Origin of the sequence: Dactylosporangium sp. NPDC048998, assembly GCF_043197855.1 — a bacterium.
GTDB lineage: Bacteria > Actinomycetota > Actinomycetes > Mycobacteriales > Micromonosporaceae > Dactylosporangium.
The window spans coordinates 1-56,917 of the sequence record NZ_JBICTV010000043.1 but is presented as its reverse complement, the minus strand read 5'-3'; the positions used below and the strand labels follow the sequence as shown (position 1 = coordinate 56,917).

Here is a 56,917-nt window from a genome sequence, read left to right as displayed (position 1 = left end):
CTGCGAACGATTCGGGCTGCGATACAACACCGGCTCCCTCGCCCACCAGACCGCCAGCGTCTGGAAAACCATCTTCCGCCTCGCCCTGCCCAACCAGAAGGCTGCCGATACCTGAGATGCCCTGCAGGGCCCATCGACTGCGGGCCGGGACGGGTGGGGACCGGTTCTCGCTCAGACGGCGCCCCTCGGCCGAGATCAGGATGCCGACTTTGAGCTGGCAAAAGGAACGTTTCAGCAGCCAGGAGACGTGCATCTGCGGGGTACCAAACCTCATGCGCCGCAGCAAGTACCTCAAGAGCCGCGGCGAGTGGGGTCTGGTCTCAACTTCGCCGCAATGCGCGCCGTCCTGGCCGGTGAACGCGGCGAGGGGGCGGCTGACCGACCTGCAGCGCCGGCTGCCGCACCGCTTCTCCGACGGTACCCAGAGGGAGTCGCTGTGCCGCTACAACAACAAATACCAGTCGTACTGGCAGACCCCGTACAGTGTGCTCAGCGGCTTCAGCAACGCCGCCGTGCAGGGTCTGGCCATCGCTGACGTCGAAGGCCTGGCGGAGGTGCCGCTCCTCGGCCAGCACACACCACCCGTCGGAACACCCTCACCGGACAGTGGTCCGCCATGACCGTCGCGCCCGCGGCGGCGTTGGCGTTCGCGGTGGCCGCGGCGGTCAGCTACGGCGCCGGCTCGGTGACCCAGGCCCTCGCCGCCCGCCGCAGCACCGGCACCCTGCACGCCCTGCGCCACCCGCTGTACATTGCCGGCCTCGGCTGTGACCTGCTGGCCTGGCTGGCGTCCCTCGTGGCACTGCGCACCCTGGCGGTCTACCAGGTCCAGGCCGTCCTCGCCGGCTCCCTCGCGGTCACCGTCCTCGCCGCCCGTCTGCTGCTGGCCGCCCGGATCCGGCGCCGCGACGGCGCCGCCGTCGCGGTCACCGTTCTCGCGCTCACGGTCCTGGCCTTGTCCGCAGGCCCGCAGGACCAGGTCCGGCCCTCGGCCATGGTCCGGTTCGGCCTGGTCGCGGCGACGGTCCTGGTCGCGGTCTGCGGATGGATCGCCGCCCGGGCGGGTTCGCCGGGTGCGAGCGCGGCACTGGCCGGGCTGGCGTTCGGCGGGGCAGCGCTGTGTGCCCGTGCGCTGCCGTTGTCCGCACCCGCGATGCGGGACGTGCCGGCCGTCCTGGGCGCGCTCGCCGCCGAACCCCTCACCTGGGCACTGGCCGGGTTCGGGGTGACCGGGATGCTGCTCTACGCGCACGCGTTACAGCACGGGCAGGTCGGGCCGGTCACCGCAGTGCTGTGGATCGTCGAGGTCATCGCACCGTCCGCCATCGGGATCGCGGTCCTACACGACACCGTACGGGCCGGCTGGGCGCCTTACGCTGTGGTCGCGGTCCTGGCCACCACCGCCGCAGCCGCCGTCCTGGCCACCGCACCCGCAACTGCCGCCGCAACGGCCCACACAGCCGACGGATGAGCACCCACTCGCTCTGGCGAACACCGACCTCGGAGCTACCAAGAGGCCGGGGACAGGTCGAGCGCTTCACGGGTCAAGCATGCCGCGATCCTGCCCGAACCTGCGGAATGCTGGCGTTAGATCAGTCGGCCAGGACCGGCTAGGACCGACTGGCTCCGCCGGACGGCCACAAACTCAGCCGGCCTCGGCACAGTCGGTCACCGTAGGTAGTTGCCGGTCCTACTTGCTCGCGACGATCGCCGGCTGGACGTGCGCTATCGGCGGCAGATGAGGATATTCGCTCCAGGAGCGGTGATGCATAAACATGCAGGCGATATGGCAGCGCGCCGGGCGGCAAATGGGGCTGCTTGGCGGCCTGCGACGCGGAGATCCCTTAACAACCGCGCACCGACCCACCGTCTGGTTTGAATCGGCCACTGTGGGGCATATGCCGCTTCAGCGACATGATCATGGAGGTGCGGGCCTACCTCGTTCGGCCATGGGTGGCCTACACCCCAGGCCCGAACCCGAGATAACCGAAGTGAAGGGCGAAACTGCCATGGCTGCTTCCCAAGCGCCCGTCGCCGTCAGGCAGACGGGGAAACCAGGCCGTCCCGCCATGGATCCTGCTGGCCCGACTGGTCGGCTTGCCACCTGGGTCGCTCAGACAACGCTGGACGACGTTCCCGCCTCCGTCCGCGACCGGGCCAGGCACCTAGTACTGGACGGCATCGCCTGTGCCACGGTGGGTGCGCAGCTGCCCGTCTCCCGCATCGGCGTCGAGGGGGTAACAGCGCTCGACAGCGCCGGGGATGCCGCACTGATCGGTTGGGACGGCCGGGCTACCAGCGCCACGTCGGCGGCCATGTTGAACTCCAGCTTCATCCAGGGGTTCGAGCTGGATGACTACCACCCGCTGGCCCCGCTGCACAGCAACTCGCTGGTCCTCCCGGCGATGCTCGCCGCTGCCTCGCGCGTGGGCCGCGTCTCCGGCGAGCGCTTCCTGCTCGGCGCGGTCCTAGGGTACGAGACCGGCCCGCGGGTCGGGCAGGCGCTCGGCGGGCTGGACATGCTCTCCCGAGGGTGGCATTCGGGCGTGGTCTTCGGCACTATTTCTGCGGCCGCTGCCGCGGGATCGCTGTATGGGCTGGACGCGGCCGGGTTCGAGGATGCCTTCGGGATGGCGGCCACCCAATCGTGCGGGCTGATGTCAGCGATGTACGAATCGATGGTCAAGCGGATGCAGCACGGCTTCGCCTCGCGCAACGGCCTGACCGCCGCCGCGCTGGCAGCATCGGACTACATCGGCATCAAGCGGGTGTTCGAGCGCCCCTACGGTGGCTGGCTGGCCGTCTTCGGCGAGGGCCACCGCACCTACCCCGAAGAGATCTACGCGGGCCTCGGCATTCTGTGGGAGACCGAACGGATCGCCGTGAAGGCGTACTCGTGCATGGGATTGCTGCACGCCGCGATCGACGCCGCACTCGAGCTGCGGCCCAAGGTCGACGTCAGCCAGATCCAGCGGATCGACATCGACATGTGCGAAGCCGCCTACGCGCATGGCGGGTGGAAGGCCGAGCGCCCGCTGCAGGTGATCGGCGCTCAGATGAACGTCGCGTACGCGGTGGCGGTGGCCCTCCTCGATGGCGACGTGCTCGTCGACCAGTTCCGGCCGGACCGGATCAACCGCGATGACGTCTGGGCCCTGATCGACCGGACGCTCACACACCACGAAAAGGCCTACGACCACCTCCCGGCCGACGAGCGGCTCACCACCCGGGTGCGGCTGACCTGCAAGGACGGGAGCACCCGTGCCGCCAAGGTCGTGCACCCGCGCGGCACCGGCGACCGGAACCTGACGAACGCGGATATCCGTGACAAGTACGCCAAGCTGACCCACCGCGTTATCCCTGCTGAGCGGCAGGCCGCCATCGAAAAAGCCGTCCTCGGCATCGACACCCTCGACGACGTCGCTCAGCTGACAGCCCTGCTCACACCCGCTGTGCGCTCGCCGCTTGACTGAGACCCCCGGCCGGATGCGGTACCCGCGGCCGCGGAGGGATTCGTCCTCCGCGTCCGCCGCTCACCAGGCACGCGCCCCGTCCTGGCGGTCGAGCCGCCACCGGTGGCGCATTTACCGAGCGGCCAGACCCGGATGTGCGGACGCAGCGGTACTGAGGACCGAACGTCGTTCACAGGATCTTTACCTGCGGATAGCGGGGGTCCGGGTTGGTCAGCAAAGGCTCCGGGCGGTCGCGCAGGATGTGCTCGAGGAACACGGTCAGGTACGCGGTGGTGATCGCCAATCCGTGGTCACCGTCGATGCTTCCGAGCGCGAGTTGGCTGCGCAGCGGCCCGGCGAGGTAGTAGGTGGCGTAGTCGGTGAAGTTGAAGTGCCGCATGCCGGTGATCTGGTAACGGAACGTCGAGCCGGTGCTGGCGGCCAGCAGGGCGCGGGCGGTGGCCTGGTCGGAGCGGTCCGCGACGCTGGCTGGTTGGCAGGCCCCGGTCACGCAGGAATCCTCGCTGGCCATGGTGAGGGTGGGTCGGTCCAGTCCGCTGTGCACCACCGGTCCGAACTGGGTGCCGTCCAGGTTCGCGGCGCCGGTGCAGCGTGGGTCGTCGTGGCAGGCTTGCATTGCTGCGGCCCCGCCGAACGAGTGCCCAATGTAGACGGTGTGGTTCGCGTCCACGTGGCCGGCGAACTCGCCGGCCCGCCCGAGGCCGGCCACCTGGCCGGCGGTGAACCGCACATCAGCCGACCACACCTGCACCAACCGGTCGCCAGCCTCTTGCGCGGCACCGGCATGCAGGTCCGCATCGTCGAACGCGCTGGGATTGCCGGCCGGGCTGGAGTGGACGGCGCCGCCATGCAGCACGGTGAGGTTGGCGCTGTAGGTGGGCGTGACCCCAGCGACCAGGTAGCCATGGCTGGCCAGGTCCTCGGCGATCGTCGTGTACTGCGGCACCGCGAAGCCTAGGCCGGGCTCCAACACCACAACCGGGAACTGGCCGGCGGCCACCGGCACACGGTCAAGAGCATGATTGCGTACCGCACCGAAGCTCGTCTCCGCCAACCCGATCAGGCCCGGCAGGTGCAGCCCGCTCCACGCACCAGGGGCGTACGGCGCACGGGGACCGGTGGTGCCCGGCGGCGCCGGGTACCACAGCCAGACCGACAACTCGCGGGGGTTGCCGGCCTGCGGGGCGATCGGATCGGTCCGGGTGGAGTCGGTCCAGTCGAACGTGGTCCTGCCGACCGCGTATTGGCCAGTCGGCACCGGCAACGTGACTGGTCGCGTGTGTCGGATCGCCACGTAGCCGACGTAGCCACCCGCCGCGACAACGATGGCCAGCACGAAACTGAGGAACACCTTTGAGGTCCGGCGTAAGCGCCGGGGCCACCCGCGATCAGCCCGCACAGGCACTCCGATCCAGTTGCACGGCCCGCAATCCACGCACACCTGACACCGCGGCGACAGCCAGCGCTGCGGCCATGGCCAGCCCGTACACGGTCAGGCCAGCCGGTGCGGCAGCGGCGCGGGCCACCTGGTAGGCCACGCTCGCGGTCGCGGCGACCGCCATCGCGGCAGTCGCGCAGGCACTGGCCGCCACCGCCACGGTCAACCGCACGGGGCCGTCCGGTCGTGTCCGGGCCAGCGCCAACGCCGGTCCAGCGCCGCAGCCGGCCGCAATCGCCACACCCAGGCCGGCCAGCAGCACGAACACCGGCGCGGCGACCCCGGCGCCCGGTGGCGCGGACCTTGGTGCCCATGCCGCCGACGCCGCGGCGGCGACCAGAAACGGGAGCGGCAGCACGACCGGCGCGGCCAGCAACGCCGCGACCCGCCCGTGTTGGCGGGCTCGACGCGCGATCGCGACCACCAACGGCAGCCAAGCAACCGAAATCGCCAGGACGGACACGCACGCGCCACCGACGAACACGTCATACCATCCGCCGCCCCGCCCGGACCCGTGCGCCGCCCCGTCCGTGGTCAGCTTGGCGAACAGGACCGCACCGGCGGCCAGGACCGTCCACGCGCACAACGTGACGCCCACGGTGGCGCGCATCCGGCCGGCACGGTCATGTAGCCGGGCCGGTGGACGCAGCCACGCGCCCAGCGCCGCGGCCAGCACGTCGAGCATCGCCCACCCGCTGGGCCCGGTATCGGCCAGCAGCGCGCCGAACTCGTCGGCGTACCGGACCCGCCACGCCGGAGGAAACAGCGCGACAAGGATCCGGACCCGTGGGCCGTCACCCCCGCTCACGCCTGCCCGCCGGCCAGGCCCAGTCGCCGCAACCCCAGGTCGGCGACCCGCCGCATCTGCTGTACCTGTCCCGCGAGCGCCCGCTGTCCGGCGGCGGTGATCCGATACGGCCGGCGCCGGCCCTCTGCCGGCAGCGCCTCGATCAACCCGTCGTCCTCCAGCCGCGCCAAGACCCCGTACAACGTGCCCGGCCCCAGGCGAACCCCGACCTGCTCGGCGATGTCCTGGGTGATCGCGTATCCGTGCTTGGCTCCCTCAGCCAGGCTGGCCAGCACCAGCACAGCCGAATCAGTATCCGCGGCCACCGCGACCTCTTCCCGTATGCTCGACTGACGCTATATCGAGTCTCGATGTACCGTCAACCGATCTACCCACGATGCGCAGGAGACGCCGATGGACACGATGGATGCGGCCCTCCCGCCAACCACCCGACACGGCCGGCCACCGTACTGGCGCTGGCGGTTTCCAGCGCGTTGGGCGTCTCGTTCACCGCCTTCGCCTGGCTCACCACCCAGAACCACGCGTTGGTGGCGCCATCATCGCGCACTGCCGTCCCAACAAGCCGGAGCTCGTAACAGCTCCGCAACAGGCCCCGAGTCAGTCCGCCGCCAGCGGCAGGCTGACTTGAACGACAAACGTCCCGGTGATCATGCCGGCCGCAAACCGGCCGCCGCCTGACTCGGCGCGTTCCCGCATGCCGATCATGCCGTGGCCCGTGCCCGGCCCCCGCACGCCCGGCTGGGCCGGATTGGTGAGCGTGATGTCAAGGGTGTCGCCGCTGTATGTGAGGTCCAGGTCCACGGCTCCCCCGCCACCGTGCTTGCGGGCGTTGGTCAGTGCCTCCTGCACGATCCGGTAGGCGGCGAGGTCGGCGGTGCCGGTGAGCGGTCGCGGGGCGCCGGCGCGGGTCACGCGGATTTCGAGCCCGGCTTGGCGGAATCCGTCCAGCAACGCGTCGAGTCCGGCGAAGGTGGGTGCGGGTTGCCGGTTGTCCGGCTCGTCGTCGGCACGCAGCAGGCCGACCGTCGCCCGTAGCTCGTCGAGGGCTGCCCGGCTGGTGTCCTTGATGCCGGCGAGGGCCTGGTAGGCGCGGTCCGGGTCGGTGCGCAGCAGGTGGTGCGCGACGCCGGCCTGTGCGTTGACCAGCGTGATGTGGTGGGCGACGACGTCGTGCAGGTCGCGGGCGATGCGGACGCGCTCCTCGCGAACCTGCCGCCGGGCCTCCACTTCGCGGTCTCGTTCGGCCTCGGCCGCCCGTTGGCGTTCCTGAGCCAGGAGCTTGCGCTGGTTGCGCACCGAGTCGCCGATCGCGACCGCGGCAGCGATGTAGTTCAGCGGCAGTACGTTGTGGATGTCGAAGAGATGCTCCGGAAGCCACCATATGGAACTGCCGGTGAGCAGCAACACGGAGACGGCACCGTACGCTGCCGCGGTACGCCTTCCGGCCTGCAGCGCGAGGGTGTACAACGCCACCATGGTTGGCGCATCCGCCAGCACAAGGTGCGGCGGAAACGCTGGCAGGGCCGCCCCGCACAGCACCGTGACGACCACGACCGCGCGAGGGTAGCGCTGCCGCACCAGCAGCGCCCCGGCCCCCACCAGCACGAGCACGAGCTGGGGAATCGTCGGCTTGAACAACCCAGGGCCGTGGCCGTAGGCGATCTCCGCCATACCGATCAGCACGACCACCAGCGAGAGCCCGACGGCCCGCAACCCGCGCACGGTCAGCTCCGCCCCGGTGTGACGAGACCCGTCTCATAGGCGAACACCACGAGCTGGGCGCGGTCGCGCGCGCCGATCTTCATCATGGCGCGGTTGACGTGTGTCTTGGCGGTCGCGGCGCTAATCGACAGCCGCCGGCCGATCTCGTCGTTCGACAGTCCCGTGCCCGCCAGCGCGACGATCTCCCGCTCCCGGGTGGTGAGCTCGTCCAAGCGGGCGTCGGCACTGACGGCGGTCTGCTCCGGGACCGCGAGGAACCGGCCGATCAGCGCGGTCGTCGCGGCCGGTGACAACAACGACTCACCCGCGGCGACGGTGCGGATTGCCTGCAGGAGGTCGGCGGGGTCGACCCCCTTGCCGAGAAAGCCGCTGGCCCCGGCGCGCAGTGCGGCCAGGACGTGCTCGTCGGTCTCGAACGTGGTGAGGATGAGTACCCGGGTGCCGGTCAGGCTCTGCGCCCCGGCAATCCGACCGGTGGCGGCAATACCGTCGCTGCCCGGCATCCGGATGTCCAGGACCACGTCCGGGCCGGTCTGCAACGCCTTCGCGACGGCCTCATCGCCCGTCGAGGCCTCGGCGACGACCTCGATGTCCGGTGCGGCGTCCAGCAGCAGCCGGAAGGTGGCCCGTAGCAGCGCCTGGTCGTCGGCGAGGAGGACGCGGATCGTCACGTGCAATGCCTCCCTCATACGGTCGGTTCCATCTTCCGCCGACGGCAGGGCGCCCGGACACTGGCACGCCCGGGCACCCTGCACCGCACTCATCCGACCGTGGCCGGCTCCCGCTCTTGTACCGGCTGTGCCTCCGGGGTTCCCTCAACCGCCACACGCGGCGTGATCCTCTGCGCCCAGCGCGGATACCACCAGTTGTATCGGCCGAGCACCGTCATCAGCGCCGGGATGAGGGTCATCCGCACGACGAAGGCGTCGATCAGCACGGCGACCGCCAGGCCTACGCCGATGGCAGAGACGATCCGCTGCCCGCCGAACGCGAAGGAGGCGAACACACCGACCATGATCAGCGCAGCGGTGGCGATGACCCGGCCGGTCTCGGTCACGCCGACCCGCACGGCCCGCCGGTTGTCACCGAAGTGCGTCCACTCCTCATGGATCCGGCTGACCAGGAACACCTGGTAGTCCATCGACAGACCGAACACGATGCCGACGATCATCACGGGGACGATGTACATGATCGGCGCACCGGAGCCGACCTGCATCAGCTCGCTGCCCCAGCCGAACTGGAACACGGCCGTGATGGCGCCGAGGCCGACGAGGATGCTCGTGATGTTGCTCAACGCCCCCACCAGCGGCACCAGGAGGCTGCGGAACGCCACCGCCAGCAGCAGGAACCCGAGAACCGCGATGATGCCCAGGTACAGCGGAAGCCTGCCCATCAGCGCGTCGGCCAGGTCCTGACTCGAGGCCGCCTTCCCACCGACGTACGCACGCAGGCCGGTCCCGGCTTCCGCGGACGGGATGACGTCGCCACGCAGACGCTCGACGAGCTCCGCCGTCTCCGCGGCCTGCGCGCTGCTGGCGGGGACGATCGTCACCATACCGACCGTGCCGTCCGCCGACGCGCTCACCGGAGTCACCGAGACAACACCCGGCACCGCGGCGAGCCGGCCAGCCAGCTCCGCAAACGCTTGCTTCGACGGGGCGGCGGGGGTGCTCGCCGCGACGACGAGCTGGTTGTCGAAGCCGGCGCCGAAGGCGGACGACGTCATCACGGCGTACCGGTGCGACCGCGACCCGGACGGGTCGCTGCTCGCGTCGGCGTCACCGACGCGCATCTGCAGGACCGGCGCCGCGAGCACCACAACCGCCACCAGCGCAAGCGGAACCACCAGCCACGGCGCCCGCTGGACCAGCCGAGCCCAACCAGCGGCAAGCCCGCCCGGCCGGTGGTGCTCGACGACACCCTCGGCCAGCTGCGCGCGCTGCCGCTTCGACAACACCTTCACCCCCAGCGTGCCCATCAACGCCGGCAGCAGCGTCAAGGCGGCCAGTACCGTGCACGCCACCGTCACCGCGGCGGCCTCGCCCATGCCGGTGAGCACCCCCATGCCGACGACCCGAATCCCGACCAGCGCCACGATGACCGTCAACCCGGCAAAGACGACCGCCCGGCCGGAGGTGTCGACCGCCCGGGCCACCGCATCCGCAACCGACTGACCGGCGAGCAGCCCCTTGCGAGTGCGGTTGACGATGAACAGCGCATAGTCGATGCCGACGGCCAGACCCATCATCGACGCCATGGTGATCGAAGTCGCGTCCAACGTGACGACGTGCGAGCCGGCCGCGACGAGCAGCAGCGACACGACCACGCCGACGATCCCGGTCATGAGCGGCAGCCACGACGCCCACCACGACCGGAACATCAGCATCAGCAGCACCAGCGCCACGATCAGGCCGACGGCCTCACCGCCATGGCTCGGCTGCGGCTGGTGATCGAACGCCGTACCGCCGTAGGTCAGCTCCACGCCCCTGAGATCAGCTTGGTCCAGGAGTTTCTCGACGCCCTCGACATCTGCGTCGGACCGCAGGATCACCTGGGCATACGCCGTGTTCGCGGACGCTGCCACCTGTCGAGCGCCGGCCTCGCTGTACGGACTCACCACGGAGAGCACGCCTGGCTGCTTGCCGACCTCGTCCAGCAGACCACCGATCTCCTGTTGCACCTGGGCCGACGTCACCGAACCAGCCGTCGCGTGCCATGCAACCTTGCCGGTGGTCGTCGCCTCACCGGCACCGCCGGACATCCGGGCGAGCAACGCATACGCCTTCGACGACTCGCTGTCGGGCATTTCGGCAGAGGTCTTGAACGCCGTCCCTCCGACAATCACCAGAGCGAGCAGACCCATCACCAGCAGCAGCCAGCCGGCAAATACTGTCTTGCGGTGCCTGACGCACCAGCGGGCCAGAGCAGACACGGAGCAGATCCCTTCGTCGCAACGGTGGAGCAGAACGCCTCCACTGTCGCCACCGGGCCCGTACCCCGTCGTCGGCCAACCACGGTGACCGCACATACCGCGGTCGCCGCAGCCGGGCCCGGCGTACCGCCGATGCAGTACCCGGCGAACCCAAGCAGCATCGACGCCCTCAACCCGCCGCCTTTGGCGGGAGCCAGCACCCGTGGTTGCCGCCCGTCCCTGTCGCCGAGGCCGTCCCACCGGGTTGGGCCCCGTAGTCGAACATCCACACGCACGGGTCGCCTTCCTCGGGGTCGAGCCCCTCGACGACCTACCAGGTGGCCCTCACGTACACGACAAGCGGGGACCTCCTCCATGACGCCAACCGTCGCCCACGGCGAGGCCAAGCGAGAGCTGGCGAGGCCTGGGATACAGCGACGGTACCGATGTGTGGCCGCCACTGAAACCTTCCCAATTCCCGTACACGTTTCAGGTGACGCCGTCGCAAGACCCCTTTACTCGGCCGGTTTATGCTTGTGGCGACCTGGGAGAACGTGCCTGAGCACGTCGCTGGGGCCTCCGGCTACTGGGGGTCAAGGGGTCGTGGGTTCAAATCCCGCTGTCCCGACAACTTGTAGGGCCGTTGACGAAGGGTTAAAAGCCCACGTCAGCGGCCCTTTCCATCGCCGCTCAGATCGCTGCGGTGAACTAGCGGATACATCGCTGGGGACCACTTGGGGACCAGCCCGAAGGCGACCGCGTCGACGCCGCTCGCGCGACCTTGTTCCTGTACGTCTTCAAGGCCGCACGAGCGGGCCCGGCGCGGCCCGCCCAGCGCGATCGCCGGCTTCGCCCGTGTGCGGGAAACGCTCAGCTAAGACGTGCGTCAATCACGGCTTCAGCTTCATCGACTCGACGAAGGCATTGGGCCGATTCGCGAAGTGGTCCGAGAGCCTGCTCTCGACGTGCGGGGCGGCCCACACTGCGCTGCGTTCGAGACCGGCGCACTCCGCCGGGGTGGCCTTGCGCGTGGCGCCCCGCGCGTTGACGATTTCGCAGTCCTGCGGGCGCATCGCGTCCTGCCGGTAGAACAACGGGATCTCGGGCAGGTCCGCTTCCCGCACGCGGAACAGGATGGAGCCCCAGCCGCCGGTGGAATAGGCGTTCTTCTGCACGGCCAGCACGAACAGCGGCGGCCGGTCGGGCAGCCGGTTTTCGGCAAACCCCTCCTCCCCGCCGTAGAACGCGACGTACGGGGAGACAGCGAGCATGACGGCATGGGCCACGTCGTCGTCCGGCAACGGCACCCGCAGCACGCCGCCCGGTGTGAACCGCACCGCCATCTCGCTGTCCCCCTCGTCGTTCGGCTACCTGTGTCGAATCCTATCGTCAGGGTGCGCCGAAGGCCCTGGTTGCCGCCCGCAGGTAGGTGCCGAGCAGCGGGTTGTCCGCGGCCGCTCCGCGAATGGCGTTCCCCGATGTCCCGCCATCGCTCTTGGCGCCGCCGTGGAAGTCGATCATCTGTTGTTCACGGCCGCGAATTGCCTGGTAGGCGGGGTCGCTGTGGCGAAGGTCGTGCGCCTTGGTCGCCACCCGGTACCGGTCCAGCACGGCCGGGCCGAAGCCTTTCGCGGTCATGTGGTGACCAGCGTCGCGCGCGGCGACGATCTGCTCCGGGGTACCCGTGCCGTATGAACGTCCCGTGTAGACCTCCCCCGTGGTCGGGTTCGTCTTGGTGTAGGTGACGTATTTCTCGCTGTCTACGTCCTCGTCTTCGTCGCCCTTGTCGGCCTTGTTCTTCTTGTTGGCCTTGTTGTTGGTCTTGCTGCCCTTGTTGCCGCAGTTGTGGACGAGGACCGAGGTGTCGTCACCGGCGACCACGTAGTACGTGTGGAGGTCGGCGACGGTGAGGTTGTAGACGTGGGCGTGCTGGCGGTACGCGTGCGTACCGGCGACCCGGACCAGCTTGCCGTCGGCGGTCTTGAGCCATTGACCGACCCGCAGGTCCTTGGCGTCGATCCAGGCGCCGCCCGGTGTGGCCGGGCTGCCGTCGGCGTCCACCCAGAACGGGTGGCCGTCCGTCGCGGTGAGCGTGCTGTCGCGGCCGTCGGTGTCGGTGACCGAGACGTCGACCAGGTCCTTGTCGCCGTCGCCCACGATCAGCGCCGTCACCGGCTCCGCCGCGGTCTGCCCGGTGGCCGGGTCGGTGGCCAGCACCTTGTCGCCCGGCTTGATCTGGTCGATCGGCCTGGTACTGCCGTCGGCCATCTTCACCCGGGTGTCACCGGTGAAGCTGTTGATCGTGCAGGACTCGCCGTTCTTGCCGTCGCGGCTGCCCTGCGGCTTGGTGCCCATGGGGTCGATCAGGTCCGTGGGCTGGTTGCCGACGTAGGTGTACGGGTTGGTGCTGCCCGAGTTCAGCCCGAGCGGATCGGTGCTGATGAACCGCCCGGACGACGGCGAGTAGTACCGGGCCCGGTCGTTGCTGAGCCCGTTGCCGTCGTCGCGCATGCCCGCGAAGTGCGGCGGGTCGCCGCTCTCGGTGCCGCTCACGGTGACCGCACCGAACGGCTCGTAGGTGTACTCCGCCGGCAGGGTCGAGCTGTCCGCCTGGGCGACGGTGTTGCCCAGCTGGTCGGCCAGCAGGGACCGGCTGCCGCCGGAGGTGCTGACCGAGAAGGTCTCGTCCAGCCCGCCGCTGAGCACGTTCGCCGTCGGCGTGGTACCGGCCAGCTCCTGCACCGCGTTGAGCCCGTCGTACAGGAACCCGGTGCTGACCCCGCCGACGGTGCGCCCGGTTCGCCGGCCGCCGCCGTCGTAGCCGTAGGTGACCGTCAGGCCGGGCTTGGCCGTGCCGGTGAGCTCGCCGCGGGCGTTCCAGGTGTACGTCGTGGTGCCGTCATTGCTGAGGTTGCCGTCGGCGTCGTAGGTGCGCGCCACCCCGGCCACCGCGGTCTGCTGGTCGGCCGTGTCGTAGGTGGCCGGACCGTACGCCGCCGGGATCGTGACCCTGGCGAACGACCCGTCGAGGTGGGTCGGCCGCCCGGCCGCGTCGTAGTCGTAGGTCAGGTTGCCCACCGTGGTACTGCCCCGCAGGTACGTGAGGCTGGTGAGCTGGCTGGCGGCGTCGTAGCCGTAGGTCTCGGTCACCCCGGCCGGCAGCGTCACGCTGGCCCGGCGCCCGGCCGAGTCGTAGCCGATGCCGACCGTCTCGGTGCCCCGGGTGATGCCGGTGAGCTGGTCGGCGTTGTTGAACGTATACGTGGTGACCGGCTGCCCGGCGACGGTCATGGTCGCCCGGCGGTCGGCCGCGTCGTACGTGTAGTCGATCTGGCCCTGCGGGCTGACCGCGCGGGTGATCCGGTCGAAGTTGTCGTAGGTGAAGGTGCCGGTCCCGCCGGTCGAGTCGGCCACCGACGTGATCCGGTCGCCCGCGTCGTAGCTGTAGCTGATCTGGCTCTCCGAGGTGGTTCCGGAGACCCCGTACTGCACGACGGTGGGCCGGTCGAGCTCGTCGTACGCGATCGTGGTGACCTTGCCGCGGGCGCTGGTGACCCGGGTGAGGTTGCCGGCCGCGTCGTACGCCGCCGAGGTGGTTCGGCTCAGCGGGTCGGTGATGGCGGTGAGCCGGTCGGAGGTGTCGTAGGTGTACGTGGTGGCGTTGCCGCGCGGGCTGGTGCTGCGGACCAGGTTTCCGTTGGCGTCGTAGTCCAGCGTGGTGACCTGGCCAAGGGCGTCGGTCACGGTGCGGGTGTTGCCGGCGTTGTCGTAGCTGAGCCGGGCGACGCTGCCGGTCGGGTCGGTCAGCGCGACCGGTCGCCCGGCCGCGTCGAAGACAACCCTGCTGGTCCGGCCGAGCTGATCGATGAGGCTGGCCGGGTCGCCGAGCAGGTAGGCGACGGTGGTGGAGCTGCCCGCCGCGTCGGTGACCTTGGTCAGCCGGCCGGTGTCGTCGATCGTGTAGTTGACCGCCCGGCCCAGCGGGTCGGTGACCGACTTCAGCGCACCGTAGGTCTGGTAGGCGTAGGTGGTCGTGTGCCCGAGCGTGTCGGTGAGGGTGCTGACCTGGTCGAACGGGCCACCGTAGGCGATGGTGGTGGTCCGCGCCGACGCGGTGCCGGCCATCTCGGTGATGCCGGTGAGGTTGGCGAACGCGTCGTACGTGTAGGTGGTCGAGCGGCCCAGCGAGTCGACGATCGTGGTCGGCAGGTTCGTCGTCGAGTTGCGGGTGATCTGCGTCGTCTGTGCATTGGCGGTGCCGTAGGCCGACGTGTCGCTGGTGGCGAATCCGGCGCTGTTGAACTGGACCCGGCGCACGTGGCCGAGCGGATCGGTGAGCCTGGTCTCGGTCACCTTGCCGGAGGCGTCGGTGGTGTACGCCAGCTGATAGGTGCCGCCGTTGGCCAGCGTCTGCTGCTGCACCCGGCCGTTGGCGTCGTAGGCGTTGGTGAGGTAGACGTTGCCGCGCGGGTCCCGGATGGTCTGAACGCGTCCGGCGGCGTCGTAGGTGTACGTGGTGATGCCGCCGTCGACGTCGGTCACCGTCTGCAGGTTGCCGCCGGTGGTGTACGTGTAGCCGACGGCCCGGCCGGCGTTGTCCTGCGCCCGCGTGATGCGGTTCGAGGTGTCGTAGGTGAACCGGATCCAGCGCCCGTTCGGCGAGGTGACCTGCGTGATCGGGCCCTTCGTCCGGATCACGCCGTCGGGGTCGGCCGCGGCCGGCGCCCGCGTCACGGTGACGGTGTTGCCGTACTTGTCGCGGATGGCCTGCAGCGGCGCCTCGTCGCCGAAGATGTACGTGGTGCCGTTGCGCAGTCGCAGGTCCCAGCCGTCGCCGTTCCAGGCCAGGATCGAGCCGTTGAACTCGGTCGGCGTCGGGTCGGCCTGGAACGCCGCGTCCAGGAAGTCCGCGGCGCCCGTGCTGCCCGGGGTGATCCGGTGGTAGCGGATCCGCCCGCCGTCGGGCAGCAGTAGCCAGCAGTCCACGAACCGGTTCGTGGAGTACAGGTTGATGTCGTAGTCGGAGTTGACGCCGATGCCGAAGCTGCGCCGGCCCGTGTCGCTCTGCTGGTAGGTCCGGTTGACGGCGAGCGGCATGACGTCGTCGACGGTCAGGTCGGCGTGCCGGTCGACGAACAGCCCGCTGCCCAGGTCGACGGGGTCGGCGTCGTAGGCGCCACCGCCCGGGGTGGGCGCCGCCGCCGGGGGCGGGTCCAGGCCCGGGGTGATGAGCATCGCCCCGGTGAACTGGTAGACCTCGGTGCCCTTGTCGGGCTCGACCCGCTTGCCGTCCGCGGTGACGGTGCCGTGGCCGTAGACGAACCAGCCCTTACCGGCCGGGTCGTAGTGCCAGAAGTCCATCTTGGCGCCGGCCGAGGCGTGCGTGAAGTTGGGGTAGATCACCCGGGCACCGGCCGGGAAGACGTACGAGCTGCCGGGCTGCACGGTGAAGTAGCTCGGCACCTGCGAGCGGGGCAGCGGGAACGGTGCCCGGTCCACCGGGATCGCGGTGATCCCGAGGCTGGTCACCACGTGCCCGTTGACGTCGCGCACGACCGTGCCGGCGGGCAGCCGCACCTCCAGGCCCGGGATGGCCGGGGTGGTGATCGACACCTCGCGGTCGGTCGGCGACGCGAACGTCACGACGTGGTCGGTGTCCAGCGCGGTCAGCCAGATCGGGTACCCCAGCACCGTGGTCTGGCCGCCGGCCAGGTCCACGCCGATGTCGTGCAGGCCGTACGTGCGCCCGCCGGCGCCCGCGGACGTGCCGTCCACCCGTAGCACACGGTGTCCGGCGCCCAGCCCCGTGAGCAGGAACTGGCCCTGCGCGTCGGTGGTGGTCCGGGTGCCTTCGACGCTCAGGGCGACGTTGGCCAGCGGCTTGCCGTCGAGCGTGACGACCCGTCCGGTCAGCGCGGTCGACCCGGCCGGCCCGCGCAGCGCCGATGCGGCCGGACGCTGGCTCGGGTCGCGGTGGGTGTACCAGTCGGTGCCGGCGAGGTTGCTGGCGTCCGGTGTCCACGTGTCACCGGTGACGCCGGTGGCCTGGCCGGCCTGGAAGTGGCCGGACTGCGCGCTGGGCCGGCTGGTCACCGGCTCGGTCCGCTTGGCCGCCGGCGGCCCGGCCGGCACGCCGCCCGACAGCACCAGGCGCCCCGGCGCCGTGGTCGAGTCGTCCAGCCGCAGCGCCCGGCCGGTCAGCGACGTCCTGGTCCGCAGCGTCGTGACGGCCGCACCGGTGAACGAGTAGGGGCCGATGGTGATGTCGTACGTCCCGGTCGCCGGCAGCTGCGGGATGTTCACCGTCGCCGCGCCCGACAGGCTGGCCAGCACCGTCCCGTCCGGGTTGCGCACGGTGACGAACGGGTAGTACGGCATGGTGACGGTGCCGTAGGCGATCTGCAGCAGCTGGCCGGCGGTGCCGGCGTAGCTGAAGTGAGTGCTCTGCCCGGCCCGCGGCGCGTTGACCGTGACGGCGGAGTTGAGCGTCATGGTGCCGCCGTCGATCTGCTGCGACAGGGTCAGCGTGACGCTGCCCGTGCTGAAGTCGGTCGCGCCGATGAGCAGCCGGTAGGTTCCGGCGGCCGGCGCGATGTAGTCGACGCTGTTGCCGTTGCCGATCGTGCCGTCCAGCACGCCGGTACCGCTCGCGTTGACCAGCCGGAAGCGGACGCCGGTGGTGGCGAAGGTCCAGCTGGTCAGGCCGAAGCACAGCCGCTGCCCGGCGCTCGCGGTGAACGAGACCTCCGCGTACCGGCCGGCGCTGCTGACCGGCATGGCGAGGGCGGCGCCGCCGACCGTCGCGGTGCCGGCGTTGAGCCGCTCGGCGAGCAGCAGCGTGCTCGCGCCGGTCTCCGCGAACGGCTGGACCAGCACCTGGTAGGTGCCGGCGGCCGGCAACGGGTCGAGGTCGACCTCCAGCTCGGTGATCAGCGCGTCGCGCAGGACCGTGCCGTCGGGCTTGATCACGGCGAGCTCGAAGCCGTGCGGGTACGTGTAACCGGTGAGGACGAGACTGAGCCGCTGGCTGGCCGCGCCCGTGAAGCTCAGCCGGATGCTCTGGCCCGGCCGGGTGGAGCTGATCGCGGTGGTGGTACCGCCGACGCCGACGGCGCCGCCGGCGACCTCCTGGGACAGCGTGACCGCGCTGGAGCCGGTGCTGCCGTCGTTGGTGGTCAGGGTCAGCCGGTAGGTGCCGGTCACCGGTGCGGTGAAGTTGAACGCGGCCACGTTCCCGATGAGGTAGCCGACGACCTGGTTGCCCGACGGGTCGTAGACCCGCGCGACGACCTGGGCCCCGGTCCCGAAGGTCCAGCCGGTGAAGCCGAGGTCGAGGTGCTGCCCGGCGGTCGCGGTGAACCCGACGTCGGCGGCCTGACCCGGCTGGGCCACCGTCAGCGTCGCCGCCGATCCGGTGGTGGTGATGGTGCCGGCGTTCTGCCGCTGGGTGAGCGAGGCCGTGTAGGAGCCGGTGCTCGACGCCGTGCCGGCGATGATGGTGTACGTCCCGGTGCTGGGCAGCACCGGCAGGTCCCGGGTCAGCGTGTTCATCGACGCCGCGCTCAGCACGCTGTTGTCCGGGTTGAGCACGGTCACGTACGGCAGGTACGTGAAGGTGTAGTTCCACATGGTGAACGTCAGCCGCTGCCCGGCGGTGCCGGAGAAGGTCATCCGGCTGTTCTGGCCCGGCCGGGTGACCGACACGGTCTTCGCGGCGCCGACGGTCAGCACGCCCGCGTCCAGTGCCAGCGAACCGGTGACGGTCAGCGAGCCGGTGCCCGCGTCGGACGCACCGAAGATCAGCCGGTACGTCCCGGTCATGGCCGCGGTGAACTCGACCTCGTCGCCCTGGGTCAGGACGCTGCCATGGACCAGGTCCGCGCTGTTCCACAGCAGCGGCGTGCCGTTGGGCTCCTTGATCTGCGTGGTGATCCGGCCGGAGGCGAGGGTCGAGCCGGTCAGGCCGAGCCCGATGTACTGCCCGGCGGTCACGTTGAAGGTCAGCTCGGCCTGCTGCCCGGCCCGGGTGAGGTTGACCGTGGTGCCGGTGCCGGTCAGGTTGAGCGAGCCGGTGACCCGGCTGGACAGGGTGGCCGTCACCGACCCGGTCGCGGTGCCCAGCGGGGCCAGCACGATCTGGTAGGTGCCGCTGAACGGCAGGTCCGGCAGCGCCAGGCCGCCGGCGAGCTTGCTGAGGTAGTAGGGCGAGTCGTACTGGTCACGGCTGAACGACCCGCTGTACGGCGTGTAGCCGAGGATGGCCAGGTCGCCGGTGAACGTGGAGCCGGTCAGGCCGAGGCTGAGCTTCTGCCCCTTGGTGCCGTCGAACCCCAGCACGGCGATCTTGCCGGCGGTTGCGACGGACACGGTGCTCGGCGTGCCGTCGATGCTCAGCACGCCGGTGGTCGCGACGCTGGCCGCGCTGAACGCGCCGGGGACCGCGACGAAGTCGGTGCCGCTGGTGGCCGAGCCGCCCGCCGCGGCCACGGTGATCCGCCCCGAGCCCGCGGCGAGCGGCACGGTGACGGTGAGGCTGGTGGCGGTGGCCACCGTCACGGTGGCGCGGGTGCGCCCGAAGGTGACGGTGTTCGCCGCGGCGGTCGTGGAGAAGCCGGTGCCGGTGATGGTGACGGCGGTGCCGGCCGCGGCGCTCGCCGGAGTGAAGCTGGTGACCGTCGGCGCCGGGGTGGCGGCGACGACGGTGAACGCCTGGGCGCTGGTGGCCGTGCCTGCGGTCGTGGTGACGCTGACCGTGCCGGTGGTCGCGCCGGCCGGCACGGTCACCACGAGCCGCGTCGCCGACGCCGAGGTGACGGTGGCCGCCGTGCCGTTGAACCGCACGGTGTTGCCGGCCGGGGTGGTGGCGAAGCTGGTACCGCTGATCGTCACGCTCGCGCCCGCGGCCGCCTGGGCCGGCACCACGCTGGTGACGGTGAGTGCGCTCGAGGCCGATCTGGCGATCGACAGCAGGTTTCCGCTCTGGTCGTAGTCGTAGCGGGCGCTCTGCCCGCCGGTGCCGGACTGGGTGACCCCGCGCAGCTGGCCCGCCGCGTCGTAGGCGTAGTCGACGGGCGTTGCGGGGACGGCGGACGTGGACGCCGGCGCCAGCAGGCCCGGAAGGCCGGGTGCCTGTTCCGCCACCTGGAGTGGTGCGGCGGGAGCGGCGAGGGTGTTGTTGTGCCCGGCGGCCGCAGCGGCGCTGGCCGGGCCGATCGCCGGCAGCTGGGCCGCGATCAGCGTGGCGATGACGACGACCGCGCGCCGCGCGCCGGAGCGGCGCGGGGTCGGCGGTCGACTGTGCGGACGGATCGGGATGGCACGGTCCATTGCGGCGCCTCCAAGACGGTGACCCCATGTGATCGACACGCAACTCTGCGACACCGAGTTGCCGACGACATCCTGGCCGAGATGGTTTACTTATTCGAGGAGCGTCGATGAAAGCGGGACGAGAACGGGACAGCTGCGGCCGTCCCGGCCAAGGGGAGAGCTCGTGGATCGTCGTCCGGCGGCACCTCGTGAACGACTCGCAGCCAGCCTGCGTGACCTGCGCGACCGATCCGGCTGCACGCTGCGCGAACTGGAACGGCTGACGTTCACCAGCGATTCGGCGCTGTCGCGGTACTTCACCGCCAAGGCCGTCCCGCCGTGGCGGGTCATGGAGGCCCTGTGTCACGTCGCCGGGGCCGATCCCGAGGTGTACCGCGTGGTGTGGGCACGGGCCCGGGCGACGAGCCGGGACGGGCGCAAGGGCCAGGACACCGCGCCCGAGCACTCCGAGCCGCTGCACGTCGCGCGGCGCCTGCACGCCACACTCACCGACGTGATCACCAGGATTGCCGACCGGGCCGAGCGGGCCGCCCTCGAGGTGTCCTGCGGCCACGCAACCACGCTGCAGGCACTGCGGGACATCCAGTCGGCCAGCCGGGACGCCCAGCGGTACCTGCGGGCGGCCGAGGCCGCGCTACGCCCGCAGCAGGGCGGCGAATGACGCCGGATCGGGCGGGACGAAGTAGTACCCGCCGCCGAACGTCAGCACGTACCGATCCAGCGGCTGCCCGGCCATGCGGCGCTGCACGGTGGCGAACCCGCGCTCGATGTCCCGCTGGAAGCACACGAAGATGAGCCCCTCGTCGGCCTGGCCGGCGGCATCGGTACCGAGGCGGTAGGAGTAGCCGCGGCGCAGGATCCGGCTGGCCTCGGTGCTGGGCACCCGCGGGTTGGCCAAACGGATGTGCGCGTCGCGCGGAATCAGGCGGCCGTCCGGGTCCGCCTGGTAGTCGAAGGGCTCGGTCTCGCGGCTGTGCCCCAGCGGCGCGCCGTCGTTCTTGCGGCGGCCGATAACCGCCTCCTGCCGGGTGACCGGTTCGGTGTTCCACACGCCGGCGAACCTGACCAGGCGTACCACCTGGTAGGTGCCGCCCCGGGTCCAGCTCGGCCCGCCGTCGTCGCCCCCGACCCAGACCAGCCGGTCCATCTCCGCCTGATCGCGCGGGTCCGGGTTGCCGGCGCCCTCCCGGAACCCGAACAGGTTGCGGGTCGTCGGGCGGCCCTCGGCGTCCACACCGTTCTCCGGGCGGAAGCCGTCGAGCTGCCAGCGCACCTTGGCCGCCGTACCCGCCACCTGGGTCAGATCGGCCAGGACCGCCCGGGCCGCGTCCTGCTGCGGTGCACAGACCTGCACGAGCAGGTCACCGTGGCTCCACTGCTCGGCAAGGACGTCGTTGGGAAACGCAGGCATGGCCTGCAGGCCGGCCGGCCGCTGGCCCGCGAGGCCGAACCGCGCGTCGAACAGCCCCGCGCCCACCGCGAGCGTGATCGTCAGGTCGGCCGCGTGAGGGGCGGCGGCGCGCACGGCCAGCCGGTCCATCAGCGTCGCCAGCCCGGTCCGGTCGGCCGCCACCACGTCGAACGCAGCGAATGCCGACGAGTCCGGCGGCGGCGTGAGGACTCCGGGCTGGTGCGTAGGCGCAGCGGCCGGTCGCTGCGCCGGCCCGCCACAGCTCGCCGCGCCGGCGACGCCGGCAATGCCGGCCACTGCGCCGGCCGCGCCCTGCAGCAGCGCACGCCGGCGCAGTACCGTGTCGGACACCGAACGATCCTCGCGTCGCGCACGAATCATAGATATCTATAGTAATGGATGGAGCCCTCAACTAGTCGCTTGCGGCGTCGAGGACGGCCCGCAGTTGCTGGAGCGCCGCCACGATCTCCGCGTACTTCGCGCTCTCCGCCCACAGGGAGCGCCACTCCGACTCGTCCGCGACGATCCGGTCGAGGGCCCGGACCGCCAGCGGCGGCACGTCGTCCGGGACGTCGAGCGAGCCGCCCTCCAGGAGGAAATCCGGTGCGTACGCGGGGGTGATCGGGTCTCCACCCGGTAGCTGCGCCGCGACGACGGCCGCCGCGGCGATCGCCTCGTCGGCCAGGTCGACGTCAAGATAACCGTCCGTGTCGACGACCGCGTTGAGGGTGGTTCGGATCAGGCCGGCGCGCTGCTCAGGCGCCACGTCGTTGAGGTCGCCGCACCAGTCGGCGGCCGCGTCGTTGTCGAACGGACCGATGTCCCACGTGCCCATGCCGTACCCCCACTGATCGCTGTGACGGTTGCCCCGGATGATCGCACGTCAGGCTCGCGGCCGGGTTACGGCGCTGTGCGGGCCGTCATACCCACACCCGTGACGGTACAGATCCAGGGACCACGATGCAGTTCTGCGGAGCAGGCGCTGCCGGACGCTCCGTTGGTTCCGTCACTGCCCGCCGTAGGTCTCATCTGATCCGGGCGAGGTGGGCCTGGGCCGCAGCGGACCGTGATGCCCGGGTAACGTTTCGCGCAACGGGGCGGACGGCGTCACCGAACGGCCCGATGATGGGCGCATGGACCGTCCCCCGGCATACGGCACGTCGCGGTCGCCCTCTCCTGGTTGACCCACCCGGTCACCGTCGGCGCCGTCGTCCTGCTGCTGGTGAACGACCATCTGCTGAAGGCGGCGTGCCCCGGTCCGGTCACCGGCAAGCTGAGCGACGTCGCCGGGCTCGCCTTCACCCCGGCGCTGGTCGCGGCGGTGCTGTGCCTGCTGGTACCGAGAGTGCCGGCCCGGATGGCCGCCGCTGTCGGGCTGGTCGGCACCGGGCTCGCGTTCACCTGGGTGAGACGCTGCCGCCGACACCCCCGCCGCTGCGGACCCAGGCGTGCGTGCCCGACACGCCGGCGCACTGCTACCGCGTCGTGCCCAGGCGGATGGCACCCTGGCCGCCCGGCTCCGTGGCCCGAGGTCGGCACAGCCCGAGACTGAGCACCTGCTGACCGACGTCGAGGCACGGAGATGGCGAGGCTGATCCGGACGTCTGCGGCACCGCAGGGATGCCGCCGCTGGTGGGCTACGACGCCTGCTTCTTGGCGGCTGCGCGCCACAGCTGGTGCGTTACCCGATCACCGCGGAAGGGTCTGGGTCAGGTTGACCATGTTTCCGTCGGGGTCGTGGATATGGGCCACTCGCTGGCCCCACGGCATGTCGGTCGGCGGGCCGAGCACCCGCCCGCCTGCTGCCTCCACCTGATCCAGCAGCGCGTCGACGTCGTCGACCTCGACGCTCAGCAGGATCCGCAGCGGCGTCGACAGATCGGCGTTGGCCTCGTTGACCAGCCCGAGTTCCGAGTCGCCGAGCTTGAGACCGACGAAGAAGACGGGTCCGTCGGCCGGGAATCGGCTTGTCTGCACGGCGCCGAGCAGCCGCTGGTAGAAGACGCGCTGGCGATCGAGGTTGGGCGTGGTGATGACGGGCTGGACGGTTGGCACGGGAAATCTCCTCCGGGTCGTTCGGGTCCGGTCCCAGGAAGTACGTCCCAGCGCGCTGGAACTCATCGGTGCGGCGGGAGTCCGAACAACGGAACCAGCCGGTCGGCGTCGAGGTACGTGACGATACCGGTGATCAGACCGTCAACCACATCGAGCAGCACGAGCGCGAAGGGCAGGTGGCCGCCGGCCGGGCCGGGGCGCGTCTGCCAGAACGCCGGCGACCCGTTCGCCTGTACCGCCCGTAGCCGCGCCCCCGCGCAGGACGCCTGCGGGTCCAGCAGGGCCAAGCGGATCTGGTCTCTGCCACGGAGCCACCACGCGAACGGCGGCATCGACATGGTGGCGTCCTTGTGCAGCAGCGACACGAGCGTGGCGACGTCATGGCCTTCGAACGCGGCGCAGTAGCGGTCGAGCAGATCGCGCTGGGCCGGGTCGGCCGGCCGCCACGGATCGCTCGGCGTGGGCCGGTTCGTCCGCAGCGTCGCGCGCGCCCGCTGCAGCGCGCTGTTCACCGATGCCACGGTGGTCTCGAGCAGATCCGCGACCTCCTCAGCGGTCCAGCACAACACGTCACGCAGGATCAGCACGGCGCGTTGCCGGGGCGGCAGGTGCTGAAGTGCGGCGACAAACGCCAGCCGGATCGTCTCGCGCTGCACGGCCACCTCCTCCGGGCTGCCGGTCGCTGGCAGAACACGGCCGTCCGGGATCGGATGAATCCACCGCTGGTCCGCCACCGGCGGGCCGAGGACTGTGCCGGCCTCGGCCGCCGGGCCCAGGTCCATTGCCAGAACGCGGCGTTGCGCGCTGCGGAGCATGTCGAGGCAGATGTTGGTCGCGATACGGTACAGCCAGGTGCGCTGCGACGCCCTTCGCTCGTCGTAGCGGTCCGACGACCGCCATGCCCGCACCAGGGTCTCCTGCACCGCGTCCTCGGCCTCGAAGCCGGAGCCGAGCATCCGGTAGCCCTTCACCCTGCGGGTGCCTTTCGTCGGGATGGACAAGACCCTCTGGATCCACGGCAGGGGCGCGTTCGACGCCGTGGTCGACCTGGACGCGGCGCTGCGCGACCAGGCCGACCCGACGAAGGTGCGCGCCGAGTGGCTTTCCGATGACGACGTGCACCCGAACGACGCGGGCGCCGCGGCGATCGCCGGTGCCTTCGACCTTCGGCTGTTCGCCTGATTTACTGGATGGTGATCGTTCGCTTCTGCACGCCCCAGCTGTCGGCCTCGGCGCCGGGCAGCCACACGTCCACGATCTGGCCCTGGATCCAGGTGCCGATGTCGGCCGCGTAGCAGTACCCGTACCCGTCCACCTTGAAGCGGGTTCCCCACGGGATGTACCGGGTGTCGACCGCACAGATGCCCAGCGCCGTGGTGTAGCCGCTCGCCGTCTGGCCGAGGTCGTTGTACGACGTAATCTCGTATTCGAACTGGGTGCCGGCCGGAATCGCGTACGGCTGGACGGCGCCGCTGTCGGCGAGGATGTACGGCTGGGACAGCGCGCCGGTGGAGGCGTCGCTCCCGTCGGAGCGCAGTGCCGCGATCGTGTAGTGCGCGTTGCGGCACGGTGCCGTGTCGGTCACGGACAGCGTCGCCTGGCCCCAGTCGTCGACCCAGCCGACCGACTGGCTGTTGCGCCACACCCGGTACGCCACGGCGCCCGTCACCCGGCTGAACGTGATCGTCACGCTCGAGCCGCTGAGGGCACCGGTCACCGTGGACGGTGCGGGAAGCCGGCCGCTCAGGCTGATCAGCGGCCCCTGGCTCGTCGAGTTGTGGCTCGGTCCGACGACCCGGGCCGGCGGGGTGACGGTCGACCAGAACGGGCAGGCCGCGAGGCTCGCGCCGGGACCCGTGCCACCCGTCGGGCTTGGTGTCGGGCTCTTGGTCGGCGTGGGGCTTTTCGTCGGCGTCGGGCTGCCGGTCGGCGTCGGGCTGGCCGGAGCGCTGCTCGACGGCGCCGTCGTAGACGTGGGCGGCACCGTCGTGCCGCCGCCGCCCGAGCCGGCCGTCAGGACGAAGTCGTCGGCGTAGTACGTCGGCTGCCCGTACCACCCGTGCACGAACACCGTCACGCTCGTGGTCGACGACGACGTCGTGAAGGACGTCGAGAGCTGCTGGAACGCCCCACCGGTGGACGGGGTCCAGATGCTCGCGCCGGAGGCCCCCACGTACACGTAACTGCCGTTCACCCACGCCGTCAGCGTGTACGTCGTGTTCGGCGAGACCGCCACGGATTGGGTGCACTGGGCCGTGTCACTCGCGCTGGGCGTCGCCTTCAACGCGTACGTCCCGGAATGCACCGTGCCCGTAGCCGCGCTCGCCGTCCCGCTGCACGACCACCCGGACAGGCCGGACTCGAAGCCCGGATTGCCGACGGGGTTCGTGCCGGCGCTGGCCGGCAGCACCATCGCGGAAATCGCCACCACGGCGGCCGTCACGCACCCGGCGCCGATCGCCAGACCTCTCCACCTACGCATACATTGATGAGAGTGGCTCACTCCACCAAATGTCAAGGTTTGTTAACCGTTTCTGAAGATCATTTATGGTGACCTTCAGTTCCGCCTGCAGCACGCGCAACTTGTAAAGGCGGGCGTCGCCGGTGCGGTCCACATCGCAGGGCCAGTGGCCGGCGGCGAACCAGCCCCAGCACCGCTCGAGGTCGGCAGGGATGGTCCAGCCGAGGGCGAGGAACCCGGCGATGGTCGCCGCAGTCTCGGCCGTCGCCTCGGCGGCATCCTCCACGATTACCACCAGGCCGCTTGACCTGCATGGACGGGGAATTCGGCACCCGCACCGTTCACGGTCGACGGTTGGTCAGTTCTGGATATCTTGGAGTTCGGCGGCGTCGCGGGCGACTACGATCCCGTCAACGATTGCAAATCGAGGCATGCCGGTCATGAGTTTCCGCGCCACGGTGGTGAAGACCTTGGTGGCCGCCGCGAGGTCGTAGTCGCCGTAGTCGTGGGTTGCCAGCAGCCAGTACCCGCCAGCGGCCAGCTTCGTCGCCTCTACAAAAGCGCCGCTGCCGGCCAGCCCGTCCAGGCCGCCGAGTTGGTCACCGATCTCCTGTGAGCACACCGTGAGCCAAGCGTAGCCGTGCAGTGTGGTGCGATGCTCGGCGATGTCGAAGTCCGGGACATGGGCCAGCGCGCCCTCCAGCGCCGAACGATGGATTTCGAGTAACGGGCCGACCTGCCCGTATGCCGGGTCGCACAGCTCCGCGACGGCGCGCATCGCGGCCAGGGTTCGTGCCTGGTTGTCCGGTACCGCAAACCAGTCCACCGGGATGATCGCCTCCAGGAAACACCAGTCCGGATCCGTAAAACTGGTCTCCATACCCACGACGCACCCGCGTTCCGGTCTCCCGGTGGCGTCGATCCGGCTGAGGTGCACGTCACCGCTGAGGAGATCCGCGTCGAATGCCTGCGTGAACTTGACCCAGTTCGCCGGGGAGTAGACCTTGTGGGACTTGCGGATACTGCGGGCCGTGCGGCGCCGCATACTGATCATCCCCCACGGTGAACCCGCGGGACCGACGGTGCCAGGCCGGGAGTACTCCAGCCCGTCAGGATGCATCGGCTGGATCTTCAACGCCTCGGGCACCCCATCGCCGATGGCGTCGCGCATTCCGACGAACCACCGCTCAAGTACCGTCGGCAGATCGCACCGACTCTTCTGCACCCGGAGCTGCGCCGCGATCGGTGCACTCACGGTTGACCTCCTCCCCTTTTTTGCAGCAGTCGACCATCAAATGTACGAACTGTTCGATTCCGGTGCGCTCCTCCGCTTTCGGATCGAGCACCTCTTCAATCAAGCCAGACACATCGCCCGCAACAACGGACTCGAGAGCGGACCTGCCGACGGCGTCACGCCCGGCAACGTACACCAAGTCGTGCTACCGCTCGGGCCGCACCTCATCGCCTCCCTCCGCCCTCGTGACGCGTTCGACACCATCGCTGTACCAGTCATCGAAACCCTCAACTGATGCCGCCAGCCGCGTTGATGCTCGCCCTGGTTGTGCTCGGCATCATGGACGCCTTCGCCGGCCTCGCGGCCGCCGCGGTCTTCGCCGCCTGCGTCGCGGCCACCGGCGTCGTCCGCCCGTTCCGCCGCCCGCCACCGCAGCGCGCGCTGGACTGGTGGACCCGTGGCGGCGACGTGCTCATCGCGTCGCTCACCGGCGGGTGGGCGGTCCAGAAGGGCGGTGGCGCGTTGTCCGGCCTGGCCGGCCACCAGCTGCCGATCACCGCCTCGGTCGACCGCATCGCGCTCGCCGCCCAGGCCGCGATCGCCGCCCGGATCGCCCTGGAGACACTGGCCTCCTGGGTCTATCCGCAGCGCCTGGGCGCGGTCCGCCCGGCGAAGCTCCCGAAGTCGGGCAAGGCGCAGCGCCTGTCCGCGATCGCCCCGCGAACGGCCCTGATTGCCCGGCCTGGATTCTCAAGGAATCGGCGTCAGGGCATCACACCAGACTCGCGCGCGACGGGTTCAGATAGTTGAGGCTGTACTCCTCAAACAGCGCTTCGAGAGCTTCGACGCCGTGCTCCTTCTTGTAGTCCCGCTCGGCCGACGTAATGGGGATCAGCCAGGCAACGTTCGTGCGCCCGTTCTCGCAGTCGAATGACTCGAACCCGGGCTCCTCCACATACGGGAACGAGAGGAAGCCGTGATCCAGGCCCGACCCGTCCCAGAGCTCCTCGCCGAAGTTGACGGTATGTCCGAGATCCAGGCGCGCACCGGTCAGGTGGAAGTGGGTCAGGTAGTACAGGAACTCCACCGCCCGCAGGTTCTGCCCCGGCGTAACGATGAAGGTTTCGATGCCGTCCGGTTCGCCGGCGCTCATCCCGACGGTGGCGTAGCACCAGGTGCGTTTGCGCTGGAACTCCAGCACGCTGAACCGCGACGGCAACTCGTAGAACCGCCCGGTGCTCGGCCGATGCTGCTGAGGTACGACCTGCCAGGTGTCAGCGAAGTGCGCCGTCGCGCACTGCTCAAAACTCACAGAACCCACCTCCGAGGAACTCGCCCGCCCTTTCGATCGCGTAGTCCTGCAACGCGCGCCCTGCTCGTTCGAGTCCGTGCGGTCCTGCAGCTTCATTCTGGACCGGTCGTTCGCGCTCGCCCGGACCTCGGATCACCTTCCCAGTATCGCTTGACGAGCGGCGGGTCATGGTCGACGACCTGCCCGGGTCCCGCCCCGAGGGCCGCACGATCGGCTGGGGTCGGGGTCCTTCCGTTGTGTCCGCGGCGGGCTGTACAGCCCGCCGCCGTCCTCGTTGTGCACCAGGACCGGGGTGCCGCCGACGCTGACGTAGTACGTCCGCAGGTCCGAGACGCTCAGGTCGTACACCGTCGTCGTCCCGGTCCAGGTGCGGACCGCGATGACCTGCACCCAGGTGCCGTTTCCTCGGGGGATGGCCGCCCGGCGGGACGGCCATCCTCGTGTTGGACCTCAGACGAGGGCGAACTTCTGTGCGCCGCTGCCGTTGCAATCCCAAATCTGCAACCGAGTGCCGTTGCCGGTCGCCCCATTCGGCGAGTCCAGGCACCGACCGGACTGTGGATTGCGCAGCGACCCATCGGCCTGCTGCAGCCACCCCTGGCCACCGACCCCGTTGCAGTCCCACAACTGGACCAGCGCACCATTCGCGGTCGCGTTCCCTACGATGTCCAGGCACCGGCCCAGCGTCGACAGCGAACCGTTCGTGTTGTGGTACCAGTGCTGGTCCACCGCATAGGACTGGCAGTCCCACAACTGCACCGCCGCCCCGTTCGTGCCCGTATCATCACCACTCACATCGACGCACTTGCCGCCGGGGCCGTTGATCGTTCCGCCGCCGTTGACGGAGAACTTCTGCGCGCCGCTGCCGTTGCAATCCCAGATCTGCAACCGAGTGCCGTTGCCGGTCGCCCCGTTGGGCGAGTCCAGGCACCGACCGGACTGCGGATTGCGCAGCGACCCATCGGCCTGCTGCACCCATTTCTGCCCACCGACGCCGTTGCAGTCCCACAGCTCGACCAGCGCGCCAAGCGCGGTCCCGTTCCCCACGATGTCCAGGCACCGGCCGAGCGTCGACAGCGAACCGTCCGCGTTGTGCGTCCAGTGCTGGTCCACCGCGTAGGACTGGCAGTCCCACAACTGCACCGCGGCCCCGTTACCGCCCGTATCATCACCACTCACATCCACGCACTTGCCGCCCGGACCAGTGACCGTCCCAGCAGTCGCCGGAGTGCCGGTTCCACTGGTGAGCAGAAACCGGTTGTTGGCCGTGTTCCAGTGCGTGGCCAGGTAGGAGCCGGCCGGCGGGTTGGTGTTGAAGTAGTCGTCCTTGTTGCAGTCGAGCCGGTCGTCCTGCGCCGGGTCGGCGCAGACGATGCGCAGCACCGTGCCGGGCCCGTCGTTGTAGCACATGATGTCGTAGTCGTCGGTGCAGTGCCCGTAGGCGGTGTGGTTCGGCGAGCTGCTCATCACCGCGCCCATGGCGTGCGTGAGCTCGTGCGCCGCCGGCCCGGAGCCCCAGCACCCGGAGTCGACCCGGCTGAAGCTGGCCCCGGAGTTGTTGTAGTTCTCCTGCCCCGGCCGGTCGTCCAGCGTCACGTACGCCACGCCGCACAGGGCAGTCGCGTCCACGTACATGAGGTACTTCCGGTCGGTCCGGTTGTAGCCCTGCGCCTTGATCGCGTTGACCGAGGCGCCGAAGTCGGACAGCGAGCCGTTGTCGATGGCCACGTCGGACACCGCGATGTTGCACGAGCTGTCCGTCACGAACCGGATGTGCCGCACGCCGCCGGTCTGCGCCGCGCTGGCGCTGTAGATGTCGTCCACGCCCGCGGTCCAGGTGCGGATCGAGGCGAGATACTGGCTGTACCGGTCGGCGTTGCCGGAGCCGTGGATGTACAGCACCTGCACCCGGTTGCCGGACTGCCCGTCACCGTCGCAGACGACGCTCAACGGCGCCGCGGCCACCGAGCTCAGCGGCGCGACGGACTGCTTGACATCGGTACCGGCAAATGCCGCATCCGGCCCGTGCGTGCACGCCCCCGGCACCTTTTTGAGCTCGAACAGTCCCTTGCAGCGCCCGGTGCCGACCTTGAACCCGTCGTACACGAGCCCGCGCGCACTGTCATTGGCCGGGATTGACGGATCCGGCGGCCCCTGCTGCTGTTGCTGCGCCCACGCGGGCGCCGTACCGATGCCGACGACGAGCAAGGCCCCCGCCAACATGGCGAGAATCTTGCGCCGCGGCCTGAGCTGCAATCGAAACATGGGCATCTCTCGCTGGTTGAAGGGTCAGGAACGCCCAGTGTTTCCTACTTCGCCACCATCGAACAATGTCCAACAGGGAATTGTTTAACTTTGTTTGCTGATCGCATTCGTTGATCTGCGCCGCTGCCGAACTCCCCGACCCCCGACCCCCCGGCCCGCCCAGCCGGCCCGCGAGCACTGCGTGCCGGGCTCGGCGCGAAGCCACACCGCCGCACCGGGCGCCGGCGCCCACCGACCCACGGCAGGTCCACGTGCCATGCCGCGGGTCCGCGGGACCAAGGGTTTCGTGCCGGTTAACGGAGGCCTAACCTGACGGTGGGAGGAGATCGCCGAATGTATGTGACCCAGGCACTGCACAGAGCGGTTCAGCTGGACGGGCACCGGCCGATGACGATCTTCGGGGACCGGGTACGGTCCACGGCCGAATCCGCGGACCGGGTCGGCCGCCTGGCCGCGGGGCTACGGTCGCTCGGGGTCGGCCGCGGGGACAGGGTGGCGCTGCTCGCGACGAACTCGGACCGTTTCCACGAGAGCCTGCTCGGTGTCGCGTGGGCGGACGCCGTCGTCGTGCCGATCAACCACCGATGGGTTCCCGCCGAGATCCTCTTCGCGGTGCGCGACTGCGGGGCGCACGTCCTGATCGTCGACGAAGGCCTGCTGGCCACCGTGGCCGCCGTGCGCGAGCAGGTCGACCTGTCGGCCGTCGTGGTCATGACCGACGCGGACGCCCCGGCCGGCACTGTCTCGTTCGAACAGTTGGTCGCCGGCCACGTGCCGATGCCCGACAGCCGCCGGGGCGGCGACGAACTGTTCGGCATCTTCTACACCGGCGGCACGACCGGGCAGCCGAAAGGCGTGATGCTGACGCACGACAACCTGCTCGCGTCCGCCTGGGGCAGTCTGGCGACCGGGCAGTTCGTGACGCCCGGCGGCCGGTTGCTGCACGCCGCGCCGATGTTCCACCTCGCGGACCTCGCGACCTGGGTCGCCGCGCTGGTCACCGCGGGCACGCACGTGATGGTGCCGGGGTTCACACCGGCGGGAGTTCTGGCGGCCGTGGAAAGCCACCGGGTGTCCGACGTCCTGCTGGTGCCCGCGATGATCCGGCAAATGGTCGACTTCGCCGATGCGGGCCGTTTCGACGCGTCGAGCCTGGCCCACCTGATCTACGGCGGTTCCGGCATGCCCGACGCGTTGCTGGCACGGGCACGCGCGATGTTCCCGCGGGCCGGGTTCGTCCAGGCCTACGGCATGACGGAACTGGCCCCGGTGGCGACCCTACTGCTGCCGGACGACCACGACCGGCCCGAGCTCGCGGGCTGCGCCGGGCGCGCCGCCCCGCACGCCCGGGTACGCGTCGTCGACCACGACGGCGAAGAGGTGCCATGGGGTACCGTCGGCGAGATCGTCGTGGCCGGCGATCACGTCATGCGCGGCTACTGGCAGCGGCCGGACGACACTGCCGACGTGGTCCGTGACGGGTGGATGCACACCGGCGACGCCGGCTACATGGACGGACATGGGTACGTCTTCGTCGTCGACCGCCTCAAGGACATGATCATCACCGGCGGCGAGAACGTCTACTCGGCCGAGGTGGAGAACGTGCTGGCGCTGCACCCGGCGGTGGCGGCCTGTGCCGTGATCGGGTTGCCGGACGAGCAGTGGGGCGAACGGGTCCACGCGGTGGTGGTGCTCTCGGCGGAAGCGGATGTCACCGCCGGGGAACTGCGGGAGTTCTGCCGGCAGCGGCTGGCCGGGTACAAGATTCCGCGCGGCGTCGAGTTCGCCGACTCGATGCCCGCATCGGGTGTGGGCAAGGTGCTCAAGCGACAACTGCGTGACGAACGGCTCGCGCGATGATCCGTCAATCACCGTCGGGCGCCGAGGTGCGCCCGAGCCGCACCGGCAGGGCGCGCACGCCCCTGATGATGCGGCTGTGCCGCCACTCGATGGTGTCGACCGGTACGGCCAATTCCATGTGGGGGCGGGCCGCGAGCAGTTCCTCAAGGGCCACCCGGGCCTCCAGCCGGGCCAGCGGTGCCCCGAGGCAGTAGTGCAGTCCGTGGCCGAACGCGAGGTGCGACCCGCCGCGTCGAAGGTCGTAGACGTCCGCGTCGGCGAACTTCGCCGGATCACGGTTGACGGCACTGTGGTGGACCAGGACCGCATCGCCGGCCGCGATCAGCGCGTCCCCCACCTGGATATCCTCGGTGGCGTACCGGGGGGTCACCGTCTTCACCGGGGACTCGACGCGGAGGACCTCCTCGATCGCCACGGGGACGAGGCCGGGTTCCGCGACGAGCCGCGCCAGCCGGCCGGGTGCGGACATCAGCACCAGCAGACCGTTCGCGATGAGGTTGACCGTGGTCTCGTAGCCCGTGGCGAGCAGCAGGAACGCCATCGTGATCAGCTCGCGCTCGTCGAGGCGGTCGTCATGGTCACGGGCCTTGATCAGGCCGTCGAGCAGCGTTCCTTCGTGCTCGACGTCGAGGGTCGCGTCGGCCAGCTCCTCGCGGCGCCGACGAATGAGATCCCCCAGTATGGTCGCGAGTCGCCGCGACGCCTCCGCCTGTAGCCCGCCCTCGCTCTCGGAGGCGCCCGCGTACCTGTCGGTCCAGTAGCGGAACTCCCCCAAGCGCGCGGTCGGCACCCCGAACAGCTCCGCGATAACCGCGACCGGCAACGGGCCCGCGTACGCCGCGAGCAGGTCGGCCCGCGCGTCCCCGGCCGGCAGCGCGGCGATCAGCTCCCGGGCGATCGTGCGGATCCGCGGCTCGAGAGCCGCCACCCGTCGTGGTGTGAAGACTTTCGACACCAGGCGCCGCAGCCGGGTGTGGTCCGGCGGGTCGACGCGCAGCAGGTGGGCCTGCACACCTGCGGTGGTGACGCCGGTCCAGGCAACGGTGTGTGCCTCCGGACCGGCGTATCGCAGGCCGTCGTTGCTCATCCGCGGGTCCGACAGTATCCGCACGGCCTCGTCGTAGCGGGTGACCAGCCAGACGGGCAGGCCGTCGACGACCACCCGGGACAACGGCGCCTGTTCGCGCAGTGCCGCGAGCGAGGTGTACGGATCGCGGGTGGACTCCCGGTCCGAGGTACTCAGCATCGGTTGATCAGACATGAGTCAGGCCAGCATGAGGGGCAGCGCGTCCGGACGGTGCACGAACGTCGCCTGGCTCCACGTCATTTCGGCGGCGGGGACGGCGAGCCGCAGACCGGGGAAGCGCCGCAGCAACGTCCCGATCGCCAGCTCGCCCTCCAAGCGGGCCAGCGGGGCGCCGAGGCAGAAGTGGATCCCGTGGCCGAACGCGAGATGCCGGCCGTGCGCCCGGGCCGGGTCGAGGCGGGCGGGGTCGGTGAACCGGGCGCTGTCACGGTTGGCGGCCTGGAGATCGATGGCGACGAGGTCACCCGCCGAGATCCGGGTGCCGCCCAGGTCGAACGACTCGACCGCGGCCCGCATGTTGGCCGTGGGAACCGGGCTTTCCAGCCGCAGGAACTCCTCGATCGCCCCTGGGAGCCGGCCGGCGTCCTCGCGCAGCCGCGCGGCCAGGTCCGGCTGCTTCATGAGCAGGTAGACGCCGTTGCCGATCAGGCTCACCGTCGTGTCGTGTCCGGCGACGATCATCAGGAAGATGGTCGAGGTGAGCTCGTTCGCGGTGAGGGCGTCGCGTTCGTCGCGGGCCCGGATCAGCCCGGAGATCAGTGCGTCGTCAGGATGCTCGCGCCGGTCGGCGATCAGGTCGCGCAGGTAGTCCACGAACTCCACCGCGGCCGCGACCGGGAAATCGGGCGAGCCGAGGCCGGAGATGATGGTCCGGGACCAGTCGCGGACCCGCGGGCGGTCGGCCTCGGGGATGCCCAGTAACTCGCTGATGACCAGGATCGGCAACGGCTCGGCGAAGGCCGTCATCAACTCGACCCGGTCGCCCGGCGCGAAGCCGTCGATCAGGTCCTCGGTCAGACGGGTGATCCACGGTCGCATCGCCTCCACACGGCGGGCGGTGAAGACGCTGGAGACCAGACGGCGCAGCCGCGTGTGGTCCGGCGGATCGGAGTTGGTCAGCCCCTTCAGCAGTGCGTCGCGGAGGTCCGGCTCGAGCTTCCCCCCGTCGAGAGCGCCGGCGGCCAGCATGGCGGCCGCCGACAGCCGGCTGTCGTTCAGCGCCGCGATGGCCTCGTCGTAGCCGGCCACCGTCCACACCGGCATGCCGTTGGACAGTGTCGACCGATAGACCGGGCCGCGGTCCTGACGCTCGGTCCCTGTATCGACGTTGACGGACACCTTGTCGAGTTCGGTGATGTTGCCGTCGAGATCCACAGTGGACTCCCTCCGAGGCGGATCTGTCGCGACGCCGGCATCGGTGCGCGTGGACACCAGAATGGTCCAGGACGGCGGTCGGACGGGTACGTCAATTGACTGCTTTCCGGGACGCGGTGCGTGAAGCACGTGATTGATCGTGAACGCCGGCCGGCCCGCTCCCGTAGTTCACTTCGGACAGCCTTCAGGGAAGCCGAGGTTGAGGAGCCGACATGACCTTGACGACGAACGTCGCCTGACCGTGCCGCCGAGTGGGCCGCGCCCGTGCGGCGGTCCCGCCGGGTCAACCCGGCCGGAGCGACGCCGGGTCGACCCGGCGGATCTCGCGTCGCTCGACCCGACGGCCAACATACGTCATTCGACGCAATCGTCGTCCGGGTCGCCGGTCTAGCGTGGTATCCCCAGGCAACGGAGGTTTCAGGAGGCACCGCCGATGACGGACGTGCGGTTCGCGGTACTCGGGCCGGTACGGGCGTGGCGGCGGGACACCGAGCTCGACCTCGGCTCACGTCAGCAACGGCTCGTCCTCGCCCTGCTGCTGGCCCGGCCGAACCGGCCGGTGAGCACATCGGAGCTGCTCGACCTGTTGTGGGACGACGAACCCCCGCGCAGCGCGGTCAACATCGTGCACCGGTACATCGGAACCCTGCGCCGCGTCCTCGAACCGGATCTCGCGTTGCGGGCCAACGGCGAGTGGCTGTTCGGCCGGGGCTCCGAATACCGCCTGCGGGCCGACGCGCAGACGTCGGACCTGGTGCGCTGCCGGCAACTGGCCGACGACGCCCGCACGGCGACCGCGCGCGGTCAGGCGGACGTCGCGATGACGCAGTTCGCCCAGGCGCTCGAACTGTGGCAGGGCCAGTGCGCGGCCGGGCTGGAACCGGCCTCCGGCGTCCATCCCGCGTTCGTCGCCGTCGACCGTGAGTACTCGGCCATCGCGTACGACGCCGCGGAAGCGGCACTCCGGTACGGGAGCATCGGCAAGATCCTGCCGGGCGTACGGCAGGCGGCCGAGCGCAACCCGCTGGACGAACCGCTGCAGTCGCAACTGGTCTTGCTCTTGGCCGCCGACGGCAAGCAGGCCGAGGCGTTGGCCACCTACGAGCACGTCCGCCACCGGCTGGCCGACGAGCTGGGGGTCGAGCCGAGCCGCGAGCTGCGCTCGGCCCACGAGCGGGTCCTGCGGCAACACATTGCCGCCGACGACGCCGTGCCCCCGGCCCCGCGGTCCTTGAAACCGGCGCAACTGCCGGCCGACCTCGCCGCCTTCACCGGGCGGGCCGACACGCTCGACCGGACGGTCGCCATGGTGTCCGCGAGCACCGACGCCACGACGATCGTGGCCGTCCACGGCATGCCCGGCATCGGCAAGACCGCCTTCGCGCTGCGTCTCGCCCATCTCAGCACTCCCCAGTTCCCCGACGGCCAGCTCTACATCGATCTGCGTGGTTACGGGCCGCCTGAGTCGATGGTCGGGCCGGGCGAGGCTCTGCACCGGTTCCTCAACGCGCTCGGCGTACCGCAGAACGACATTCCGACCGACCTCGCCGACCAGGCGGCCCTGTACCGCAGTGTCATGGCCGATCGCCGGATCCTCGTCGTACTCGACAACGCCCGTAGCATCGAGCAGATCCAGGATCTCCTGCCGGGCTCGGCCACCGCACTGGTGATCGTCACGAGCCGCGGCACCCTCCTCGACCTCGTCGCCCGCAACGGGGCCCACCGCATCACGCTCGGCGTGCTCACCGCGCCCGAGGCCCGCACGGCGCTGGCCCGTCGCGTCGGCACCGACCGCGTCGCGGCGGAGCCCGAGGCCATGGAGAAGATCATCCAGCAATGTGGACGTCTCCCGCTCGCCCTGGCGATCGCCGCCGCCGGCATCGTGAGTCATCCCGGTTCGTCGCTCGCCGACATCGCACACGAAATCGACCACGCACCGGACGCCCTCGACGGTCTCGACGGTCTCGGCGCCTCGCAGGGCGCGCGACCGGGCCTGCGTGGCGTGTTCTCGTGGTCCTACGACGCACTCAGCCCGGCCGCGGCCCGGCTGTTCAGGCTGCTCTCCGTCCATCCCGGCCCGGACATCGCGCTCGGCGCCATCGCCAGCCTGGGCGGGTTGACGCCATCGTCCGCACGTGCGCTGACCGGTGAGCTGGTGCTGGCCCACATGGTCACCGAGCGGCGGCTCGGCCGGTTCGTCGTCCACGATCTGATCAGTGCGTACGCGACCGAACTCTGCCGCGAGGTGGACACCGACGACGAGCGGCGAGCCGCGCTGTACCGGTGCTTCGACCACTACCGTCACAGTTCCCACGCCGCCAACCTGCGCCTGCTACCGCTGATGCCGCCACCTGAGCCGGAGCCGGCCCGGCCCGGTGTGACCGCCGAGACCTTCCCCGACGTCATCCGGGCGATGGCGTGGTTCGACGCCGAATGCCAGGTGCTGAACAACGTCGTCCGGCACGCCGCGCAGCAGGGCGCCGAACCGGTCGCCTGGCCGCTCGCCCTGACGTTGCAGCAGTTCTACCACCGCAAGGGCCGGTACCACGACTGGGCCGCCACCATGGGCTGCGCGCTGGAGGCGGCCGAACGCATCGGTGACGTCGCCGGGCAGGCGCACAGCCATCGCAGCCTCTCCGGGGCATTCCTCAAGCTGGGCGAACACGACCGGCACCGCCGGCATCTGGAGGCCGCGCGGGCACTGTACGAGAAGCTCGGCTGGTCGGCTGAACAGGCATACGTCCACTCCAACCTGGCCGACGGGCTGTTCATGCGCGGACGGTTCGCCGAGTCGCTCGCGAGCGACGAGCGGGCATTTACGCTGTTCAAACAGATCAGCCACAACAAGGGCATGGCCGGATCGCTCTATGGCCAGGCCGCCTGTCTCATCGCGATGGGACGTCTCGACGAGAGCACCGGCCCCACGTATGAGTCAATGCGATTGTTCCAGGAACTGGGTGACGCCAACGGCGAAGGGCTCGTGTGGAACATCCTCGCCGAGGCCTACCAGCGGCGCGGCGACCACCACGAGGCCGCACAGTGCCGGCGACGAGGCATCGACCTGTACCGGAAGGTGGACAGCCGGTTCAACGCCGCCGAGGCATTCATCCGGCTCGGCCTGACCGGGATGGCCACCGGCGACTACCGGTCCGTACGCGGTTGCCTGACCCAAGCGCTCGAACTGCTCGACAATCGCGAGGACGAGCGTTGAGCACCGAGCAGTAGCTCCACCGCGCCGCACGCCCCGGCCGAACCACCATCGACCGGGCGTTTTCCGCGTCCGCACCGGCTGCGCTTCGTATGTCACTCGATGCGCACTATTGCCGCACAGGGTCTACCTAGGTTGGTTGCAATGGCATTGTTCCGTAACGGCTAGGAGTCCCATGGCCACCGATCCATTGGCCGCCGGTGAGCACCTGCTCGAGGTCGACGGCCGACCCCAGTGGTACCACGTGGCCGGACGCGGGCCGGTGTGCCTCGTTCATCCCGGCGGCCCGGGCCTCGGCTGGGAATACCTGCGCATGCCGGAGCTCGAGACGCACCTGACGGTGGTGTATCTGGAGCCGATCGGGACCGGCCGGTCGGCCCGCTTCGACCACGCCGACGACTACAGCATCGACCGCTACACCGAGTTCCTCGGCCGGGTGCTGGACCACCTGGCCGTTCCCGCGCCTCTGCTGCTTGGTCACTCCCACGGCGGCTTCGTCGCTCAGACGTACGCGCTGAGCCGGCCCGAACGTTTGGGCGGGCTGGTGCTCTACGCCACCTCCCCGGCCACCGGGCCCGACTTCTGGACCGCGGCCGTGACCAACGTCCAACTGTTCCCGCAGCAGTACCCGGACCGTCCCGCCGCGACGGACATCCCGCCGGCCTTCCGGGCCGCACTCACCGCCGGCACCGACGCGGCCTACTGCGAAGCGCTGCGCCGCCTGCTGCCGGTCTACCTGGCCGACCCGTGGGGTGAGCGGAGCCTGCTCGAAGACGTGCGGCACGGGTTGCGGGCGTGGGTCGCGCCGGCCCGCGCACAGGAGCCCCGGCCGTTCGACGTCCGCGCCTCGCTCGCCGGGCTCACCGTACCCAGCCTGATCCTCACCGGCGCTCACGACTTCATCTGCGGCCCCCGCTGGGCCCAGGCCCTTGCCGCCGCGATCCCCGATGCCCGGCTCGTCACGTTCGACGACAGCGGGCACCTGCCCCACCTCGAAGAAGCGCACACGTTCGCCGCCACCGTCGCCGGCTTCGCCCATGGCCGCCAACCCGGGCCGAACTGACCACCACGAGGACGGAGTCCACACCATGACAAGCGCCAACGGGACTGTCACCTGCCGCAACTCCGCGGACGAGCGGATGGCCGCCATCCACCGGGACCACTCGGAGTCGCTGTACCGGTTCCTGCTCCGCCTCACCCTCGGCCAGCGTCAGGCCGCCGAGGATCTGCTCCAGGAGACGCTGCTGCGCGCCTGGCAACACCGCGACGACCTGCCACCCGGTGACGCCGTCCGGCCGTGGCTGTTCACCGTCGCCCGGCGGATTGCGATCGACGCGGCCCGCAGCCGCGCGGTGCGGCCCAAGGAGATCGACTCGATCGACCTCACCACGTTCGCGGACGACGGCCACCCCATCGAGCATCTCGTGAACGACATCACGGTCCGGACCGCGCTGAGCCGGCTCGCCCCCATCTACCGCAACGTCCTGCTCGAGGTGTACATCCGGGAACGCTCGACCGGGGAGGCGGCGAAGATCCTGAACATCCCCGAAGGCACCGTCAAGTCGCGTACCCACCACGCGTTACACCTGCTCCGGGCGGCGTTCAGAGACCGCGGCTGAGACGTACGACGCGGCACGATCTCCGTCAGCGCCACCACAACCTGAACCGGCGGCGCCGACGGGGAGGATCCACCGTGCCGCTCGCCAGCAGGGCCGCCACCTCATGGTCGGGCAGGCGGCTCAGTTCGGTCGCCACCGGGCCGAACTCGTCGCACTCTCGCTGGCATGTCCGGCACGAGGCGAGATGCCGTTCGAAGGCGTGCTCGCGCGCCGGGTCGAGGGCACCGAGAAGGTACAGCGCGGCCGCACCATGGCCGAACTCAGTCATCGGTGTGCCGCCTCCGCCGTGATCGCCACGGTCCGTCCCTTCGTCCGATGTCGTCACCTGCACGACGAGCCGGCCCGGGACTCAGTTCACACCCGATTCCGGCGGCGACAGGGTCCGCGTCGATCGGCCACCGACCTCGAATCGTGCGAACCGGCGCGTTCGCCGGCACGTAGTGGTTGCCAGGCACATCGATGCGGCCGCTGATGACCGGAGGAAGACATGCGACCCCAGGGGCAGAGCAACCCGCGGCAGTTGATGGAACAGGCGATCGCCTTGCGAGACAACCTGCTCACGCTCCAGCACGACCTGAACGAGGTCGAGCTGACCGGCAGCGCGGGCAACGGCCAGGTGGTGGTGACGATGCGCGGCAACGGCGAACCGGTCCGCGTGCACATCGACCCGGCCGTCGCCGACCCGCACGCCGTGGCGACGCTGGAGCAGCTCGTCCTGGGCGCCATACGTGAGGCCCAGCAGGCGATCCAGACGTACGGCCGGGCCAAGACCCGGATCGTCTGAGGCCGGTGAGCACAGTGTCCGTCCGCAGCGAACTGGTGACATCACCTCAACACCGCACCCAGTACACCGTCCCCGTCCGGATCGCCGACCCGGGGCCCTACGACCAGCACGTCTGGGGCGAGCTCTGCTATCGCGGCTCGACCCCGCCGGACACGGTCCTGCTGCTCGTCCACGGTGCGTCTTACAACCACCTGTATTGGGACCCACCCGTCCACAATAATCGGTATTCGTTTGTTCACGAGGCGACGCGGGCCGGTTTCGCGACCTTCAACGTCGATGCGCTCGGCACCGGCAACAGCTCAGTGCCGCCGTCGAGCGTGCTCACGGTCGGGGCCGAAGCCGTCGCTTTTCATGATGTGGTGACGGCGCTGCGGTCCGGTGCCCTCGGTACCTCATTCCGTCGTGTCGTCTGGGTCGGGCATTCATTGGGTTCGACGGATGGCATCACGGTGGCGGCGCACTACCCCGACGACATCGACGCCCTGGTCGTGACCGGTCTGCTGCACGGCCAGAGCGCCGAACAGGGTGCGGCGCTGGCCGCGGAGGTGTATCCGGCGAACGACGACCCGAAGTTCGCGGGATCCGGTCTGTATTCCGGCTACGACACCTTCCGGCCGGGCGGCCGGGCCCGGCTGTTCTACAGTCCGGCGACCGCCGACCCCGCCATGGTGCAGCTGGACGAGGAGACCAAGGACGTCGTCGCGTTCGGCGTCAAGCTGCCGGAGGTGGGCGCCCTGTTGTTCCCGCCGCGTCCGGAGGAAGGGCTCACGTACCGGGTCAACCTGCCGGTGCTTCTCGTGCTGGGTCAGCGTGATGCGATGTTCTGCGGCGCCGACTGGCTCGACTGCGACTCACAGACCGCGGTGCACAACTACGAAGCCGCGTACTACGGGCCGGACGCCGACCTGACGACCATGCTGGTTCCCGGCACCGGGCATTGCCTCGCCTGGTCGACGACCGCGCCGTCCACGCACGCGGCCATGCTGGCGTGGACGGGCGATGTGGTCCGGCCGCAGTCGTCACGGGTGCACCACCCGAAGCGCAGCGGCGAGTAGGGGACGGCCATGGCCGACGGCGGCAGCACCTGGGTGATCTGCAAAGACCTCCTGGTCGTTCCCGTGCCGTCCGGGCTGCTCATGCTCACCAACCGGACGACGGCATCGCCCGACCCGGTGCTCATGGCCCGGGCGTTGCACCAGCCACCGCTACACGGCACGGTCGCTCTCTACCTCGACGCCGGCGCGGAGATGTCCGCTCCGGTGCAGCGGTACGTGAGCGCTCTGACCGGCCCCGAGCGCGACCGGCTCGTCATCGTGCCCTCGCCGTCGGCCGGGCCGGCCGCAGACACCAAGACGCTCGAAGGCGTCGCGGACTTCTACGGTGTACGCGTCCACGCCGGGCCCGGCCTGGTTCCCTCGCCGCGGACCGTGTACGTCGACGCCGAAGAGCAGGAAACCGCGGCTCCGGACGCGACCGCGATACGCGTGCTACCGCGGCTCCAGTCGGCGATGCGCGGGGCGATGCACACCGCGGTCGACCTCGCCACCGGCGGGCCGGCGCCGTCCTGGCAGCGCCTGGAGCAGTACCTCGACCAGGCCCCTGAGATCCGGCCCGAGGCAACGCAACCGTGGCGCGTATTCGGCAGCGAGTCACCGTCACCGGCGCCTTACGCGCTGGGGGTGTATCTGGCGCGGTACGGGGCGCCCGCGCAAGTCGCGGAGGTGCTGCGACGCTCGGTGGCCCCGGTCACCTCGTCGCAGCTGTACGAGGTGCTCGGTGATACCCCGGCCAGGGTCGATCCCGACGCGCTGATCGTCGGACTCCTCGACGCACCCGGGTCGGCGGCCCTCGTCCGGTCCGCGCCGCGCGGTTCCGGGCCGGAACGGCTGATGTGGCTGATGTCCGACGGCGGACCGCAGCCGAGGCTGTGGTGGGTCGAGCCGCCTGACGGCCGTGGGCCGCGTACGGACGGTCCCACGATGTCCGTGGCCCTGGCCGACCCGGCGTCGCACGATCGGCGGATGGCGGTCCTGCTGGATCCGGGTACCCGTGTGGTGCGGGTCGACCCGGCCGGTCGGGCGATTGTCGCGTCGACGTCCCGGTCCGGCCCGCCCGCGGTCCGGCCGGGAGCGCCCGACGTACCAGAAAAGCCTTCGCCGGCACCAGGTCAGCCGGCCGCGCCGGTCGAGCCGATCCCCGCGCCGGTGGGCACGCGATACGTGGGACCGGTCCTCGTGGTGGACACGGGAGATTCCTGGCGGCAGCGGGCGGACACCCTGACGCGGATCGTCCATGCGGCGCAGGACGCGCAGCGGCCGGTCGTCGCGATCAACGTCCTCCACGGTCTGGCCCACGACGGCCCTGAACTGACGGCGCTGCGTACCGTCCTGGTGCGCTATCAGCGGCTCGGCGCGCGGCCGGTCGTTGTCGCGACCTCCGGCTCGGACGCGTACGCGGCCGTCCGCGCGCAGTTCCGGCCGGTAACGGTCGAGGCCCGCACGGACGGGCTCGAACAGCGCTGGCAGGTGACCGATCCGGCCGGCGTCGTGCACGCGATGGCGGCCGGGCTGACCCCGGCGTTGTTCGCCGCGGCCGACACGGTGCCCGTGGCGCCGGACGATCGCGGGCTGCCGCCCGTGCTGGCCCGGTGGCTGGCCCAGAACACCTGGCCCGACGCCGAGCGGTACCTGCGGGACAACATCACCGATCTGCTCCGGCCGGACGTCGGCGAGGCACTGCACAACCTCCGCCGGCAGGAGCCCGGCGACCGCGAGGTGGGCGCCTATGACGTGATCCTCGGCTTGGTGCGGGCGGCCGGTGGGGTGGCCGACCCGTCGGCGCACCGGTTCGCGCCCACGGGACCCGTCGACCTTACCGCCATCGAACCCGGCCCCGTCCTCTCGGAGCCGCTTCGCGAGACGTTCGCCTTCGACTACCTGCAACCACACGCCGCCGTGGGAGTGGACGACGACGCCGGGGAGAAGCGGAAGCTGCGCAAGCCTTGGGACGACGAGTTGCTGTGGCTGACGTACACGGGCGGGCGGGCGCGCGGTCCGCAAGAGGGCAAGGCCTGGATGGCGGACATGGCCGCCCTGGCCGGCGCGCTTGACGAAGCGGGCGAGCGCCGGGTCGTCGCGAACGACGGCGCCGGGACAGTCCGGCGGTTCAGCCACGGCCAGGCCAATGCCACGGTGTTCACGGCGGTCAGCACCGTACTCGGTATCGATGCGGAGACGACCCGGCACCTGGCCGCGCAGCCGGACCCGGTCGGGGCGAACCCGGTCTTGCAGGGTGCCGTCACACAGATCCAGGCCTGCCAGCTCAGTCCGATCGACCGGGTCGCGTGGGTGGTGCGGATGAGCGCCCTCGAGCAGAGGATCACCGCGGACGGGCGGCCAGAGCTCGCCGGGCTCCTGAGGATCCTGACCGAAACCCTGGCCAGCTGTCCCTGACCGACCCGCCCCGAGTCCCCGTCGTGTCCACAATGGAGGCAGCCATGACGCTCCCCATGCTCAGCCGCTTGAAGGAGATCTGCGGCGACGGCGTGGTGCCGGTGCCCGGCGGCTGGGCCCTGAACCTGGGCCCACAGTCCAGTGTGGACGTCACGGGGCCGCAGCTGCCCGGTGTCACACAGTTCCACCCCGGGTCCGGCCCACTGGACCTGCCACGGATGTCGCGCTTTCTCGACCGCCAGCCGCCCGAGGCGCTCGACCGCACGGTGCACACCCTGCCGCGGTCGCCGGGCCGCCTCACCCTTTCCGGCCTGGGCGAGCAGGCCGATCTGCTTCGGCTTCCGGTCCAGGCCTGGGTGGCCGACCTGCGCCCGGACGAGCCCGGCGCGGCGTTGCCGTTGGCCCCGCACCGGGTGATCTATTTCGATCGGCACGGGCAGATGACCGTTCCCGGTCAGGGCGATGTGGTACGCGTGGTGCCGCGCTCCAGCCGCGCACCCCGGCCCTACGCGGAAGTCAACGACGAGGTGGCGTCGATCGTCGCCGCGCACCCGCATCCGCCCGGCCGGATCGTGTTCAGTGACGGGGGTGTCGAGCTCGGGCTGCCGGCCGCGCTGGTGAACCATCGACGGCCGGTGGCCACCGGCCTGCGCGGTGCATTCGAGCGGGAGGATGTCGGGGCGGTCGGCGCGGTGCCGGTCGAGGTTCTCGACGGGTACGTCGAACTGCTTCGCCGCATGCAGTCGGCGGCACCGGGCGCCCACGGCCTGGTCGCGGTGGACGGCGCCGCCGGTACCTCGCTCTATCTGGGGGTGCGTGAGCCCCACGGGGTCTCGTTCATCGACCTCGCGACGTTGCGGGCGGCCCTGCTCCCCCAGGACGCGGCCGGCATATCGTTCGGGATGCTGCCGGACTCGCTGTCCGTCCAGGACGTCCTGTCCGCGTTGAACACCATCGCCGCCGGGCGCTCCCCTCGCGTCGAGCGCCCGGTGGCGCCGGCCGGTGCGGGGCCGGTCGGGCCGACCCGGCTGAACCGGTTGCAGCTGGCGGACGCGGTGCGCGACACCGTCCGCGCGGTCGGCTCCGGTACCGACCAGATCAACTGTGTCGCGTTGCTGGACGCCCTGAAGGACCGGCTCTACCCCACCGGTGTACGGGCCACCGGGGTCCACGATGACCTGGCCCTGAGTACCGGCCGGCCGGAGGGCACGCTGGTACCCGGGGCCACCTGGAACAGGGTGCCCTCCTGGGACGACCTGCGCCGCGCGGTGTTCGACGCGGGGCCGGGCGCGGCCGCGTTCGTCTTGCTCGGCCGCCGGTCCGGGATCGGGCACGGATTCGCCCTGTACCACCTCGCCGACGGGACGATCGTCCGGGTGGACGTCCAGGCCGAGCCGGACAGGCGGATCGTCGAAGGAGTGGACGGCCTGGAGCCGGTGGCGGCGACCCGGGCGGTCGTCGTCGACGACACGGGCCGGGTGGTCGACAAGGCATTCGCGCCGGTGGTCGAGTCGGCCGGCCCCGTCCGGGCCCAGCTGGACACGCCGAACGATCCACGCTTCGGCATGTCGCGGCGGCAGCCCGGCCCGGATTCACCGAACGGGGTACGGGCGGACACACCGACGACCGTCGAGTGGGCGCCACCGGACACACCGACGACGGTCGAGGGGGCCCAGGATGTGCAGAGCCGGCCCCGTCCCCCGCGCCCGCGTCCCTTCAGCGAGGATTCGCTGACGCCACGGGAGCGCCAGATCTGGGACGGCACCCACCTCTCCGCGGCCGAGCAGGCGAGCATCAGGCCCGACATGGTGTCGCGCAGCCTGCGACAGCGGCGGATCACGGTCATCCTCAACCGGCGGCGCGATCTCGCCGAGACCCAGCGGTCGCTGCAGGCCGCCCGGGCCGCGCTCGACGCGGCGCCCGAGGGCCGGTTCGCCACCATCGCCGAGCGCGAGGAGCACGTCAACGCGGCGCTGGAAGGCGCCCGGCAACGGTGGAACCGCGAGGTTCCCATCCCGCACCGGGAGGAGCCACCAACACCACCAGCGGTCCTGCTGAGGATGGCCCGGGAGGCGCTCGGGCACGAGGAGCAGCGAGCCACCATGTACCTGGTCGGCTCTCCGCGCGACATCCGCACCGAGCGTCAGGTATACCTGGACCTCGCGATGGACCACGTCGATCACCCGCGGATGGCGCTGACCGACGACCAGCATCGCGAGTGGGACGGCCACGACGCCGAGGCGGCGATGCAACGCGTCGCCATCCTGGCGAACGCGGTGCGCCGGCTGGCCGCGACGGTCGACGGTGACGAGGTCGCAACAGCGCCTCCTCCGCCCGGCACCCGTCCGGTAGTCGGCGGGCCGCCCCTCGACGGACTGTCCGATGGGGAGTGGCAGACGATGCACGGCGGGCCACTGCACATCCGCCCGCCGATGGACCTCACCCTCGCTCCCGAGCAGCACCACCGCGCTGGCCGGCACGAGGTGCACACGTTGCGCCTGGAAATCAGGCGGCTGTCCAGAGCCCTCGAGGACATCACGAGAACGGATCCGGTACCGCAGGCGCACAGGCAGCGGATGTTTGAGCCCCTCGAGCCGATCGCACCGGGCCGGCCTCTGGCCCGGCCGCGTCTCACCCGGCCCGGGCGGCAACTGTTCCGTACCGTACTGGCGACCGGACGGCGGGAACTGGTCACCTTGGCCGCACACGACGAGCACCGGTGGCCGACCGGCGGGCGGCGGCTGGGTACCGCGGCGGACCTCGACGTCGACCCCGTCAGCACGTCCGAGGCACCGGAGATGCCGGCGGGCATCAACCCGAGGACCAACACCGACACCAGCAACATCGAGGAGGTTGAGGGGTCGGTCCAGTACGAGTACTACACCGTCGACCGGACGACCGGGCTGAGCGCCAAGGAGGTGCTGGATCCGCGGGAACGCATCCACGAGACCAAGCCTCTCGGCGGGTACGAGCCGGGTGGCTACGCGTGGCGGCACGGCCGCCGGGTGCCGGTAGGAGAGCCGAGAGCACGGGTACTCACCTACGACGAGGGCACCGGTCGCTGGGACGTGGTCCCGATGGACACCCGGCACGTGCCGAGCCCGCCGGACCGGGACGCGGACGGCCGGCCGGTCGGCTCGGCACTCCCCGCGCCGGCATCGGCCGCCAGCACCCGGTACCAGGTGTTGCGGCGTGATCCGGACGGCGTGATCGATCTGCTCACGTACCACGGTGCACCGAACGTGGCACCAGGTCCGGGCGGCCCCGGCGGCATCTATCAGTACCACCGGCTGGACGGTACGCGAGCGGGCTGGCACGCCGGTGTCATTCCCGGCTTCCCGGCCACGACCGTCCGTCTGGAGGGCACGGTCGCCGGCCAGACGAGTGTGGCCCTGGTAAGGGACACCGACACCGGGTTGTGGCGGCCGGTGCCGACCGTGACCGAGGACACCGCGCCGTCCGGGACTCCGGCACCACCCGCGCCGCCGCGCACCTTTCACCGGCTCAACCAGACCACCGGCAACCTCGAGGACCTGCCGGTCAAGGCGATCCAGCTCGACGTCCTGGAGCTGGACCTGGGTACCGGTGCCGTCAAACGTGCCGCCTTCGCCGCCTCCTCCGGCCCGGACATCGACGGCCTGGCGCTGGACCCGCTGAACAATCTGGTGCTGCCGCCGGCCACCGCGCGCGGCTCGCTGCGCTACGACCCGGACGCTCACGAGATCCAACTGCACCCGAGCGATGATTCGAGCGGGGGTGGTGGCACGTTCGGGGACGGCCGCCGACCGACCGGCGGCGGCCAGTGGGGCACCGCCCGGCCCACCCCGGGCGTCGGCGGTGGTTCCCGGGTGGTCACCCGACGACCGATCACCACCTTCACCCGGACCGCGGACAGGTTGGCCGACCGACCGGCGGGCGACACCCCGCGGCCGGTGGTCGACGACGCCGACACACCGCCGCCTACGCCGCAGCCGGTACGTAGGCCGCAGCCGCCGACTGACCAGCGGCGATCGCGGCGCTCGACGACCACTGCCGGTGTGCCGCACCGGGTGATCCGGACGACCAGGAGGACGCCCTCTCCTGACCGGTTCGACGAGCCGTTGGCCGGGGTGCTGGACCCGCGCCGAGCCCGGATGGCCGTAGGCAGCTTCAACCAGGTGCTGGTCACCCACCGTGGCGTGGCGCCGAGCAGCCTGCCGCGGCTGTCCCCAGCCATGGCGGCACTGAGCACCCAGTTCAACCGATCGTCGGCCGGCGATGAGCCGGTAGCCAACCGACCGTCGTCATACGGCACGCTCGGGGGGGCCACCCCGGCCGGAACCGGTACCCCGGTGGCGGATCCGCCGCCACTCGCCTGGGGCCGGATGGACGATCAGCAGTTGAGCTCCGAGGCGGCATCCGTCCTCGACCGACGTGGGCTGCACGCGGTGGCCGCGGACGAGCCGGGAGGCGTGATCGGTACCGTGCTGTCCAGCGGGGTCCTGCACCGGGTACCCGGGATGCGGGCGCTGACCACGAGCGCCGCGACGGTGTCGCCGGACAGCATCGCCGGGATGCTGCTCGCCGAGCGGATCGACGGCGGCTGGCCGATGCTCGGAGTGTCCATTGTGGACCAAGCGATCGACGGTGCGATCGCGGGGTGGATCGCCGCCGGGCTGCCGGCCGACGCCGTACCGGAGCCGGTACGTGCGGGGCTGGCTGGCAACGACGGGCAACCCTTGCCCGGTGCCGAGGTACTGGTGCACCTGGCCGCGATGCTGGCTGGGCGCCCGGTCGACGTGGTCCGGTCCGACGGCAGCCAGGTGCGATACGGGCCGGACTCCACCGAGCCACCGATGGTGCTGGTCGCGGACAGCACGGATACGTTGCTGGCGACCGTGCCGCGGGACCTCGTACCGGCCGTGCTGGCGGCGGAGCCGGCCCAGGTGCTGCGACCCGGCCTGCCGGACGACCCGACCACGGTGCAGGACGACGCGGGTTCACTCGACGAGCTGGGCCGGGCACTCGCGACCATCACCGGCGTCGAGAACCTTCCGCTGCCGGACCCCGAGCAGTGGGCGGCCGGACTGCGTACCCAGCTGGCCGGCAGTGACTCCGTCGACCAGAACGGCGGCATTCCGCAGCGCGAGGACGCCACCTTGGACACCGCGCTCGCCGCGGTGCGCGACGCGCTGTCCGACACGCACCGTACCCTGGCACCACCGCACACCAGCTGGCCGGGCGTCATCGAGCAGGCCGGCGACCCCAACATCCTCAACCGGGAACAGGCCGACGCGCTCCGCGATCGGGGGTTGGCCGCGGTTTGGACCCGGCCGGGCGGCAACGCGCTGTTCGAGGCGCTACGACTGGCGGGTCGCCACGGTTCGGTCCGGCTGGGCAACATCGCGGATGTACCCGCCGCGTCGTTGCGATCGGCGTTCGGCGCGCTGGTCCGGGCCGAACTGGGCCGGCCGGGCGAGTCGCCGCTGACCGCCGCAGAGCGCTCGGACGCAACGGTCGGCCGGGCCGCCGTGCTGGACTTCGCGGCCCGGCTGGCCACCCCGACGGGTGTGCTGTACCCGGAGACACCGCACCTGCTGGCTCGCACGATGACCGCCGTGTTCGGCGTGGATGTCGAGATCATCGGGCCGGACGGGACGCCGCACCTCTACCAGGTCCCCGGCGAGCGCGCGCCACGCCAGCCGTTGACCCTGGTCGTGGACGCGAACGGGCACGTGATGGCGACGGTACCGCTACGATCACACCCCGGTACGGTCCGGGTACCCGGTCCGCGGACCGTCCAGCTGGAACTGGCGACGTACGTGCACCCGGCGGTGGTTCTCGAACCGCCGTCGGACAGTAGCGACCTGGCCGGCGGTGACGTCTCCGACCTGTCTGCCGAGGGTGTGGCCGACCATGAGTCGACCGACCACCAACCCACGACCGACCGGGACTCGCTCGAATACGCGACCGACCCGGAGCCGGGCGGCCCCGACGGCGGCCGGCCCGGTGCGGGCGGTGAGCCGCCGATCGATCGGGTGCGGCCCCCGCTGGTGCTGCCGCCCGCCCATTCCACCGTGCACTCGATCGGGATCCCGCGCGGTACCCTGCCACACGTCGACGAACTGGTGAGCCAGGTACGGGCGGCGGCCATCGCGCGCGGCCGGCCGATCGCCGAGCGGCAACTCAATGAGCTGGGCCAGCGGCTGCTGGGCAACTACCGGCAGGTGGCCGGCGGCGGTCACTCGGTGACCCTCGACGGTGTCGAGTTGCTGATCACCATGGCGCCCAGTGACCCGCGGTTCATCCCCAACCCGGCCGGCTCGTACGACCTGGTGGCGCCCGGGCCCTCGCGGGACGCCGAGGCGGGCCGGGAAACGAATGCGCAGGGACGGTTCCGGGCCAACGAGAACACCCACGGTACGTTCAACACCGGCGGTGTCTCCCAGTCGCACACCGGGCAGGGCACCTCGCTGCGTGGCCGGCTCGCGGTCGGCTTCGGATTCGGGGTGGGTCCGGGCGTGCTTCAGGCGGGCAGGTTCGGCGGGGGCATCGGCGGTACCGCCAACGAGTCGGCCTGGACCACGTCGCAGTTCAAGGATGCCGAGTCCGGCCGGGTGGAGTCCAACCGGGTGGACTCCACGCTGATCGCCTACCGGCCGAACTGGACCGTGCAGATGCGCAGCGACCCGGCGCTGGATTGGGACGACGTTCCACCGGTCTGGAAGAGCGACGGCGCGCACCAGGACCCGTTGCTCGTCTACATCCCTGACCACTACCTGGGCGACGCCGGGCCGCAGGTGATCGCCCATGACCCGGGTCCGGGCGCCCCGGGAGAGGCGGAGTTCGAGGCCAACCAAACCCGGCTGCCGGACACCTACTTCGCCTCCGGGCTGACCGGGCTGCCCAAGCTGTACGACAACATCGTCCACCAGGTACAGGCCGGCGGCGTCCCGATGCCGCTGGGCAGCCCGATGCGCGAGGAACTGCGGCAGAAACTGTGGAAGCTGGACGCCAACCTGGGCACGGCGATCAACGAGCACGACGGCTATCGGATCACTCTGCACGACCAGCACGGTCAGGCGGTCGCGGTGGTGCGGGTACATACCATCCGCAGCGCCCGGGCGCAGCGGGCCGGCGCCACCAGCAATGTGTCGCACCTGGAGCGGGTACGCACCGCGATCGTCGGGCAGAGTGCCAGCCACGGCGTCAAGAACGAGAGCAGCGCCCAGGTCAGCGGCGGGGTCGGCCTGGCATCGTCGCTGGGGTTCGGCTTCTCGGTGAGCGCGCATCTGGGCTGGACCTGGACCAACAGCGACACGACGAACGCCGGTCGGACGGGGCTGTGGGTGCTGGTGTCTCGCTACACCGGGCACACCAACGGGTACACGATGCCGCTGCGCCATTGGGCGACCGTGTCGACCGTTGCACGACCGGCCGCCCGGCCTGCATTGACCGACTCGGTGGATGGCACCGCGCTGGTGCGGCTGCCCGAGCCGGCGGCCTACGCACATGGGCTGCCGGTCGACAGCCGCGCGGTGAACGGTACACAGCCGAACCAGCGGCGGATTGCGTACCGGCCCGGCGCGACGCGCGACACCGGCGGGAGGCGGGCTACCGGCGGGGTGCTGCCCAGGCACGTGTACGACGGCCGGGGTATCGGGATGGGCCTGGCCCGGGTCGACGACGAGGCGGTGACGCGGCTGCGGAACCGGGTGATGACCGAGCTTCGGGAGCGGGGCTTCCTGCCGCCGGACGACGACCGGCCGTTCCACCATTCCACAGCGGTGTACGACCAGGTGACGCAGAACATGCAATTGGCGAACCTGAACGTGGTGACGAAGTTCGTCTCCGGCGACGGCCTCGATTCGCACTTCGATCAGTCCCTGCAGGACGGGCTGCCGTTCACGCTGACGGTGCGTGAGCCGAACGGAAAGTTGCGCAGCGCCCGGGTCACCATCAACGCCCGCCAGTACCTCGCCGAGTACACACCGCCCCAGGGGCTGGTGACCGACCCGGAGCAGTCGCCCAACTCGCAGTACTACCGGCGCCGGACCGGCGAATACCACCTGGTGAACCTGGCCATCGGGACCGGCTCGGGCGGCATGCGGGCCGGTGGCGGCCAGACGTTCGCCGCCGGCGCCGGGGCGAGCGTCGGCCTTGGCCTGTTGAAGAACGTCGGCGGCGCTGTGGAGTTCCAACGCTCGGTCGGCGCCAGCCAGGGTGTCGGGTTCGTGGTCAACCGGCCGGAACTGCTGGAGTATCCGGGCGACGTGGACGAGTTCGTATTGCCCACCAGCTACTTCGCCACCATCGAGTACGACGACGGTACGCCGACGATGCGCAACGAGGACGACCCGGTGCGGGCCGAGGTGACCGTCCATCTCGTCCCGCTGCTGAACACCGGGATCGCCGAGGCCGGCCCGGCGGCAACCGCCGGCAGCCCCACCCCGCGCGAGGTCATCGACCAGGCCGTCGTCTACCACCTCGACACGTCTGGCTTGCTGGAGGCGGCACGCACGCTGCAGCCTCAGCTGACCGGCGTTGGCGCGACCAACGATGAAGAGGTCAACAACTTCGCCGGCCAGATCATGCAGCGCTCGTTCCTGAAGGAGGCGCTGGGTCACCAGTTGCAGACCAACCAGCTCTTCGAATCCGGGCTCGTCGCCGACCGGCACGGCGCGCTCGCGGTCTCTGCCGATCTGGGCGCGTCCACTTTTGTCGGCGCGACCAAGGACCAGTTCACGCTCGGCCTGATCAAGTTGTGGCTGGCGCAGGCGTCGCACACGTCGTCGCGTGGTCGCGGGATCACCGTGGACCAGCTCGACCTGGCACTGCACGGCAATCCGGGACTTCCTTTGCTGACCGACATCACCGGCGAGGTCGACCGAAGCGTGCACTGGGGCTGGAACCGCAACGAGTCGATGAGCCGTACAGGCGGCAAGGAGTTGCTCGAGCTGGACTTCCACCGGGCGTACGCCTTCGCCACGACGGTCGATTTCGTCGTCCAGGGGATCCGAGAGCGGGGCGGCAAACTCGTATCGGCCCGGCCCGAGCACAGTACCGTCACCGTCGACGGCAAGGCCATGGTGTACCTGCTGGCCGAGCCGGAGGCACTCGCCGCGTACGCCGACGGTCACGTGCCGATCAGCCTGGCGCAGCTTCAGAACGCGTTGGACCGGTGGCAGAACGGCGAGCTGACCCTGTCCAACAATCTGGTCGAGCGGATTCTGCGCCGGCTGATGAACGACTACGGACCGGGTGACTCCGCTCTACGGGCGTGGTCGGGTGGCATCGCCGAAACCGTGGAGGACGGGCACCGGGACGCGCTTCGGGCGGCCCTCATCAAGGCCGGGCTGGAGACCCCGAACGACCTGTGGTCCGCGCCGTACCTGACCCGGACCGGGCCGCGCGCCCTCGGGCACAGCGGCGTACACGACTTCACGTTCAACGATAGATCCAGAATGTTCGATCTTGTGTACGAGGCGGTGGAGGCGGCCGCACCCGGCCTGCTGGGCGTCCGGCAGGAGGACTGGGCCCAACGGATGCGCGAGCTCAAGACCCAGGTGTGGTACCGCAAGGTGGTACCCGGTGGGCAGTCGTTGTTCGGCCGGGTACCGGGTGGCCTGGATCTCCTGCAGAGCATCATGTCCGGCGGCCGGGAACAGTCGATGCTCGAGGACATGTTGGGCACGCATGGGATCTCGTTCTTCCTGGTCAACCCGATCGGCGACACGCTGACCGACGTGGTTGAGGTGAACCTGCAGCTTTTGACCTCCTCCACCCCGACGGTCAGGGACTTCGTCGGCGGCACCGGCCTGGAGAACTACGGGCACGCCTACGCGGAGCAGACCACTGGTACGTCGCGGGACTCGACCCATACCTCGACCCTCCCCAAGGTCGGCCTGGCAGGCGCGCACCACACCTCGGGGGGCCCCGAGCTGCACTTCGCCGACGGTCACCACGAGGGCGTCACCCACGCCACCCAGAACACCGAGGAACAGACCGCGTACGACTGGACCGGCGAGTACCGGTTCGACATAGCCACCGAATTTCGGCTGACGGTCCGCCGGCTGGACATGGTCAGCCGGCCGTTGAACAACACGTTGGTCCACGGGTACCGCAGCTGGGCGGGTCACACCGAACCGGTGGTGGTGCGCCGTGCGGGCAACCTGGTCCTGCGGGTGCCGCGCGGACTGGCCGAGGCACAGCCACTGCAGGGGCCGGACCCGGTCATCGACCTGTCGGCGCTGCCCCGGCTGCCCGGCGATTCGTACATCACCGCCGCGCTCGTGGACGACGCGCTGCCGGCGGCCGAGGCACTACTGGCCAGGGTGCTCGGCCCGGTCGCGGGCGACCCGGGGTTCCGTTCGTCGATCTCGCTGCCGGTGCTGCTGTCCCGCAGCCATCTGACCAATCACCTGACGAAGGCGCTGGCCGGCCGGGAGTACCTGCTGGTCGACAACATGTTCATCCCCGGCCACTCCAGCAACCGGGTCAGTATGTGGCTCTCCGGCGACCTGTACAACCTGCGGGTGCTGGCGCCGATCGTCAACGCCACCGGCACCGGCCGGTATGCCAAACACCAGGCCGGCACCAATGCCTTCTCGAACCACGACCGGCTGCGCCCCTCGTTCGTGGGCGGCGTCGACCAGGCCGCGCAGACCCATCTCAACGACCCGGCCAACCCGACCCAGGCAGGGGCAACCGACACCTTCGACGCGAGCACTTCGGCCAGCCGGGTGGCGCCGCGCGGGGTGAACAACTCCGCTGGCGACAACTACCGCAACGAGACACACATCAAGCAGCAGGGCGAGGTTTTCCTGGTCGAGGCGGACGTGGTGCTGCGCCTGGCGGCGGAGCGGAACACGGACAACCCCCTGCTGCCCGCCCGGCACCAGAGCCGCGAATACAGCGACCCGATCACCGGAACGGTGTTCCTGGAGATATTCGCCGACGAACTGGTGGAGCTGCAGGCGCGGGCGGCGGCCGCCAACGCCGCCGCGGCCGCGTTCGTCGATCCGGCGACCTGGCCGCGCGCAGACCGGCAGTCGCAGGAGTTCCCGCTCGATGAGCAGCTGATCAACGTCGGCAAGGAGATCGGCGACGTGCGCCGCACCCCCCGCGAGGTGGCCCGGCGCATCCAGCGCAAACTCGACCGGCCGGGGCCGATCAGGTTGACCAGCCAACCGGGTCGCCGAGTGTTCCGGGCGTACGAAGCGGTGCGGGCCTGGGCGTTCGAGCATCTGGAAGAAGTCGACCCGGCGGCCGCCACGCGGGTATACGCCGAGCAGGCGCTCCTGCCACACCTGGAGTTGCAGCTCGCCGGGCCGAATCGGGCGGAACCGGCTGACGTGGCGGAGACCTGGACGAGGATCTGGGATCTGGTCCGCGAGGTCAACGAACGCCACACCACGCCGAGGGCGCTTCCGCCGGAGACCGCCTTGGCCGGGCTGGACAATGTGCACACGGCCCGGCAGGTTGCCCGGGATCTGGGTCGCCACGTCCAGCTCGAAGACGTCGACCAGTTCGGCGATCCGGTGGTGCACAGCATCGACCCCGCCGGCCGGGTGTTCCGGCTGGACAACTTCGGCGAACCGTTGACCGCGCCCGCGGCGTACAGCATCCTCCTTGACGAGCTGAACCGGGCCAGCGCCGTCGACCCCGACGGTGAACCGGTGGATCCCGCGCGCTGGCAGGGCCGGCAGCTTGATGAGGACCGGATCCGCGCCGGGATCGACGACGTCGCGCTGTACGGGCTTTACCGCACATCGTGGAGCCGATCGCAGACCTTCGAGCAGGCGATCCGGGGTGCGATCGCTGACCACGACCGGGCGCTCGCAGATGCCGTGGAATCGGTGGATCCTGCTCCACCGCCCCCGTCACCTCCCGCGGACTCGGACACCCACAGCGTCCTGTCGCGCCGCCCGCGTCCACGCGACGGGTCATTCGCCGAGTCGGATCACGACGAGGTACTTTCCCGGATGGCGTCCTTGCGGCGGCGATTTGCCGGCCATCGGCCGGAAGAGGGCACCGTGGACACCGACACGGAGTCGGACAACGAGGTGCGCGCTCCGAGCGACGCCGGATCGTCATACGACCCGCGCCCGGACGTTCCCCGCGAGGGTGCCTGGCGCCGGCCCGGTCTGGACAGCCTGCGGGGCGTCGTTGAGTCATCGACGTCCGACGAGCCGACGCCGCTGACATCGGCGCACTTCCCGCCGTCTCAGGAATCTGTCGCGGTGCGGCGTGATCGGGCGCTGGACGAGCTCGGCCCGGACGGGCGCGCCGCTCTGCGTGAGCGTGCCGCGCAGATCGTCCGGCGGATCACCTTCGGGCTCGCCGACAACGAGACGGCCGCCTCGCATTACCCGGGCCGGGCGATCGAGTCGGGCATCTCCCTGCACGAACAGATGCGATTCCTGCTGCCGAGCGAGCCGTTCGGCCGGCTGCAGGACGTGGCGGACGCGCTGCTCTTCGAGGGCCCAGGGTCGGCCGAACTGGTGGCCGACGGCCTGCGTTCCCAGGTGGAGACGGCGTTCGGCAGGCGATTGCGGCGACCGGCGCCGGACTTCGACGAGGTGGACCCGAACCGGATCGATACAGGACAGCAGGCCGCGCTGGGACGGCTCGGCCGGTACGCACGGTGGACTCCGCCGGGCGACGACAGTTGGTTCGCCTCGGTGCTGCGGGCCGCACGCGAGCTGCCCCAGATGCCGTCGGCACTGGCCGGCATCGACGTCCACGACCCGGACGCGCTGCGCGCGCTGATCCACGGTCAGTTCGCCGGCGCGCCGGGCTTGTCCGAAGACAACGGTTTCCTCATCGACCAGATGTTTGATGTCCCTATGGCCGCCCAGTTCCTGGGAGTGCAGATCGTCGTGGTGGACCGCAACGGCCGCCAACACGTTTTCGGAGCCGGGTCGGCGATCTACCTCGTCCGCAATGGCAACCACTACATGCCGGCATTGCCGAGCCGGCCGGTCGCTCGGATGGATGCCGGGCCTTCCGCGCTCGAAGTGAGTGATGGTGCGGTTGTCGATGTGGTGTCGGTTGGTGGGTGGCGTCGTGGGGTGGATGGTGGTTATGAGGTGTGGCAGCGGGTGGGGGGTTTGCCGGTTGATGTGCGGCGTGGTG

General features: G+C 70.5%; 37 protein-coding genes. 16 read left to right on the top strand and 21 right to left on the bottom strand.

Annotation, left to right across the window (positions count from 1 at the left end):
• The first annotated feature begins 209 nt into the window (after positions 1-209).
• From ACGFI8_RS43220 to ACGFI8_RS43210, 3 genes are all read left to right on the top strand, one after another.
• Positions 210-620: a hypothetical protein gene (locus ACGFI8_RS43220; RefSeq protein ID WP_392813687.1), complete on the top strand. Its 411-nt coding sequence runs from the start codon at positions 210-212 to the stop codon at positions 618-620.
• Entirely contained in the window at positions 617-1,471 is an 855-nt protein-coding gene (locus ACGFI8_RS43215; RefSeq protein WP_392813683.1) for a hypothetical protein, read from the top strand. Before ACGFI8_RS43220 ends, ACGFI8_RS43215 begins: the two co-directional genes overlap by 4 nt.
• Before the next feature lie 427 nt (positions 1,472-1,898).
• Complete coding sequence (locus tag ACGFI8_RS43210) at positions 1,899-3,473, top strand: MmgE/PrpD family protein (protein WP_392813681.1); 1,575 nt, start codon at positions 1,899-1,901, stop codon at positions 3,471-3,473.
• A 169-nt stretch (positions 3,474-3,642) separates the two neighbouring features.
• Here ACGFI8_RS43210 and ACGFI8_RS43205 read toward each other — a convergent pair whose 3' ends face one another.
• The 8 genes from ACGFI8_RS43205 to ACGFI8_RS43170 all read right to left on the bottom strand — a co-directional run bounded on the left by ACGFI8_RS43205 (position 3,643) and on the right by ACGFI8_RS43170 (position 19,679).
• Positions 3,643-4,809, bottom strand: coding sequence for an alpha/beta hydrolase family protein (locus ACGFI8_RS43205; RefSeq protein ID WP_392813678.1), 1,167 nt, complete (start codon positions 4,807-4,809; stop codon positions 3,643-3,645).
• Between the two features lie 52 nt (positions 4,810-4,861).
• Positions 4,862-5,719: a hypothetical protein gene (locus tag ACGFI8_RS43200; protein ID WP_392813676.1), complete on the bottom strand. Its 858-nt coding sequence runs from the start codon at positions 5,717-5,719 to the stop codon at positions 4,862-4,864.
• Positions 5,716-6,000 carry a PadR family transcriptional regulator gene (locus ACGFI8_RS43195; RefSeq protein WP_392813674.1) on the bottom strand — a complete coding sequence of 95 codons (285 nt, stop codon included), beginning with the start codon at positions 5,998-6,000 and terminating at the stop codon, positions 5,716-5,718. Before ACGFI8_RS43195 ends, ACGFI8_RS43200 begins: the two co-directional genes overlap by 4 nt.
• Before the next feature lie 316 nt (positions 6,001-6,316).
• Complete coding sequence (locus ACGFI8_RS43190) at positions 6,317-7,441, bottom strand: sensor histidine kinase (protein WP_392813672.1); 1,125 nt, start codon at positions 7,439-7,441, stop codon at positions 6,317-6,319.
• 2 nt (positions 7,442-7,443) lie between these two features.
• Complete coding sequence (locus ACGFI8_RS43185; RefSeq protein ID WP_392813670.1) at positions 7,444-8,112, bottom strand: response regulator; 669 nt, start codon at positions 8,110-8,112, stop codon at positions 7,444-7,446.
• 89 nt (positions 8,113-8,201) lie between these two features.
• Positions 8,202-10,373, bottom strand: a complete 2,172-nt coding sequence (locus tag ACGFI8_RS43180) for an MMPL family transporter (RefSeq protein WP_392813667.1) — start codon at positions 10,371-10,373, stop codon at positions 8,202-8,204.
• A gap of 869 nt (positions 10,374-11,242) precedes the next feature.
• Complete coding sequence (locus ACGFI8_RS43175; protein ID WP_392813664.1) at positions 11,243-11,695, bottom strand: hypothetical protein; 453 nt, start codon at positions 11,693-11,695, stop codon at positions 11,243-11,245.
• Between the two features lie 46 nt (positions 11,696-11,741).
• Positions 11,742-19,679: a polymorphic toxin-type HINT domain-containing protein gene (locus ACGFI8_RS43170; protein WP_392813662.1), complete on the bottom strand. Its 7,938-nt coding sequence runs from the start codon at positions 19,677-19,679 to the stop codon at positions 11,742-11,744.
• A gap of 163 nt (positions 19,680-19,842) precedes the next feature.
• Between ACGFI8_RS43170 and ACGFI8_RS43165 the strand changes: the two genes are divergently transcribed.
• On the top strand, positions 19,843-20,340 hold the full coding sequence (locus ACGFI8_RS43165; protein WP_392813660.1) for a helix-turn-helix domain-containing protein: 498 nt from the start codon (positions 19,843-19,845) through the stop codon (positions 20,338-20,340).
• Here the strand turns inward: ACGFI8_RS43165 and ACGFI8_RS43160 are convergent.
• Both ACGFI8_RS43160 and ACGFI8_RS43155 read right to left on the bottom strand, forming a co-directional pair.
• Positions 20,314-21,441 (bottom strand): Dyp-type peroxidase, encoded by a 1,128-nt coding sequence (locus ACGFI8_RS43160; protein WP_392813657.1) that lies wholly within the window; start codon positions 21,439-21,441, stop codon positions 20,314-20,316. The two genes, ACGFI8_RS43165 and ACGFI8_RS43160, sit on opposite strands and share 27 nt — an antisense overlap.
• A 61-nt stretch (positions 21,442-21,502) precedes the next feature.
• Positions 21,503-21,925, bottom strand: a complete 423-nt coding sequence (locus ACGFI8_RS43155) for a DUF4259 domain-containing protein (protein ID WP_392813654.1) — start codon at positions 21,923-21,925, stop codon at positions 21,503-21,505.
• A 345-nt stretch (positions 21,926-22,270) separates the two neighbouring features.
• On the opposite strand from ACGFI8_RS43155, the gene ACGFI8_RS43150 reads away from it, so the two are divergent.
• Positions 22,271-22,642 (top strand): hypothetical protein, encoded by a 372-nt coding sequence (locus ACGFI8_RS43150; RefSeq protein WP_392813652.1) that lies wholly within the window; start codon positions 22,271-22,273, stop codon positions 22,640-22,642.
• A gap of 137 nt (positions 22,643-22,779) precedes the next feature.
• Here the strand turns inward: ACGFI8_RS43150 and ACGFI8_RS43145 are convergent, their stop codons facing one another.
• Positions 22,780-23,145, bottom strand: a complete 366-nt coding sequence (locus tag ACGFI8_RS43145) for a VOC family protein (RefSeq protein WP_392813649.1) — start codon at positions 23,143-23,145, stop codon at positions 22,780-22,782.
• A 62-nt stretch (positions 23,146-23,207) separates the two neighbouring features.
• A complete protein-coding gene (locus ACGFI8_RS43140; protein WP_392813646.1) occupies positions 23,208-24,146 on the bottom strand; it encodes a sigma-70 family RNA polymerase sigma factor in 939 nt (312 codons plus the stop codon).
• Between ACGFI8_RS43140 and ACGFI8_RS43135 the strand changes: the two genes are divergently transcribed.
• Positions 24,139-24,327, top strand: coding sequence for a hypothetical protein (locus ACGFI8_RS43135; protein ID WP_392813644.1), 189 nt, complete (start codon positions 24,139-24,141; stop codon positions 24,325-24,327). The genes ACGFI8_RS43140 and ACGFI8_RS43135 overlap by 8 nt on opposite strands.
• A gap of 1 nt (position 24,328) precedes the next feature.
• Here ACGFI8_RS43135 and ACGFI8_RS43130 read toward each other — a convergent pair whose 3' ends face one another.
• From ACGFI8_RS43130 to ACGFI8_RS43120, 3 genes are all read right to left on the bottom strand, one after another.
• Positions 24,329-25,627 (bottom strand): carbohydrate binding domain-containing protein, encoded by a 1,299-nt coding sequence (locus tag ACGFI8_RS43130; protein ID WP_392813642.1) that lies wholly within the window; start codon positions 25,625-25,627, stop codon positions 24,329-24,331.
• Entirely contained in the window at positions 25,620-25,892 is a 273-nt protein-coding gene (locus ACGFI8_RS43125; RefSeq protein WP_392813639.1) for a hypothetical protein, read from the bottom strand. Before ACGFI8_RS43125 ends, ACGFI8_RS43130 begins: the two co-directional genes overlap by 8 nt.
• Before the next feature lie 72 nt (positions 25,893-25,964).
• Positions 25,965-26,861: a hypothetical protein gene (locus tag ACGFI8_RS43120; protein WP_392813636.1), complete on the bottom strand. Its 897-nt coding sequence runs from the start codon at positions 26,859-26,861 to the stop codon at positions 25,965-25,967.
• 40 nt (positions 26,862-26,901) lie between these two features.
• On the opposite strand from ACGFI8_RS43120, the gene ACGFI8_RS43115 reads away from it, so the two are divergent.
• Positions 26,902-27,135 carry a hypothetical protein gene (locus tag ACGFI8_RS43115; protein ID WP_392813634.1) on the top strand — a complete coding sequence of 78 codons (234 nt, stop codon included), beginning with the start codon at positions 26,902-26,904 and terminating at the stop codon, positions 27,133-27,135.
• Positions 27,135-27,650 (top strand): hypothetical protein, encoded by a 516-nt coding sequence (locus tag ACGFI8_RS43110; RefSeq protein ID WP_392813631.1) that lies wholly within the window; start codon positions 27,135-27,137, stop codon positions 27,648-27,650. Before ACGFI8_RS43115 ends, ACGFI8_RS43110 begins: the two co-directional genes overlap by 1 nt.
• Here ACGFI8_RS43110 and ACGFI8_RS43105 read toward each other — a convergent pair.
• The 3 genes from ACGFI8_RS43105 to ACGFI8_RS43095 all read right to left on the bottom strand — a co-directional run bounded on the left by ACGFI8_RS43105 (position 27,613) and on the right by ACGFI8_RS43095 (position 30,375).
• A complete protein-coding gene (locus ACGFI8_RS43105; RefSeq protein ID WP_392813628.1) occupies positions 27,613-28,248 on the bottom strand; it encodes a suppressor of fused domain protein in 636 nt (211 codons plus the stop codon). The genes ACGFI8_RS43110 and ACGFI8_RS43105 overlap by 38 nt on opposite strands.
• A 69-nt stretch (positions 28,249-28,317) precedes the next feature.
• On the bottom strand, positions 28,318-28,542 hold the full coding sequence (locus tag ACGFI8_RS43100) for a hypothetical protein (RefSeq protein ID WP_392813625.1): 225 nt from the start codon (positions 28,540-28,542) through the stop codon (positions 28,318-28,320).
• Positions 28,543-28,602: 60 nt separating this feature from the next.
• Positions 28,603-30,375: a ricin-type beta-trefoil lectin domain protein gene (locus ACGFI8_RS43095; RefSeq protein ID WP_392813623.1), complete on the bottom strand. Its 1,773-nt coding sequence runs from the start codon at positions 30,373-30,375 to the stop codon at positions 28,603-28,605.
• A gap of 375 nt (positions 30,376-30,750) precedes the next feature.
• Here ACGFI8_RS43095 and ACGFI8_RS43090 point away from each other — a divergent pair, with 375 nt between their 5' ends.
• Positions 30,751-32,277: a long-chain fatty acid--CoA ligase gene (locus ACGFI8_RS43090; RefSeq protein ID WP_392813621.1), complete on the top strand. Its 1,527-nt coding sequence runs from the start codon at positions 30,751-30,753 to the stop codon at positions 32,275-32,277.
• A 4-nt stretch (positions 32,278-32,281) separates the two neighbouring features.
• Here ACGFI8_RS43090 and ACGFI8_RS43085 read toward each other — a convergent pair whose 3' ends face one another.
• Entirely contained in the window at positions 32,282-33,523 is a 1,242-nt protein-coding gene (locus tag ACGFI8_RS43085; protein WP_392813620.1) for a cytochrome P450, read from the bottom strand.
• A gap of 18 nt (positions 33,524-33,541) precedes the next feature.
• The gene (locus tag ACGFI8_RS43080; protein ID WP_392813618.1) at positions 33,542-34,738 is read right to left on the bottom strand and encodes a cytochrome P450; all 1,197 of its coding nucleotides are present in this window, start codon (positions 34,736-34,738) and stop codon (positions 33,542-33,544) included.
• A 433-nt stretch (positions 34,739-35,171) separates the two neighbouring features.
• Here ACGFI8_RS43080 and ACGFI8_RS43075 point away from each other — a divergent pair, with 433 nt between their 5' ends.
• From ACGFI8_RS43075 to ACGFI8_RS43065, 3 genes are all read left to right on the top strand, one after another.
• Positions 35,172-37,949, top strand: a complete 2,778-nt coding sequence (locus tag ACGFI8_RS43075) for a BTAD domain-containing putative transcriptional regulator (RefSeq protein ID WP_392813617.1) — start codon at positions 35,172-35,174, stop codon at positions 37,947-37,949.
• Between the two features lie 172 nt (positions 37,950-38,121).
• A complete protein-coding gene (locus tag ACGFI8_RS43070; protein ID WP_392813616.1) occupies positions 38,122-39,009 on the top strand; it encodes an alpha/beta fold hydrolase in 888 nt (295 codons plus the stop codon).
• A 25-nt stretch (positions 39,010-39,034) separates the two neighbouring features.
• Entirely contained in the window at positions 39,035-39,565 is a 531-nt protein-coding gene (locus ACGFI8_RS43065) for a sigma-70 family RNA polymerase sigma factor (protein ID WP_392813615.1), read from the top strand.
• Positions 39,566-39,590: 25 nt separating this feature from the next.
• On the opposite strand, the gene ACGFI8_RS43060 is transcribed toward ACGFI8_RS43065, so the two are convergent.
• Positions 39,591-39,833: a zf-HC2 domain-containing protein gene (locus ACGFI8_RS43060; protein ID WP_392813613.1), complete on the bottom strand. Its 243-nt coding sequence runs from the start codon at positions 39,831-39,833 to the stop codon at positions 39,591-39,593.
• 219 nt (positions 39,834-40,052) lie between these two features.
• On the opposite strand from ACGFI8_RS43060, the gene ACGFI8_RS43055 reads away from it, so the two are divergent.
• The 4 genes from ACGFI8_RS43055 to ACGFI8_RS43040 all read left to right on the top strand — a co-directional run.
• The gene (locus tag ACGFI8_RS43055; RefSeq protein ID WP_392813612.1) at positions 40,053-40,349 is read left to right on the top strand and encodes a YbaB/EbfC family nucleoid-associated protein; all 297 of its coding nucleotides are present in this window, start codon (positions 40,053-40,055) and stop codon (positions 40,347-40,349) included.
• A 5-nt stretch (positions 40,350-40,354) separates the two neighbouring features.
• The gene (locus ACGFI8_RS43050; RefSeq protein ID WP_392813611.1) at positions 40,355-41,404 is read left to right on the top strand and encodes an alpha/beta hydrolase; all 1,050 of its coding nucleotides are present in this window, start codon (positions 40,355-40,357) and stop codon (positions 41,402-41,404) included.
• Between the two features lie 9 nt (positions 41,405-41,413).
• On the top strand, positions 41,414-43,801 hold the full coding sequence (locus ACGFI8_RS43045; RefSeq protein WP_392813610.1) for a hypothetical protein: 2,388 nt from the start codon (positions 41,414-41,416) through the stop codon (positions 43,799-43,801).
• Between the two features lie 44 nt (positions 43,802-43,845).
• Positions 43,846-56,917: hypothetical protein (locus ACGFI8_RS43040; RefSeq protein WP_392813609.1), on the top strand; the 13,072-nt coding region annotated here is incomplete at its 3' end.

Coding starts and splice junctions, on each gene's coding strand:
- ACGFI8_RS43170 (WP_392813662.1), bottom strand. CDS start 19,679: ATGGACCGTGCCATCCCGATCCGTCCGCACAGTCGACCGCCGACCCCG.
- ACGFI8_RS43175 (WP_392813664.1), bottom strand. CDS start 11,695: ATGGCGGTGCGGTTCACACCGGGCGGCGTGCTGCGGGTGCCGTTGCCG.
- ACGFI8_RS43135 (WP_392813644.1), top strand. CDS start 24,139: ATGGACAAGACCCTCTGGATCCACGGCAGGGGCGCGTTCGACGCCGTG.
- ACGFI8_RS43155 (WP_392813654.1), bottom strand. CDS start 21,925: ATGGGCACGTGGGACATCGGTCCGTTCGACAACGACGCGGCCGCCGAC.
- ACGFI8_RS43215 (WP_392813683.1), top strand. CDS start 617: ATGACCGTCGCGCCCGCGGCGGCGTTGGCGTTCGCGGTGGCCGCGGCG.
- ACGFI8_RS43045 (WP_392813610.1), top strand. CDS start 41,414: ATGGCCGACGGCGGCAGCACCTGGGTGATCTGCAAAGACCTCCTGGTC.
- ACGFI8_RS43090 (WP_392813621.1), top strand. CDS start 30,751: ATGTATGTGACCCAGGCACTGCACAGAGCGGTTCAGCTGGACGGGCAC.
- ACGFI8_RS43085 (WP_392813620.1), bottom strand. CDS start 33,523: ATGCTGAGTACCTCGGACCGGGAGTCCACCCGCGATCCGTACACCTCG.
- ACGFI8_RS43115 (WP_392813634.1), top strand. CDS start 26,902: ATGTACGAACTGTTCGATTCCGGTGCGCTCCTCCGCTTTCGGATCGAG.
- ACGFI8_RS43130 (WP_392813642.1), bottom strand. CDS start 25,627: ATGCGTAGGTGGAGAGGTCTGGCGATCGGCGCCGGGTGCGTGACGGCC.
- ACGFI8_RS43070 (WP_392813616.1), top strand. CDS start 38,122: ATGGCCACCGATCCATTGGCCGCCGGTGAGCACCTGCTCGAGGTCGAC.
- ACGFI8_RS43075 (WP_392813617.1), top strand. CDS start 35,172: ATGACGGACGTGCGGTTCGCGGTACTCGGGCCGGTACGGGCGTGGCGG.
- ACGFI8_RS43210 (WP_392813681.1), top strand. CDS start 1,899: ATGCCGCTTCAGCGACATGATCATGGAGGTGCGGGCCTACCTCGTTCG.
- ACGFI8_RS43055 (WP_392813612.1), top strand. CDS start 40,053: ATGCGACCCCAGGGGCAGAGCAACCCGCGGCAGTTGATGGAACAGGCG.
- ACGFI8_RS43060 (WP_392813613.1), bottom strand. CDS start 39,833: ATGACTGAGTTCGGCCATGGTGCGGCCGCGCTGTACCTTCTCGGTGCC.
- ACGFI8_RS43095 (WP_392813623.1), bottom strand. CDS start 30,375: ATGTTGGCGGGGGCCTTGCTCGTCGTCGGCATCGGTACGGCGCCCGCG.
- ACGFI8_RS43065 (WP_392813615.1), top strand. CDS start 39,035: ATGACAAGCGCCAACGGGACTGTCACCTGCCGCAACTCCGCGGACGAG.
- ACGFI8_RS43105 (WP_392813628.1), bottom strand. CDS start 28,248: ATGAAGCTGCAGGACCGCACGGACTCGAACGAGCAGGGCGCGCGTTGC.
- ACGFI8_RS43110 (WP_392813631.1), top strand. CDS start 27,135: ATGCCGCCAGCCGCGTTGATGCTCGCCCTGGTTGTGCTCGGCATCATG.